General features: G+C 67.9%; 43 protein-coding genes and 1 tRNA gene. 22 read left to right on the plus strand and 22 right to left on the minus strand.

Features of this window, described 5'->3' with window-relative positions:
- Positions 1-670 (plus strand): ATP-binding protein (locus QK444_RS01615; RefSeq protein WP_282776332.1); only part of this gene is annotated, 670 nt, incomplete at its 5' end.
- 3 nt (positions 671-673) lie between these two features.
- Here QK444_RS01615 and QK444_RS01620 read toward each other — a convergent pair.
- Positions 674-1,384, minus strand: a complete 711-nt coding sequence (locus QK444_RS01620; RefSeq protein WP_282776335.1) for a S1 family peptidase — start codon at positions 1,382-1,384, stop codon at positions 674-676.
- 258 nt (positions 1,385-1,642) lie between these two features.
- On the minus strand, positions 1,643-1,879 hold the full coding sequence (locus QK444_RS01625; protein ID WP_282776338.1) for a hypothetical protein: 237 nt from the start codon (positions 1,877-1,879) through the stop codon (positions 1,643-1,645).
- A gap of 506 nt (positions 1,880-2,385) precedes the next feature.
- Here QK444_RS01625 and QK444_RS01630 point away from each other — a divergent pair.
- From QK444_RS01630 to QK444_RS01645, 4 genes are all read left to right on the plus strand, one after another.
- The gene (locus tag QK444_RS01630) at positions 2,386-3,549 is read left to right on the plus strand and encodes a glycosyltransferase 87 family protein (protein WP_282776340.1); all 1,164 of its coding nucleotides are present in this window, start codon (positions 2,386-2,388) and stop codon (positions 3,547-3,549) included.
- Between the two features lie 74 nt (positions 3,550-3,623).
- The gene (locus tag QK444_RS01635) at positions 3,624-4,076 is read left to right on the plus strand and encodes an SRPBCC domain-containing protein (RefSeq protein WP_306355905.1); all 453 of its coding nucleotides are present in this window, start codon (positions 3,624-3,626) and stop codon (positions 4,074-4,076) included.
- Positions 4,073-4,435, plus strand: a complete 363-nt coding sequence (locus QK444_RS01640) for a metalloregulator ArsR/SmtB family transcription factor (RefSeq protein ID WP_282776344.1) — start codon at positions 4,073-4,075, stop codon at positions 4,433-4,435. The genes QK444_RS01635 and QK444_RS01640 overlap by 4 nt, the downstream gene beginning before the upstream one ends.
- Positions 4,429-4,872, plus strand: coding sequence for an SRPBCC domain-containing protein (locus QK444_RS01645; RefSeq protein ID WP_282776345.1), 444 nt, complete (start codon positions 4,429-4,431; stop codon positions 4,870-4,872). Before QK444_RS01640 ends, QK444_RS01645 begins: the two co-directional genes overlap by 7 nt.
- Before the next feature lie 10 nt (positions 4,873-4,882).
- Here QK444_RS01645 and QK444_RS01650 read toward each other — a convergent pair whose 3' ends face one another.
- The 3 genes from QK444_RS01650 to QK444_RS01660 form a co-directional block, all read right to left on the minus strand.
- Positions 4,883-6,220 (minus strand): M1 family metallopeptidase, encoded by a 1,338-nt coding sequence (locus tag QK444_RS01650; protein ID WP_282776347.1) that lies wholly within the window; start codon positions 6,218-6,220, stop codon positions 4,883-4,885.
- Positions 6,217-10,350: a Pls/PosA family non-ribosomal peptide synthetase gene (locus tag QK444_RS01655; protein ID WP_282776349.1), complete on the minus strand. Its 4,134-nt coding sequence runs from the start codon at positions 10,348-10,350 to the stop codon at positions 6,217-6,219. The genes QK444_RS01650 and QK444_RS01655 overlap by 4 nt, the downstream gene beginning before the upstream one ends.
- Before the next feature lie 205 nt (positions 10,351-10,555).
- The gene (locus QK444_RS01660; protein ID WP_039813102.1) at positions 10,556-11,233 is read right to left on the minus strand and encodes a FadR/GntR family transcriptional regulator; all 678 of its coding nucleotides are present in this window, start codon (positions 11,231-11,233) and stop codon (positions 10,556-10,558) included.
- Between the two features lie 186 nt (positions 11,234-11,419).
- On the opposite strand from QK444_RS01660, the gene QK444_RS01665 reads away from it, so the two are divergent.
- The 5 genes from QK444_RS01665 to QK444_RS01685 all read left to right on the plus strand — a co-directional run bounded on the left by QK444_RS01665 (position 11,420) and on the right by QK444_RS01685 (position 18,139).
- Positions 11,420-12,877 carry an amino acid permease gene (locus tag QK444_RS01665; RefSeq protein ID WP_282776353.1) on the plus strand — a complete coding sequence of 486 codons (1,458 nt, stop codon included), beginning with the start codon at positions 11,420-11,422 and terminating at the stop codon, positions 12,875-12,877.
- The gene (locus tag QK444_RS01670; protein ID WP_282776355.1) at positions 12,874-13,902 is read left to right on the plus strand and encodes an asparaginase domain-containing protein; all 1,029 of its coding nucleotides are present in this window, start codon (positions 12,874-12,876) and stop codon (positions 13,900-13,902) included. Before QK444_RS01665 ends, QK444_RS01670 begins: the two co-directional genes overlap by 4 nt.
- Positions 13,903-13,920: 18 nt before the next feature.
- Complete coding sequence (locus QK444_RS01675) at positions 13,921-15,342, plus strand: aspartate ammonia-lyase (protein WP_282776357.1); 1,422 nt, start codon at positions 13,921-13,923, stop codon at positions 15,340-15,342.
- A gap of 171 nt (positions 15,343-15,513) precedes the next feature.
- On the plus strand, positions 15,514-16,677 hold the full coding sequence (locus QK444_RS01680) for a lipase family protein (RefSeq protein WP_282776410.1): 1,164 nt from the start codon (positions 15,514-15,516) through the stop codon (positions 16,675-16,677).
- A 100-nt stretch (positions 16,678-16,777) separates the two neighbouring features.
- A complete protein-coding gene (locus tag QK444_RS01685) occupies positions 16,778-18,139 on the plus strand; it encodes a cytochrome P450 (protein ID WP_282776359.1) in 1,362 nt (453 codons plus the stop codon).
- Here the strand turns inward: QK444_RS01685 and QK444_RS01690 are convergent.
- Positions 18,129-19,439, minus strand: coding sequence for an o-succinylbenzoate synthase (locus QK444_RS01690; RefSeq protein ID WP_282776361.1), 1,311 nt, complete (start codon positions 19,437-19,439; stop codon positions 18,129-18,131). The genes QK444_RS01685 and QK444_RS01690 overlap by 11 nt on opposite strands.
- Before the next feature lie 993 nt (positions 19,440-20,432).
- On the opposite strand from QK444_RS01690, the gene QK444_RS01695 reads away from it, so the two are divergent.
- Positions 20,433-20,810 (plus strand): hypothetical protein, encoded by a 378-nt coding sequence (locus QK444_RS01695; RefSeq protein ID WP_282776362.1) that lies wholly within the window; start codon positions 20,433-20,435, stop codon positions 20,808-20,810.
- A gap of 5 nt (positions 20,811-20,815) precedes the next feature.
- On the opposite strand, the gene QK444_RS01700 is transcribed toward QK444_RS01695, so the two are convergent.
- The gene (locus tag QK444_RS01700) at positions 20,816-21,985 is read right to left on the minus strand and encodes a CHAP domain-containing protein (protein ID WP_282776364.1); all 1,170 of its coding nucleotides are present in this window, start codon (positions 21,983-21,985) and stop codon (positions 20,816-20,818) included.
- A gap of 157 nt (positions 21,986-22,142) precedes the next feature.
- Here QK444_RS01700 and QK444_RS01705 point away from each other — a divergent pair, with 157 nt between their 5' ends.
- Positions 22,143-22,472, plus strand: coding sequence for a hypothetical protein (locus QK444_RS01705; RefSeq protein ID WP_282776366.1), 330 nt, complete (start codon positions 22,143-22,145; stop codon positions 22,470-22,472).
- Positions 22,473-22,547: 75 nt separating this feature from the next.
- A tRNA-Lys gene (locus tag QK444_RS01710) sits at positions 22,548-22,623 on the plus strand.
- A 279-nt stretch (positions 22,624-22,902) separates the two neighbouring features.
- Here the strand turns inward: QK444_RS01710 and QK444_RS01715 are convergent.
- From QK444_RS01715 to QK444_RS01725, 3 genes are all read right to left on the minus strand, one after another.
- Positions 22,903-23,130, minus strand: coding sequence for a helix-turn-helix transcriptional regulator (locus QK444_RS01715; protein ID WP_282776368.1), 228 nt, complete (start codon positions 23,128-23,130; stop codon positions 22,903-22,905).
- On the minus strand, positions 23,130-23,747 hold the full coding sequence (locus QK444_RS01720; protein WP_282776369.1) for a DUF2975 domain-containing protein: 618 nt from the start codon (positions 23,745-23,747) through the stop codon (positions 23,130-23,132). The genes QK444_RS01715 and QK444_RS01720 overlap by 1 nt, the downstream gene beginning before the upstream one ends.
- 66 nt (positions 23,748-23,813) lie before the next feature.
- Positions 23,814-24,074 carry a hypothetical protein gene (locus QK444_RS01725; protein ID WP_282776371.1) on the minus strand — a complete coding sequence of 87 codons (261 nt, stop codon included), beginning with the start codon at positions 24,072-24,074 and terminating at the stop codon, positions 23,814-23,816.
- Positions 24,075-24,299: 225 nt separating this feature from the next.
- Between QK444_RS01725 and QK444_RS01730 the strand changes: the two genes are divergently transcribed.
- Positions 24,300-25,148 carry an EI24 domain-containing protein gene (locus QK444_RS01730; protein ID WP_282776373.1) on the plus strand — a complete coding sequence of 283 codons (849 nt, stop codon included), beginning with the start codon at positions 24,300-24,302 and terminating at the stop codon, positions 25,146-25,148.
- A 31-nt stretch (positions 25,149-25,179) separates the two neighbouring features.
- Here QK444_RS01730 and QK444_RS01735 read toward each other — a convergent pair whose 3' ends face one another.
- From QK444_RS01735 to QK444_RS01760, 6 genes are all read right to left on the minus strand, one after another.
- A complete protein-coding gene (locus tag QK444_RS01735) occupies positions 25,180-25,761 on the minus strand; it encodes a TerD family protein (RefSeq protein WP_282776375.1) in 582 nt (193 codons plus the stop codon).
- Between the two features lie 57 nt (positions 25,762-25,818).
- On the minus strand, positions 25,819-26,394 hold the full coding sequence (locus QK444_RS01740; protein WP_282776377.1) for a TerD family protein: 576 nt from the start codon (positions 26,392-26,394) through the stop codon (positions 25,819-25,821).
- A 398-nt stretch (positions 26,395-26,792) separates the two neighbouring features.
- Positions 26,793-27,815 (minus strand): hemolysin family protein, encoded by a 1,023-nt coding sequence (locus QK444_RS01745; protein ID WP_282776379.1) that lies wholly within the window; start codon positions 27,813-27,815, stop codon positions 26,793-26,795.
- The gene (locus QK444_RS01750; RefSeq protein WP_282776381.1) at positions 27,808-29,172 is read right to left on the minus strand and encodes a hemolysin family protein; all 1,365 of its coding nucleotides are present in this window, start codon (positions 29,170-29,172) and stop codon (positions 27,808-27,810) included. The genes QK444_RS01745 and QK444_RS01750 overlap by 8 nt, the downstream gene beginning before the upstream one ends.
- A 253-nt stretch (positions 29,173-29,425) precedes the next feature.
- The gene (locus QK444_RS01755) at positions 29,426-30,094 is read right to left on the minus strand and encodes a tellurium resistance protein (RefSeq protein WP_282776383.1); all 669 of its coding nucleotides are present in this window, start codon (positions 30,092-30,094) and stop codon (positions 29,426-29,428) included.
- A 24-nt stretch (positions 30,095-30,118) separates the two neighbouring features.
- Positions 30,119-30,694 (minus strand): TerD family protein, encoded by a 576-nt coding sequence (locus QK444_RS01760; RefSeq protein ID WP_282776385.1) that lies wholly within the window; start codon positions 30,692-30,694, stop codon positions 30,119-30,121.
- Between the two features lie 603 nt (positions 30,695-31,297).
- Here QK444_RS01760 and QK444_RS01765 point away from each other — a divergent pair.
- Positions 31,298-31,696: a MerR family transcriptional regulator gene (locus tag QK444_RS01765; RefSeq protein WP_282776387.1), complete on the plus strand. Its 399-nt coding sequence runs from the start codon at positions 31,298-31,300 to the stop codon at positions 31,694-31,696.
- Between the two features lie 39 nt (positions 31,697-31,735).
- Here the strand turns inward: QK444_RS01765 and QK444_RS01770 are convergent, their stop codons facing one another.
- On the minus strand, positions 31,736-31,957 hold the full coding sequence (locus QK444_RS01770) for a hypothetical protein (protein ID WP_282776389.1): 222 nt from the start codon (positions 31,955-31,957) through the stop codon (positions 31,736-31,738).
- Positions 31,958-32,074: 117 nt separating this feature from the next.
- Complete coding sequence (locus tag QK444_RS01775; RefSeq protein WP_282776390.1) at positions 32,075-33,172, minus strand: TerD family protein; 1,098 nt, start codon at positions 33,170-33,172, stop codon at positions 32,075-32,077.
- Positions 33,173-33,412: 240 nt separating this feature from the next.
- Between QK444_RS01775 and QK444_RS01780 the strand changes: the two genes are divergently transcribed.
- Complete coding sequence (locus QK444_RS01780) at positions 33,413-35,098, plus strand: LCP family protein (RefSeq protein ID WP_282776392.1); 1,686 nt, start codon at positions 33,413-33,415, stop codon at positions 35,096-35,098.
- Between the two features lie 79 nt (positions 35,099-35,177).
- On the opposite strand, the gene QK444_RS01785 is transcribed toward QK444_RS01780, so the two are convergent.
- Both QK444_RS01785 and QK444_RS01790 read right to left on the minus strand, forming a co-directional pair.
- Positions 35,178-35,696 carry a hypothetical protein gene (locus tag QK444_RS01785; protein ID WP_282776394.1) on the minus strand — a complete coding sequence of 173 codons (519 nt, stop codon included), beginning with the start codon at positions 35,694-35,696 and terminating at the stop codon, positions 35,178-35,180.
- Between the two features lie 410 nt (positions 35,697-36,106).
- Positions 36,107-36,580: an RDD family protein gene (locus QK444_RS01790; RefSeq protein WP_282776395.1), complete on the minus strand. Its 474-nt coding sequence runs from the start codon at positions 36,578-36,580 to the stop codon at positions 36,107-36,109.
- 314 nt (positions 36,581-36,894) lie between these two features.
- On the opposite strand from QK444_RS01790, the gene QK444_RS01795 reads away from it, so the two are divergent.
- The 4 genes from QK444_RS01795 to QK444_RS01810 all read left to right on the plus strand — a co-directional run bounded on the left by QK444_RS01795 (position 36,895) and on the right by QK444_RS01810 (position 42,398).
- Entirely contained in the window at positions 36,895-38,181 is a 1,287-nt protein-coding gene (locus QK444_RS01795) for a hemolysin family protein (RefSeq protein ID WP_282776397.1), read from the plus strand.
- Between the two features lie 162 nt (positions 38,182-38,343).
- Entirely contained in the window at positions 38,344-39,651 is a 1,308-nt protein-coding gene (locus QK444_RS01800; protein ID WP_282776398.1) for a CAP domain-containing protein, read from the plus strand.
- 156 nt (positions 39,652-39,807) lie between these two features.
- Positions 39,808-40,254 (plus strand): hypothetical protein, encoded by a 447-nt coding sequence (locus QK444_RS01805; protein WP_282776400.1) that lies wholly within the window; start codon positions 39,808-39,810, stop codon positions 40,252-40,254.
- Positions 40,255-40,499: 245 nt separating this feature from the next.
- Entirely contained in the window at positions 40,500-42,398 is a 1,899-nt protein-coding gene (locus tag QK444_RS01810) for a hypothetical protein (protein ID WP_282776401.1), read from the plus strand.
- A 606-nt stretch (positions 42,399-43,004) separates the two neighbouring features.
- Here QK444_RS01810 and QK444_RS01815 read toward each other — a convergent pair.
- Positions 43,005-43,454: a VOC family protein gene (locus QK444_RS01815; RefSeq protein WP_282776404.1), complete on the minus strand. Its 450-nt coding sequence runs from the start codon at positions 43,452-43,454 to the stop codon at positions 43,005-43,007.
- A gap of 79 nt (positions 43,455-43,533) precedes the next feature.
- Between QK444_RS01815 and QK444_RS01820 the strand changes: the two genes are divergently transcribed.
- Entirely contained in the window at positions 43,534-44,121 is a 588-nt protein-coding gene (locus QK444_RS01820; RefSeq protein ID WP_282776406.1) for a TetR/AcrR family transcriptional regulator, read from the plus strand.
- 91 nt (positions 44,122-44,212) lie between these two features.
- On the opposite strand, the gene QK444_RS01825 is transcribed toward QK444_RS01820, so the two are convergent.
- The gene (locus QK444_RS01825; protein WP_282776407.1) at positions 44,213-45,112 is read right to left on the minus strand and encodes a LysR family transcriptional regulator; all 900 of its coding nucleotides are present in this window, start codon (positions 45,110-45,112) and stop codon (positions 44,213-44,215) included.
- A 271-nt stretch (positions 45,113-45,383) separates the two neighbouring features.
- Between QK444_RS01825 and QK444_RS01830 the strand changes: the two genes are divergently transcribed.
- Positions 45,384-47,012 (plus strand): MFS transporter, encoded by a 1,629-nt coding sequence (locus QK444_RS01830; RefSeq protein ID WP_282776409.1) that lies wholly within the window; start codon positions 45,384-45,386, stop codon positions 47,010-47,012.
- The last annotated feature ends 83 nt before the right edge of the window (positions 47,013-47,095 follow it).

A 47,095-nucleotide genomic window follows, 5' to 3' on the forward strand; every position in this document is an offset into this window, starting at 1 on the left:
CCGCCGCCGGCGGGGCGGGGGCCCGCCCCGGCCGCGGGGGGGCACCGGTCGCGCGGATATCGCTCCCGGCAGTGTCATCCTGCTGTACACCGACGGCGTCATCGAGCGGCCCGGGGAGAACCTCGACCAGGGTTTCGCTCGTTTGCGCGCGGCCCTGGCCGAATGCGCCGACCTGCCCGTCGCCGAGATCTGCTCGGAGTTGCTGCGGCGCTTGGCGCCACCGCACGGATACACCGACGACGTGGTGCTGCTGGCGGTGCGTCCGGTGCATGCGACGGCGCGCAGCTTCGCCGCCGTGCTGCCCGCCGCGCCCGCGCAGGTGCCCGGTATTCGAGATCGCTTGCGGCGCTGGCTGACCGCGCACGACGTGGCCCCGGATCGCGAGTACGACATCCTGCTGGCGGTCGGCGAGGCGCTGGCCAATGCCATCGAGCACGGCGGCGGATTCGATTCCCGTGCCACCGTGACACTCGAGGCATTCCGGCACGGGAAGTCGTTGGTCGCCACGATCAGCGATGCGGGCCGGTGGATTCCGGCCCCCACCACGCAGATCGACAGCGAGCGCGGCCGCGGGTTCACCCTCATGAACGGGTTGGCCGATGCGATCGACACCGTGCGCACCCCGCACGGGACCCGGGTGACCCTGCGGTTCGAGAACTGCGGGGCGTGATCGCTACAGCGGGCGGAATCCGGCGCCCACCACCCCGAGTCGGTCGATCTCGGCCAGCACCGCGGTGATCTGGTTGGACACGTCCGGATCGTGGAACGGGTTTCCGGGTCCGGTACAGGGCATTTCGGAGGAGCCCGGTAGGCCGACACCAGCGTTGATCATGCCCACCAGCTGGTCGCCGCGCAGCACCGGCCCGCCCGAGTCGCCGTGGTTCGCACAGACCTGGCTGAGGAATTCGTCGGGATAGGCATCCCATACCACCCCGCAGGTGAACCCGGTGGTGCGGCCGTTCTTGCACACCGTCTCCATCGCCTGGGCGGGAGCGCCGACCGTCGCGACCACGGAGGGACCGACCTGGCGGACCGGCGTGACGCGGGCGGGGTCGAGTTCGATGACCGCCCAGTCGTGGTCGACGTCCTTGACCGCGGCGAAGCCGATCGGCCCGGCATGCGGATCGGCCTCCGCCCAGACCGCCACCCCCGCGTCCTCGGCGCAGTGTCCGGCGGTGATGCCGACGAGACGGTTCTCGCGGTCGTAACCCACCGCCGTCATGGTGCACAGCGCGACCATGCGCGGGTTGCTGGTCTGCAGGGCGATACCCGAGCCGCCGCCGACCACCGGCCCGCCGTCGGCGTGTGCCGCCCCGGCACCCGGCCCGGCCAGCACCACCATGGTCATGACCGTTCCGGTCGCGATTTTGACGGTTGTACCCACTGTGTGAACCACGCCCACTCCCTTCCGATCCGTCGACTGCGAGGTAACCCGTGCGAGCCTATGCCCGGGCGCGCAGATCAAGATCGAAAACCTCGCGTCGTTACGCGGTCTTGACCGTGCGTCGACCCGAAGTGAGATATTCCGGTTCGGCATACACCGCACCGACAGTGGAGTACGCCATGACCGCACGGGGCACGGCCGCTCGGCGTGGGCGGCGCTCGCGCGTGCGGACGCGGCGGTGCCGGGATCGGTGGGTGCTCAGCCGTCCTTGCGGGCGTGTCGGCCACCGCCGCCGGTGGGGACGGGGCGGATGGGCCATTCGGCGGGGTCGGCCCACGGGGAGGTGACAGGCTCCGTCACGCGGGGGAGTTCTTCGGTGGGCCCGTCGAGTTCGCGTTGCAGCTGGTCGAAGAAGGCCTGCATGCTGCCGTAGCGGGCCAGGATTTCCGCCAGCAGCCGTTGTGCGTCGGTGTTCGCCGTGATCACCTCCGTCATCGTCCTGCACGCTTGCGGGGGAGTCCCGGTGCCCGGCCTCGGCCGTACACGCGACCGCACCGGCGGGGGCAGGGAGTCACGGGAGCACTGCCGCCCGCCGGTGTCGGCGTTTTCGTGTACCGCGTCGGCCCCACAACGGGACGGGGCCGGGGGCCGCTGTTGGGCGAGCAACCCCCAAACACTCCGAGCACGAGGCTGCTGGAAGGTAGCGGCAGATCGGCCGGGAGTCCGCCTGCCGCGCCTCGTGATCGGAATGCCCGTCGATACGGTAATGGGGCCGCCGCCCCGGGCACGGCATTGCACGCCTGGTGGCACGGAATGTCAGAGGTTTCCGGCACGTACCGTCATAGGTTTCCGAGAATTCGCTCATCCGGCGCGCGGCGGTCGGATGCCCCGCGGTTTTCGGGGCATGCCCGAGGTCATCTGCTTAGGTAACCTAACCACCCGTGGACAACGTGCGATCGCCGGAGGCGCCACGCTCCGCCCGAACGCTTCTCCTGCTCTCCGTGAGCGCGGTGGTCGCGGTATCGCTGCTGTTCTCCACAGTCGACCCCTGGTTGGACAAGGTCGGGATCCTGGTCGGCGGTCTGGACGCGCACATCTATCGCGATGGCGCGCTGCGCATCCTGCGGGGGCAGCCGCTCTACACCGAGACCACGCTGTACGGGTTGCTGTACACCTACACGCCGTTCTCGACCCTGGTGTTCCTGCCGGTCGTGGCGGTGCCGTGGGCCTACGTGACCAACACCTGGCTGGCGCTCAATCTGGTCACGCTCCTCGGCTGTGTCGTGATGTGCTGGCGTATTCTCGGCTACCGGATCGGTCCCCGGCTGGTCGGCCTCAGCGCACTGCTGGCGACCATCTGCGTCTTCCTCGAGCCCGTCCGCACCACGCTGTACTACGGGCAGATCAATCTGATTCTCATGCTGCTCGTGCTGTGGGGCGTGTCGCGGCCGGAGCACGCTCGACTCCGCGGCCTCGGTGTCGGGTTGGCCGCCGGTATCAAACTCGTACCCGGCTTCTTCATTCTCTACTTTCTCGCGCTGCGCCAATGGCGTTCGGCCATGATTGCCGCGGCGGCCCTCGCCGCCACCGTCGTGCTGGCCTGGATCGTGCTGCCCGACGACTCCCGGCAGTACTGGGGCTCGACCTTTCTGCGCTCGGATCGCATCGCGCCCGACGGACATCCGGCCAATCAGTCGATTCGGGGCACACTCGCCCATCTGGCCGACGGTGCCGTGCCCACATGGCTGTGGTTACTGCTCGCGACGGGCGTTGTCGCCGTGGCTCTCACCGTCGTGGCGGCGCTGGACCGCCGCGGTGAACGCTTGCTCGCGGTCACTCTCGCGGGAGCGACCGCGTGCGCGGTATCGCCGTTCTCGTGGAGTCACCACTGGGTCTGGTTCGTCCCGCTGTTCGTCTACTGTGCCCACCGCGCCCAGCGGGATGCCCGCTGGTGGGTCGCGGCGGCGGCGCTGTGGCTGTGGACCGCGGCCTGGGCGTACCACTGGAGCGACACCTCGGTAACGGTGGGGCTGTTCCTGTTTCCGCCGTCGTGGCCGATCGCCCCACTGCTCATGAACGGGTACGTGACCGCCTACGTCGTCCTGCTGATCGCGGCCGCGACGACGGTGTGGCGGGTTCGCTCGGTGCCGGCCGCGACCCAATAGGCAACCAACGGTTGCGCAATTCGCCGTCCGCCTCTAGGGTGATGTGCAACTAATGGTTGCACATGGAGGTGGTCGTGGAATACGGCAGCATCGAACGTGAGATACACGTCGACGCCACACCCGAGGTGGTGTACGAGGTGGTCAGCGATCCGCGGCATATGGCCCAGTGGTGGAGCGACGAGGCCGAATTCGAGCCGACCCCGGGTGCGGTCGGCGAACTCGCCTGGGGGAATCGGGAGCATGTGGAGGCCATGACGGTCGTTCGGGCCGACCCGCCGCGCCTGTTCGCCTTCCGCTGGTCCTATCCGGACGGCACCGCCGACGAGATCGCGGATTCACTGCTGGTCACCTTCGAACTCGTGCCGTCCGGCACCGGCACCCTGATCCGGCTCACCGAGACCGGATTCCGGGAAATGGGCTGGGCGGAAGCGAAACTGGCGCAGGAGTACGGCGAACACGTCACCGGCTGGGACTTCTACCTCCCCCGGCTCGGGGAGTACGTCACCCGCTTGGTGTCCGCGCCGTGACCGTCATCGACGACGAACTGTGGTCGGCCATCGGCGATCCCACCCGGCGGCGCATGCTCGATCTGCTGCTGGCCGCGGGCGAGGGCACGGCCACCGGACTCAGCGAGGAGCTGCCGGTGACCCGGCAGGCCATCGCCAAACACCTCGGCGTTCTCGACCGCGTCGGCCTGGTGCACGCCACCGCCGCCGGGCGGGAGCGTCGATACCGGGTGGACGAGGAACGGCTCGCCCGCGCGGTGGCGCAGCTGTCCTCGGTCGGAGCGGCCTGGGACGCCCGGCTCCGGCGCATCAAACGTATCGCCGAAACAATCCAGCACGCCGAAAGAATCCAGCAGACGAAGGACGCGAAGAAATGGTAGACATCCTGCACCGGGTCGGCATCCGTGCATCGGAGGCCGCGGTGTACACCGCCCTCACCACCACCGAGGGCTTGGCCGGATGGTGGACCACCGACACCGCCGGAGACGGTGACGAGATCGGCGGCCTGCTCCAATTCCGGTTCGGGGCCGGAGGTTTCGATATGCGGGTGCGCGATCTGGACCCGGACCGCCACGTGCTGTGGGAGGTCGTCGAGGGGCCGGAGGAATGGGTCGGCACCCATGTGCGCTGGAATCTGAAACCGGCGGGAGACCACACCATCGTGCTGTTCGCTCACGAGGGCTGGAAGGAGCCGGTGGAGTTCATGCACCACTGCAGCACCAAGTGGGCGGTTTTCCTGCTCAGTCTGAAGTCGCTGGTCGAAACCGGCAAGGGCGCACCGGATCCGCACGACGTCAAGATCGACGACTGGAACTGAGCGGTACCGTTCAACCGCCGTGCGGCGGCAGTTGGGGGAGCGGCTCGTCGCGGAGCCAGCTCTCCCAGAACGAGCGCAGCGGCACCGTGCTGTAATGCCCGGCCAGATCGGTGAATTCGTCGGTGGTGACCGAGGCGTGCCGGTAGCGGGCGGTCCACTCGCGCAACAGGTCGAAGAAGGCGCGCTCACCCAGCTCGAGGCGCAGGGCGTGCAGGGTGAGCGCGCCGCGCTTGTAGACGCGATCGTCGAACATGCGGGTGGGGCCGGGATCGCCGACGCGAATGTCCTGCGGTTCGCGGGCCAGATTGTGGCGGGCGGCGCGGGCGAGCTGATCGGCCGTGGGTCCGTCGGCGGCCTCGGACCAGATCCATTCGGCGTAACAGGCGAAGCCCTCGTGCAACCAGATATCGCGCCACCGGCGAATGGTGAGGCTGTTGCCGAACCACTGGTGGGCCAGTTCGTGCGCGACGAGGCGTTCGGAGCCACGCCGCCCGTCGCAATGGTTGGCCCCGAAGACCGAGATGCCCTGGGCCTCGATGGGAATCTCCAGCTCGTCATCGGTGACGACGACGGTGTAGCCCTCGAACGGGTACGGCCCGAACTTCTCGGTGAACACCTCCATCATGCGGGGCTGGCGCGCGAAATCGTGGTCGAAATCCACGCGCAGGCGCGGTGGCAGCACCGCCTGCATGGGCACGGATCCGTGCGGGGCGTCGATGCGCTGTTTGCGGTAGTGCCCGATCTGGATGGTGGCCAGATAGCTGGACATGGGTTCGGGCTGCTCGTACACCCAGGTGGTCTGGCTGGCCTTGGTCAACTTGCGCATCAGGGTGCCGTTGGCCAGGGCGTAGTACGGCGAGTCCGTGGTGATCGAAATCCGGTAGCTGGCTTTGGAACTCGGATGATCGTCACACGGAAACCAGGACGCCGCGCCATTGGGTTGGCTGGCGACCAGCGCACCCTCCGACAGTTCCTCCCAGCCGACCTCGCCCCACGGACCGCGCACCGGTTTCGGTACCCCCGCGTACTGGATCACCAGGTGCAGCGCGCCGCCCGAGGGGATCTTCTGCTGCGGCGTGATCACCAGCTTGCCGCGCTGGTGGCTGTACTTCGCCGCCTTCGCGCCGTTGACGAGCACCTTCGACACATTCAGCGCCTGGGAGAGGTCCAACGCGAACCGATCCCACACCCCGGTGGTGACGGCCGTGATGGCCGCGCGCCCCGCCAGCCGGTTGCTGGCGACCTTGTAGACCAGTTCCAGTTCGTAGCGCGACACCCGGTATCCGCGATTGCCGTTCTGCGGCAGGTAGTCGTCGATCGGATCCTCGTAGAACTTGTCGCGGATCATCGCGCCGCTTCCGCACCCGGCCACGGCGCGATCGGATTGCCCCACCACCGGGTGGACGGCGGCACGCTGTCGCCCCGCATGACCAGCGAGGCCGGGCCGATGGTCGCGCCCGCGCCGATGACGGCGGCGGGCAGGGCGACGCAGTGCGGGCCGAGAGTCGCTCCGGCATGCAGGGTTACGGTGTCCATGGCCATGATGCGGTCGTGGAACAGGTGGGTCTGCACCACGCAGCCCCGTTCCACCGTCGCGCCGTCACCGAGTGTCACCAGATCCGCCTCCGGGAGCCAATAGGACTCGCACCATACCCCGCGCCCGATGGTCGCGCCGAGTCCGCGCAACCAGAGATTGAGTACGGGCGTACCGGTCGCCGCGCGGGCGAACCAGGGCGCGGCGACATGTTCCACGAAGGTGTCGGCGACCTCGTTGCGCCACACGAACGAACTCCACAGCGGATGCTCTTCGGCTCGAATCCGCCCCACCAGCAGCCATTTCGCCACCACGGAGGCGACTCCGGCGACCGCGCCCGCCGCCATCAGCACCAGTCCGCTCAGCAGCGCGGCGGGCAGATGGCCCAGGGTGCGGGCGAGCCACGCCAGGGTGAACAGCACGCCGAGACCGATGGCGAAGGTCACCAGCACCGGAATCAGGCGGCAGGTCTCCACCACCGCGCGGGCCAGGCGCAGGCGCGGCGGGGGATCGAATGTGCGCGCGGTATCGGCGTTCTCGGCGGCCCGGCGCAACCGCACCGGCGGACTGCCCAGCCACGACGATCCCGCCTTGGCCTTGGAGGGTGCGGCCGAGAGCACCGCGACGAGGCCGTTCTTGGGCACCCGGCGGCCGGGCGCGGTCATCCCGGAATTACCGAGGAAGGCGCGCTTGCCGACCTTGGCCTCACCGATGCGTAGCCAGCCGCCGCCGAGTTCGTAACTGGCGATCATGGTGTCGTCGGCCAGGAACGCGCCGTCGGCGACGGTGGTGAACTTGGGCAGCAGCAGCACCGTGGACGCCTCCACCCGCTTGCCGACCTTCGCGCCGAGCAGGCGCAGCCAGATCGGGGTCAGCAGGCTGGCATAGAGCGGGAACAGGAAGGTGCGGGCCGAGTCCAGCAGGCGTTCGGTGGCCCACGCCTGCCAGCCTATCCGGCTGCGCACCGGGTGATAGCCCTCCCGCAGCCCGATGCCGAACAGGCGGACCGCGAGGATGGTCACCGCCGCGTACACGCCCAGACTCAGCAGGGTGGCGACCGGAAGCACGGCGACAGCGCGGCCGAGCCCGGCGGTCAGGGTGGCGGTGTCGCGAATGCACCAGGCGATGAACGCACCGCCCGTGGCCAGCCCGAGGATCGGCACCGCCGCCAGCACCATGGAGGTGATGCCGAAGATCGCCACCCAGTGCGCGGCGCGGGCGGGGGCGTGGTCGGGCCAGCGGTGCCGCGCCTTGCCGACCTTCACCGCGGGGGAGCCCGCCCACTCCTGTTCGGCCTTCACCTTGCCCGACACCGCCGAGCCCGGCGCGATCTCGGCCCGCTTGCCGATCCTGCTGCCCGGTAACAGGATCGAGCGCGCGCCGACCACCGCACCCGGCCCGATGACGATCGGGCCGATGTGCACCACATCGCCGTCGATCCAGTAGCCGGACAGATCCACCTCGGGTTCGACGCTGCATCCGTCGCCGAGTTCCAGCATGCCGGTCACCGGCGGCAGGGTGTGCAGGTCGACGCCCTTGCCGATCGTCGCGCCGAGGGCGCGCGCGAACGGCACCATCCATGGTGCGCCGGACAGGTTCTCCGCACCGCTGGCCTCGGACAGCCGCACCGCGGTCCACAGCCGCAGATGGACGCTGCCACCGCGCGGATAGCTGCCCGGCGCGACGCCGCGCAGCAGCAGCCGGGAACCGGCCACGCACAGCAGCATGCGGCCGGGCGGGGAGATGAACAGCAGGAAGGCGACCAGGGCCCACCACCACGACAGGTGCGGCAGCCACGGCAGCGAGCCGGACCAGGCGGCGATATTGCCGACGATGCCCAGCCAGGTGAGCCACTGCAGGCCGGTGAGCGTGGTGAGTGGAACGGTGGCCAGCACCTGGAACAGCTGGGCGGGCAGCGGCACCGGGTGCACGACCCGCTCGCACACCGCGTCGGCGGGGGCGCTGTCGTCGAGGAAGGCGGCCAGCGCGCCCAGGCGGGGATGGTCGTAGAGGTCGGCGACGGTGACGCGCGGGTGGCGTTCGCGCAGGGCGGCCACCAGTTGTGCGGCGGCCAGTGAGCCGCCGCCCAGATCGAAGAAGTCGAAGGTGTGGTCGCTGACCTCGGCTCCGAGAATGGAGTCCCAGAGACCGGCCACCCATCGCTCGGTCGCGGACAGCCCCGAATCGGCCGGATCGGCGGCGGCCTTGGGCAGCGGCCAGGGCAGTGCGTCGCGGTCCACCTTGCCGGAGGTGCGGGTGGGCATGTCGGCGACCACGGCCAGGCGGGGGACCAGCGGGGCCGGAAGCCGTTCGGCCAGTAGGGCTCTGGCGGCGGCCATATCGTAGTCGGCGGTCGGTCCGGTCAGGTAGCCGACGAGGATCTTGTTGCCCGCCTTGGTGGTTCGGATGGCGGCGGCCGCGCCCGTCACCCCGGGCAGGTGCTGTAGGGCATTGTCGATCTCACCCAGTTCGATCCGGCGGCCGCCGAGTTTGATCTGATCGTCCGCGCGACCCAGGAAGACCAGGCCCGCGCGGTCATTGCGCACCAGATCGCCGCTGCGGTACGCACGTTCCCAGCCGAGCGAGGGGAGTGGCGCGTACTTCTCCGCGTCCTTGGCCGGATCCAGATAGCGCGCCAGCCCGACGCCGCCGATGACGAGTTCCCCGGATTCGCCCTCGGCCACCGGATTGCCGTCCCCGTCCACGACGGTCAGATCCCAGCCGTCCAGCGGCAGGCCGATGCGCACCGGGAAGGAACCGTCGAGCAGGGCGCCGCAGGCCACCACGGTGGCCTCGGTGGGGCCGTAGGTGTTCCACACCTCGCGGGTCGTATCGCGCTCCCCGGACCCGTTCCCGGCCAGCCGTTCCGCCAGCTCCGGCGGCACCGCCTCGCCGCCGAAGATGAGCAGCCGCACCGAATCCAGCGCCTCCGCGGGCCAGGTGGCCGCCAGCGTCGGGACGGTGGACACGATGCTGATCTCGCGGCGCACCAGCCACGGCCCCAGATCCGCGCCGGTGCGCACCAGCGCGCGCGGTGCGGGCACCAGGCACGCGCCGTGCCGCCACGCCAGCCACATCTCCTCGCACGAGGCGTCGAAGGCGACCGACAGTCCGGCCAGCACCCGATCACCCGGCCCGATCGGCGCGTCCGGCAGGAACATCCGCGCCTCGGCGTCCACGAACGCGGCCGCGTTGCGATGCGTCACCGCGACACCCTTCGGCGTCCCCGTGGACCCCGAGGTGAAGATGATCCAGGCGTCGTCCTCGGGCAGGGGGGCCGCGACCGAGTTCGCCGGGCGGACGTCGCCCACCGCGGTCGCCTCCGCGGCTCGGGTCGAGGCGCTGCCCACCCCGGCCGTACTCGCCGAGTGGGTGGCCATCGTGCTTGTCGTGCTCGTGCTCGCAGACGCGGTGGCCGTCGCCCCTGCGGCCACGGCGGCCGGACCCGTGGTGGCCGAATCTTCGGGCCGTGCCGGTGCTGTCGGGTGAGTGGTGGCCGTGGGCGGTGCGGCCGCAGGCGAATCCGCTGCCGTGCCGGTGCTTTCGATTCCGGCGGCGGTGACGATCGCGCTGACCCGGGCCTCGCCGAAGACCAGGCGGGCTCGCTCGTCCGGATCGTCGGCGTCGACCGGGACGTAGGCGGCGCCGGCGTGCAGGACGGCCAGGATGGTGATGTAGAGGTCGCGGGTGCCCGAGGGCATGCGCACGCCGACGCGATCACCGGCGCGCACGCCCGCCGCCGCCAGTCGCGCCACGGTGGCGTCGACCTCGGCCAGCAGTTCGGCGTAGCTGAGCACCGCCTCGCCGTCGTCGACGGCGGGGGCGTCGGGGTGGGCCAAGGCGGTGGCGGCGAGGATGTCGACCAGGGTGCGAGCCGGCGGTGCGAGCGTGGCCCGCAGCATCGGGTTCACACCCTCCGCGGTATCCGTATCCGGCTGCGGCATCACGCCCTGACCACCTCTCACAGCACTCCCCAACGTTTCGGCATTCGTTGTTTCACACTTGGGTTACCAATGAGCGAACTCTGCGGTGACCAAATGTCCAGACTACCCGGCATGCCGGTCGCCGGGCGTTCACCGAAACCGGGGGCGGGTGTGTTCCGCGGCACGATGCGCGCGGGCAATCGGGCGGAAGACCGCCGGTTGTCGATCAGTCGCCGATGCGGGCGATGGTGTCGGCCACCCGTTCCAGGTGCTCGGTCATGGCGGCGCGGGCGGCGTCGGCGGAGCGGGCCTCGATGGCGCGGACGATGGCCTCGTGTTCGCGATCGGAGTCGGTGCGCCGGTCCTGGGTGAGGTTGAGGAATTCCGATTGCAGGTCCAGGGCGCTGCGGGTGTCGGCCACGAAGGTGGTGAGCATGGTGTTCCCGCTGGCGGCGGCGATGGCGGTGTGCAGTTCGCCGTCGTAGCGCACCCATTCGCGGTCGTCGGTGGCGTTCGCCAGGTGGTCGAGGATGTCGAACAGGTGGCGCAGCTGTTCCTCGGTGCGGCGCTGCGCGGCGTACCCGGCGGTGGGGATCTCTACCAGTCGTCGCGCCTCGATCAGGTCCTCGGCGTCGACGCCCGCGAAGGTCAGGCGCGGATTCTCCTTCTTGGAGATGACGAATGTGCCGCGCCCCGTATGGGTTTCGGTCAGGCCCAGGGTCGCGCACGCGTGCAGTGCCTCGCGCACCACCGGGCGACTCACCCCGAACTCCTTGGCGAGGGCGAGTTCTCCGGGCAGCCGGTCGCCGACGGCGTACTCGTCACCCTGGATGAGGCTCTTGAGTCGTCGAAAGACCGCTTCGGTAGCGCCGATGCGCTGCACCTGTCCTTCTTCGACCGTCACGCGATCAGTATGGGTACGGGGCCGGGGAGGGTCAAAACGTGAACGGCGAGTGTCGCCGATATGGACAGCCGACATTGACAGCGCGATGTGACCGCCATTACTGTCAGCCTGTCTTACAGCCTGACAGCTTGGCATCTTCCGCTCGCCGGTCGCCGCACAGGCTGGGTCCGCCCGAGGAAGGTTTCCATGCACGACGAACCGTCGGCGCGCACGGCCACCGCGCCCGCGCCCACGACCGCGCCCACGCTCGATATCGGCGATGTCGGCTATCAGAAACAGCTGCGCAAGCGGCATATGCAGATGATCGCCATCGGCGGCTCCATCGGCACCGGCCTGTTCCTCGGCGCCAGCGGCCGGATGGCCCTGGCCGGACCGTCGCTGGCCATCGTCTACATCGTGTGCGGCCTGTTCACCTTCATGGTGGTGCGCGCACTGGGCGAGCTGGTCATGTACCGGCCCTCCTCCGGAGCCTTCGTCTCCTACGCCCGCGAATTCATGGGCGAACGCGGGGCCTACACCGTGGGCTGGCTGTACTTCCTGAACTGGTCGACCACGCTGGTCGCCGATATCACCGCCGTGGCGCTGTACGCCCACTTCTGGTCCATGTTCACCGCGATTCCGCAGTGGGTGCTGGCGCTCATCGCCCTGGCCGTGGTGGTCGCGCTGAATGTGGTGTCGGTGCGCCTGTTCGGCGAGATGGAGTTCTGGTTCGCGCTGATCAAGGTCGGCACCATCGTCATCTTCATGCTGGTGTCGGTCGGGCTCATCGTCACCGGCACCCCGATCGACGGCAACGTGCCGGGCATCGCCACCATCACCGACAACGGCGGACTCTTCCCGCAGGGGCTGGCCCCCATGCTCACCATCGCCCTGGGCGTGGTGTTCGCCTTCGGCGGTACCGAGATGATCGGCGTGGCTGCGGGCGAGTCCGATGATCCGCGGGGCGTGGTGCCGCGCGCGGTGAATTCCATCATGTGGCGGATCATCCTGTTCTACGCCGGATCGGTCATCCTGTTCACGCTGCTGCTGCCGTGGACGGCCTACTCGGCCAGCGAGAGTCCGTTCGTCACGGTCATGAGCAAGGTCGGCATCCCGCACGCCGGGGACGTCATGAACCTGGTGGTGCTCACCGCCGCCATGTCCAGCCTGAACGCGGGCCTCTACGCGACCGGACGCACCCTGCGATCCATGGCCGTCGCCGGTACCGCACCGAGTTTCGCCGCGCGCATGAACCGGCAGGGGGTGCCCTACGGCGGCATCCTCATCACCAGCGCCGTGGGGATCGCCGGGGTGGTGCTCAACCTCGTGATGCCGCACAAGGCGTTCGAGATCGTGCTGAACCTGGCCGGGCTCGGCATCGTCGGCACCTGGGCGTCGATCATGATCTGTCACTGGATCTTCGTGCGCCGCGCCGAACGCGGCGACTACACCCGGCCCGACTTCCGCCTGCCGCTGGCCCCCGTCCTCAATATCGCGACACTGGCCTTCCTGGTGGGAGTGGTGGTGCTCATGATCTTCGACGAAGAGATCGGGCGGATCACCGTGGTCGCCTTCCTGGCCGTGGCCGTCGCCATGGTGGTGGGCTGGTACCGGGTGCGCGATCGGCTCGACCACGACGTGCTGGCACCGGTGGAGCGGCCGTGATCGACATCCTCTACACCGGCGGCACCTTCGGCATGGTCGACCAGGGGGCGGGTATGCGCCCCCGGGCGGGAATCGGGGCCGACATCGCCGAGATCGTCGCCGAATTCGAAGCCGCGGCGGGGCTGTCGGTGGGCTACCGGTACAGCGAACTCGACCCGGTCATCGACAGTGCGCAGGCCGACGCGGGCACCGGCCGCCGCATCGCCGAACGCGTGCGCGCCGGGATCGCCTCGGGACGGCCCAAGGGCGTCATCGTCATCCACGGCACCGACACCATGGCCTACGTCGGAGCGCGGATCGCGTTCGAACTGCGCGGCTGCGCGATCCCGATCCTGTTGACCGGTGCGCAGATCCCGCTCGGACAGCCCGGCAGCGATGCCCGCGACAATCTGCGCCTGGCGCTGAAATCGATTGTGGCGCGCACCGATCCGGGCACCTACCTGGCCTTCGGTGCGGGCCTGCACCCGGCGGTGCGGGCCTCCAAGCGCGCCGTCGAGGACTACGAGGGCTTCACCACCATTCGGGCGCTGACGCCGCCCCCGGTACCCGCCGTCCTGCCCGAGGCGTCGCGGCCCCGGGAGGCGCGCGGGCCGGTCGGCCTGCTGACGGTATTCCCCGGCCTGCACGCCGCCCTGCTCGACGCCGCCGTCGATCACTATCGCGGCGGCCTGGTGCTGGAGTGCTACGGCTCCGGCACCGCGCCGCTGCACGGCACGGACATGATGGATTCGCTGCGCCGCGCCATCCTGCGCGGAACGCCGGTCGTGGTCATCACCCAATGCGACAGCGGGGGTGTGGATCTCGCTCGCTATCAGCCCGGACGCGCACTGCTGGACGCGGGCGTGATCAGCGGTGGCGACATGACCCGGGAGGCCGCGCTGGCCAAACTGTCCCATCTGGTGGACAGCGGGTTCTGCGGTGCGCGACTGCGGCACGCCATGGAGACCAATCTGCTCGGTGAACTCTCGAATCCGTCTCCGGCGGCGCGCGATTCGAGCTTGCACCACGCCTATGCCGCGCACTGAGAGGATCTGGAGCGAACCATGACCGACGACACCCGTATCGACAGCGACTCCCTCGGCTCCCTGTCGGTGCCGCGCGACGCCTACTGGGGCGTGCACACCGCGCGCGCCCTGGAGAACTTCACCGTCACCGGTGACGCCATCGGCAACTATCCGGCGCTCATCTGCTCCCTCGCAGCCGTCAAACAGGCCGCCTGCCGGGCGAATCGGGAGTTGGGCGTGCTCGACGCGCGCCGCGCCGACGCCATCGACAGGGCCTGTGCGGAGATCCGCGACGGTCGGCTGCACGACCAGTTCCCCATCGACCCCATCCAGGGCGGTGCGGGCACCTCCACGAATATGAACGCCAACGAGGTCATCGCCAATCGGGCGCTGGAGATCCTCGGTTTCGAGCGCGGCCACTACGCCGAACTCGACCCGCTGGACCATGTGAACCTCGGGCAGTCCACCAACGACGTCTACCCGACCGCGGTGAATCTGGCCGTGGTGCAGCACATTCGGAAGCTCTCGGCGGCGCTGGCCGGGCTCGCCGACGCCTTCGACGCCAAATCGGTGGAATTCGCCGATGTCATCAAGATGGGCCGCACTCAGCTCCAGGACGCCGTCCCCATGACCCTCGGCCAGGAGTTCGCCACCTTCGCGGTCATGGTGCGCGAGGACTGCCAGCGGCTCGACGAGGGCCGGGCGCTGCTGTGCGAGAGCAATCTCGGCGGCACCGCCATCGGGACCGGGATCAACGGCCACCCGCGGTACTCCGCGCTGGCCTGCGCGCACCTGAGTGAGATCACCGGGGAGACGGTGACACCCGCGGAGAACCTCATCGAGGCCACCCAGGACGCGGGGGCGTTCGTGCAGGTGTCGGGCATTCTCAAGCGGGTCGCGGTGAAGCTGTCCAAGACCTGCAACGATCTGCGGCTCATGTCCTCCGGCCCGGCCACCGGTTTCGGGGAGATCCGGCTGCCCGCCCGGCAAGCCGGTTCGTCGATCATGCCGGGCAAGGTCAACCCGGTCATTCCCGAGCTGGTCAATCAGATCGCCTTCGAGGCCATCGGCAACGACCTGACCGTCACCATGGCCGCCGAGGCCGGGCAGTTGCAGCTCAACGCCTTCGAACCGATCATCGCCTACAGCCTGCTGAAGACGACCACCCATCTCATCGCGGCGGCGGACGCGCTGGCCACCAGGTGCGTTCCGGGAATCACCGCCAATCGCGATCATCTGGAGGCCGGGGTGCGCCGCTCGGTCGGCATCGTCACCGCGCTGGCACCCCGGATCGGCTACGCGGCCAGCGCTGCCATCGCCAAGCAGGCATTGGTGACCGGGCGGTATGTGGGCGATATCGCGACCGAACTCGGCCTGCTGTCCCCGGAGGCCGTGGCCGAACTGCTCGCGCCGCACCGGTTGGCGGGGCTGGCCGCCCCGGTCGAACCATCCTCGGCGTAGGACGATGCCGGGGACCGGATGTGCCGGTCCCCGAACGGGCCTCGGGCGCTGTGATATCCGATAGTGCTGACCTCGGTCTTTTGTATTCTCGACGAAAATTTGCCCGGCGATTTGGGCAAAACGCCCAATTGGAAGTAGTTTTCGCCCGTGATCAGAGCCGCGACCAAGCTGATGATCTTGGTGATGACTGTCCTGTCGATCGGCGCGTTGGCCTCGCCCTCCGGTGCCTCGCCGCTGTACCCGACACCCGACCCGGACCCCTTCTACCACGCTCCCGACGACCTGACCGACAAGAAGCCGGGTGACGTGGTGCGGATCCGGCGCATCGACTCCGGGCCCTACGTCGGTACCGACATGTGGCAGGTGGCCTTCCGTTCCACCAACTCCGGTGGCGACCCCATCATGGGCGTCACCACGGTCCTGCTGCCGCGCGGAGTGGCGAACCCGCCGCTGGTCTCCTATCAGGCCCTGATCAATTCCCTGGGCGCGCAGTGCAATCCGTCGCGCTCGCTGTTCAACGGTGAACTCCAGGACGCGGTGGGCGCGATGCTGCCCATCGGGCGCGGCTGGGCCATCTCCCTACCCGACTACCTGGGGCCGCATGTCGCCTACGGCGCGGCGCGGCTCGGCGGTATGGTGACCCTCGACAGCGTCAAGGCCGTCCGCCAGGCCACCGAACTCGGCCTCGGTTCGGTGCCGGTGGTGCTGGCCGGGTACTCCGGCGGCGGGATGGCCACGGCGTGGGCGGGCGCACTGCAACCCACCTACGCACCGGATCTGAAGCTGACCGCGGTCGTCGCGGGCGGAATTCCGGCCGATCTGCGGGAGATGGCCCTCGCCCTGGGATTCGACCCGCATCCCGGATTCGGCCTGGCCTTCGCGGCCGCCATGGGACTGGAGCGCGAATACCCGCAGCGTCTGCCGGTATCGGACCAGCTCAACGAGAACGGCCTGTGGTTCCGGGATTTCACCAAGGACGCCTGCCGTCGCTTCCTGCTCTTCCACGGCGTCTCCCGCAATGCCGAACAGCTCGCCGCGTCCAAGGACATGATGAACAGCCCCGAGGCGCATGCGGTGCTGCGCGAGAACAGCCTGCGCTACCACGACGGGATTCCCACCGTGCCGACCTTCTTCTGGCAGGGCCGGTTCGACACCATGACGCATTTCGGTCCGGTGGCCGAGGTCGCCGAACGGTACTGCGCGGCCGGGGTGCCGCTGATGTTCCGCCCGTACGACATCGCCGAGCACCTGACCACCGCCGTCGCCGGATTCCCGGAGGCATGGGATTACGTGGAAGCCCGATTCCGCGGCGATCCGGTACCGACCACCTGCTGATCTCGCGCGCCCGCCGCTCCCCGGAGTGACCCTTGCCACAGCTGGTACGTAAGCGTACCGTGCGAGTGGTACATGCGAGTACCACGGGGAGAGGTGGCATATGTCCACTCCGACACTGCCTTCCGGGCCGTCCACGCCCGGATTCGTCCACGGGATACAGATACTCGGCGGCCGCACACGCGCCTGGCGGCGCTGGCATCGGCGATACGGTTCGGCTTTCACGGTCCAGATGCCACGCTTCGGTTCGACGGTGGTGCTGTCGGATCCGGCGGAGGTGAAGGCACTGTTCACCGCGAGCACGGATCAGGTCGACACCGTCGACGTCAATCTCGGCCAGGTGCTCGGGCCGGGCTCGCTCTTCTCGCTCGAGGGCGAGGAACATCGGAAACAGCGCAAACTCCTGACGCCGCCCTTCCACGGGCGGCGTCTTGCCGTCTACGAGCAGCTCATCGAGGACGAGGCCGTCCGCGAGATGGCGAACTGGCCCGAAGGCGTCGAATTCGCCACCATGGATTCGATGATGCGGATCACGCTGAATGTGATCCTGCGTGCGGTCTTCGGAGCGGAGGGCTTCGAATTCGACGAATTGCGTTCCCTGCTACCGAAATTGGTACTGGTCGGCTCGGCGCTGGCGGCGTTGCCGATACCGCGCGGCTTCCTGGGGAACTACGGCCCGTGGGCCCGCTTCGCCGCGCACCGGCGCGCCTACGACGATATCGTCGGGCGGCTCATCGACCGTGCCACCGGCGATCCCGAGCTGTCGGACCGCAACGACGTACTCGCCATGCTGGTGCAGACCCGCTACGACGACGGCTCGGCCATGAGCCGCGGCGATATCGCCGACGAACTGCTGACCCTGCTCACCGCGGGACACGAGACCACCGCCACCACCCTGGCGTGGACGGTCGAGCGACTGCGGCGGCATCCCGACATCCTGCGCCGGCTGGTCGAGGAGGTCGACGCGGGCGGTTCGGAACTGCGTGAGGCCACCCTGGTGGAGGTGCAGCGGGTACGGCCGGTGATCGACGCGACGCCGCGCCAGATCCGCGCGGAATCCTTCCAGCTCGGGCGCTGGACGCTGCCGCGCGGTCAGAAGGTACTGGTCAATATCCGCCTGGTGCACGACAACGAGGAACTGTTCCCCAACGCCCGCACCTTCGATCCGGACCGGTTCCTCGGCATGCGGCCCCATACCTGGACCTGGATTCCCTTCGGCGGCGGTGCGCGACGCTGCATCGGCGCGTCCTTCGCCAGCCTGGAGTTGAATATCGTGCTGCGCACGCTGTTGCGTGACTTCACCCTCGAGACCACCGCCGCTCCCGATGAACGCCCGCACTTCCGCGGCGTGGCACTGGTGCCCGCGAAGAAGGGCCGCGCCGTGGTGCGCAGGCGCGTGCGGCCGGAGCGCGAGCGTGTGGTGGAACTGCCCGAACCGGCGCGGACCTCCGAGGTCACGGCATGAGCGGGCACATCGATGTGCTCATCGTCGGAGCGGGACGGTCGGGAATCGGTGCGGCACACCGTATCCAGGACGTGTTGCCGGATCGGTCGTAGCCGTGGGCGTCCGTGTGCCGCCGCACGCGGCAGACGGATTCGCCGACCGGATCCGGCGGCGCTCCGGAGTCCGACCGTACCGTCGACGCTCGCGAGCTCATCCTCTCCGGCACGGCCACATCGGGGACGGCCGTGCGGTTCGTGCGGTCGGCGGTCCGGGCCGAGCAACTACGCTGAGCTTCGTGACCCGTGCCGAGCCCGCGACCTCGAACATCAGCGCGGGGGGGGCCCGCGCCCGGGGGGGGGCGCGGCCCCCCCCCCGGCCGGGGGGGGGTGGGGGGGGGGGCGGGGGGGGGTCCGCGCCCCTGTCGGGGGGGGGGGGGGGTGGTGGGGGGGGGGGGCACCGGGAGGTAGCCGTCGTGCGGGCGCACCGGGTCGGTCACCAGATCGCCGGTCAGCAGGGCGAGGGTGCCCAGGCCGCAGGCGAATTCGAGGTTCGGGAGGGCTCCGGCCAGGGCGAGCTGGGCGGCGAGCCCGACACTGGTCTCCAGGGCGGAGGAGACCACCGTCGGCAGTCCGGCTGCCTCGGCCACGTTCAGCGCGCGACGCACCCCGCCGAGTGGCGTGCACTTGAGCACGGCCACGTCGGCGGCCCCGGCCACCGCCACCCGCATGGGATCCTCGGCGCGCCTGATGGATTCGTCGGCGGCAATGCGCACATCGACGCGGCGGCGCACGGCCGCCAGCTCCTCGATGGTGCGGCAGGGCTGCTCCACGTACTCCAATCCGCCTGCCGCACGGTCGATCTGCTTGATCCGCGCCACGGCGGTGTCCACATCCCACGCCGCATTGGCGTCGACCCGAATCGCACCGTCCGTGCCGAGCGCATCGCGCACCGCCGCCACCCGGTCCAGATCCTCGGCGAGCGAATCGGGGTGGTCGGCCACCTTCACCTTGGCGGTGCGGCAGCCCGACGCGGCCACGATCTCCCGGGCCCGCTCGGCATCCACCGCGGGCACCGTGCAGTTGATCGGCACCCGCTCCCGCACCGGCTCCGGCCAGCCCATCGTCATCTGCTCCACGGCCGTGGCCAGCCACCCCACCGCCTCCCGATCGTCGTACTCGGGAAACGCACAGAACTCACCCCACCCGCGTGGCCCCGGAATCACCATCCCCTCGCGAACCGTGATCCCGCGGAACCGAGTTCGCATGGGAATGGCGTACACGACCGCGGCGTCGAAGTCCGGTGCACTGAGGTGCTCGCTCACCACCGGCAGCCTACTCACCTCGGGTTCCGGTCGCCGCCGACCTGCGGCCTCGCCCGTGTTCCGGTCGTCGTTGGTCTGCGGGCTTGTCTCGTGTTTCGGTCGTCGTTGGTCTGCGGGCTCACCTCGCGTTCCGCCCGCCGCCGGTCAGCGGACACGCCTGAGCTCTGCTCGCCGGGACGGTGGGCCGCTCGTGTTCTGCTCGCCGCCGACCGGGCGGAACTCCTTCGTGTCTGCTCGTCGCCAGGCCGCGGAAACCGTCGGTGCCACGGGAATCGGAGTGGCGTTGCGGCCGCGCCACGACGACAATGCGGAAGGTATTCGTTCCACAACCGGGGGGAGCCCGCCATGCCCGCGCCAGACGACTCGCGCCACCCCGGTCCGGATACGCCGCGACCACACCCGGCCTCCGATGCGCCCCGACATCCCGGGCGGCCGCAGCAGGGCTCACGCTATCCGGGCGGGCAGGTGGTGCCGGAGCCTGGGCGGCTGTCGGAGCCGTGGGAACCCGGTGCCCGGGGACTCAATCCCGACCCGACGCCGACCCAGCAGTCGGACGGCCGCCCGCTGCCGCCGCGTGGAGCCACCCGCCCCCCGTATCCCGCGGGCGGTCCGGGCGCAACATTCGGAACCCCGGGCAGGCCACCGCAATCACCGGGTGAGCCACTGCGATCACCGGGTGGGCCCGCTGGTGTCCCGGGCGGACCGGCCCGTCCGATCGGTACTCCGGGCGGACCTGGATCCATTCCGTACGGACCTCCCGGTGCTCCGATCGGTCCGGTTCCGGGTGGCGGTCCCGGTCGCCGGGTTCATCCCGGAGAATCGCGACCGCAGGGTCCATCCGGCGAATTCCGCGATGCCGCACCGCATCCGGACGTTCCTGGTGCGCCCGGCGTACAGCGGGGATATCCCCGGAGCGGTGCGCAGCCGGCGGTGGAGTCACCGGCGCAGCCCGCGGGTGACGGGATGTCCGCGACCCGAAGCGACAGTGCCGCAATGGAGTCCACGCCGCGCCAGCCACTGCGGAAGCAGGATCTGCTGCTCGCGACCGCCGTGTACGCGGTCGGGGTGGTGGTCGCCCTCTTCTGGGCCTACGACCTCTTCGGCAAGGCATTCGACCTGATCCGCAACCGCTGCACCGCACAGCGCGATTTCTCGGTGCAGTGCACCGTGATTCGTCCGCCCGCGCAGGCGCTGGTGGGTTTCGTGATCGCCGGTGGCGGCATCACCCTCGCCCTCGGTTGCGCCCTGGTGCTCGCCGCCGTATCGGCCGTGACCCGCCGCAGCGCCTGGCTCTGGCCCGCCATCGCGCTGCCGGTGATCGTGATATGCGGTGCGGTGGGGCATTTCCTGGTCGGCGGCGCTGTCGGCTGACGCACTCAGACCAGCAGTTCTCCGGGGCGTTCCTGTGGCGCTGCGGTGGTGGGCGGCTGCTTCACGATGCCGACGATCTGGCCGGAGCTGATCGTGCGTTGCTTCTCGTAGACACCGTCGACCCCGTCCGGTCCGGTGGTATTGCCCTCGATGGTGTAGATGGTGTCGCCCACCCGGGCGACGACGATTCCGACATGGTCGGGTTCTCCACCGTCCCAGTTGAAGATGACCATATCGCCGGGCTCGGCGTCGTAGGGGGATGCCGCCAGCCCCATGCTCTGCGCGTCGTTCCAGATAGCGGGTACGTAGTTCTTGTTGGTCCAGTCGACCTGATGGCCCGCTTGATCCCAGACCCAGTCGGCGTACGACGCGCACCACGCGTCGTTGATGTTGTACGGGGCGTTCACGGAGTTGTTGCCGAATTCGCGGACGCCGAGTTGACTCCGGGCCGCCGCGAGGGCACGGGCCGCGGGATCGGTGACGTCGGACGCCACATAGCTCGCATTGGTGGGCGTCCAGGGAGTGGTCCCGTTGTAGCGCGCCACGGGTGCCACGGGCGCCACAGGAGCCGAGTAGCTCATCGGCGCGGGATGGGAGCGGTCGATATCGCCGGCATGATTCCGGCTCGTCGCCGAGGCGTTCTCCACCGCACCATGGACATCCGACACCGCGTTGAGCACCAGGCGGAGCGCCTGCATGTTCTGCGCGGCGGTCAGCGGCAGATACTCCACCGTATTCCCGTCGGAGTCCAGATCGCGTACATCGGTGCGTTCGGTGATGCCGCGGAGTTCGGTGTCGAGACGTTCGATGCGCTCCTTGATCGACACATATGTCGAATTCGACAGGTCGAAGGTCGCGAACGCGGAATCGCGGACCGCGTCGCCCTGCTCGTCGATCTGCCGCTTCTCTTCGTCCACCTCGCTTTGCCGCGAGGTGTAGTCCTCGGCCATCACCGCCTCACCCGGCGGCGCGGACAACCCCTTGTCGCTGAACAACCGCCGCTCGTCCATCCAGCTCACCAGGTCGGGTTGCCGCTTCCCCTCTCCGGAGGCGAAGAGCAGGATCGCGGTCTCGAAGTACTCCTCCGCGGCCTCGATGGTCGATTTCACGAAGCCGCCAGCGATCTTGGGAACGTACAGATCGATGAACCCGACCAGGTCCGCGCGACTGGTCATGGCAGCACCGGGCCCGCACTCGATCCGGCACGACTCGGTATCGGCTGGTTTGCGCACACCATCGTTAACCTCGTTCACCCATGGGCATCGGACGGTCTATCGCCGAGTATCGGGCATTCCCGTCCTTGGGAATTCCGCGATCGGTCATGCTGGGGTCATGGCGCAGTGGTGGCAGCCGCCGGTGCGCTGGACGGATCGCCTTGCCACCGTGGTGATCTACGCTCTCGCGTGCGCCACGGCGGTCTTCGCGGCGAGAACCGTTCCGGTGTACGAGATAGCGACACGTGAATCGGGCGACACCCGATACCTCCCCCTGGCCTACGCCGTCGCCTGGTTCGGCATCGCCACCTCCCTCATGCTGGTGGCCCTGTGGATAGCCCGCGCCATCCGCTGGAAGCTGCGCACCTGGACCCTGGCCCTGGTCGCCTTCCCCCTCATCGCCGGTTCCTGGATACTCGGCTTCCTCATCGCCGTCATCTCGGCCTGACCACACTGACCCGCACGTTTCGGTCATTCCAGGCTGTTCCTGCTAAGGTTCCTGCCGCACCACTCACGAGTGCACGCGCCATTAGCTCAATTGGCAGAGCAGCTGACTCTTAATCAGCGGGTTCGGGGTTCGAGTCCCTGATGGCGCACCATTTTCCTGTCTCAAAGAGACCATCTGCGTGTTCCAGTGCGACTGGAACACGCTTTTTTCACCACTAGACCACCACCGATCGGTCTGCGTGCCGAGAATGGGTGCTCCAGTGCCCACTTGAACACGGAAGCAGTCGACAGCAGCTGCACCGAATCGGACCTTACCGTCAACGGCGAGGTGCCCTGCCCTCGCCGGTTGGCTGCGATGTCGCGGATTACGGTCCGTATCGGACTGAGTTGCCCTCGACAGGGTCCACTGCGGGGTGGTCCGGCTAAGCTGATCAGCCTGGCGGGCGGTAGGTGAGCAGATCTCCTGGCTGGCAATGGAGTTCGCGGCAGAGCGCACTGAGGGTGCTGAAGCGAATAGCCTTGGCGCGGTCGTTCTTCAGAACGGACAGGTTCACTACGGTGACGCCGACTCGGGATGCGAGTTCAGCCAGCGTCATACCTCGTTGCGCCAGCAGCCTATCCAGCTGGATCTCGATCCCCTGCTGCTCGGGGTCGGCCATCAGACGAGCCCGTCGGCGTCCGCGCGCAGGATCGCTCCCCGGCGGAGGACCTCCGCGATGGCGGCCACGAGCAGGCCGCCCAGTAGGTAGCCGAATTGGATCGTGACCGTCACCGGAACAGCGGCGGAGACAGCGGTGCCGCGCAACAGCAGTGCGGTCGTGCCGGTCTCGACGACCGGTTCGAGGACGCCCATGGCCAACACCGTCGCCGCGATGATGCGCAGCCGCGTGACGTTGCGCGTGGCGAACACCTCGCCGGTACGCAATGTGCGAATCACCTTCAGGAGCAACAGCAGGATCATCAGCAGGAGAACCCCGCCGAACACGCCTGGAAGCGCCAGCAACACCCGCTGCGCGAAGCTCGGGTCGACGACGACGATCTCCGCTCGTTCGAGCCCGCGCACGACGATCCCGTCACCACCGAGCCCCTCCGGCGACTGGGTTCCGAACTTCAGCGGAACCTCCCGACCGTCGAAGGGGTCGAGCACCCCGACCGCGCCCAGTACCGGCACCAGCAGCATGAACACGCCGACGACCAGCGCTGCCAGCCCGAAAGCCAGTTCCAGCGCACGCTGATCACCCCGGCTCCACCACGCCTTGTCCACGACGCACCCCATATCGTTTATCGATAGTATCGATAAACGATATGGTCGCGTCAAGCCCGAAGGTTCGGACCGGCTGCGTCAGAGCGTCTTCTGCATGGACTGCGCGGATTGCACGGCCGCCGCGATCCGCGCGGGCAGTTCGTCGAGGGTGCGCTGGAGCTGGTCCAGCTTGGCCGGGATGTCCTGCGACAGCTCATGGGCGTGGGCGTCGGCGTTGAGGACGAAACCGGCGAGGGTGTCGATGGGCTCGTCGGTGTGGCGGCGCGCCGACCGGGAGGAATACCGTTGGGTGAGTTCGCGGTGAATGTCGGCCAACATGTGTGCCTCGTCGGGCGTCATATCGTTGATTTCCTCTCTGCGGTGTGGATCGGCGACCTGCGCGACGGCGATGCCGCCTGGCGGATGAGTTCGCCCGCCCCTACTTGCCAACAGCTGGCGGACGTCGAACGTCCACCGAGTTGATCATCCACGCCGCCTGATCGACTGTTAACAGCCTCGGCAACAACGGATTTCAGCCGCGCCGTCCGATCACTCGTCAGAGTTTGCGGCGGTATGGTGTGCGGCGTGCGAGATTTCAGGGCGGGCTTGGGCTATCTGCTCAATGGACAACGGTGGATGACCCGGCATCGGCAGGACTACGGTTTCGGGCTACTACCGGGGGTTCTCACATTGGCTCTGTACGCCGTGGCGCTGGTCGCGCTCGCGGTGTGGGGCTACGATTTGGCCGCGGCGATCACGACGTTCGCCGATGACTGGCCTAATCCGTGGGCGGGGCTGTTTCGCGGGTTCATCACGGCGCTACTGTTCGCCCTGTTCCTGTTTCTGGCGGTGCTCGGCTTCACCGCGGTGACATTGGTGATCGGGCAGCCGTTCTACGAGGCGCTCTCGGAACGGGTCGACCGCTCGGTGTCGCCGGACGGCACCGCTCCCGAATCCGGTCTGCCGCTGTGGCGGGAGCTGTGGACATCGGCCCGCGACAGCCTGCGGATCCTGGTGCGGGCCGGGTTGTGGGGCGTGGGGCTGTTCGTGCTCGGTTTCCTGCCGGTCGTGGGGCAGACCGTGATTCCGGTGGTCGCGATTCTGGTCACCGGGTTCTTCCTGACCGAGGAGCTGACCGCGGTCGCGTTGCAGCGTCGCTCGATCGAGTTGCGAGAACGGCTGGTCCTGTTGCGGTCTCGCAAGATGCTGGTGTGGGGTTTCGGGGCTCCGCTGGCCGCCGCTTTCCTCGTGCCGGTCGTCGCGGTCTTCCTGATGCCGGGCGCGGCGGCCGGTGCCACGCTACTGGCTCGCGATCTGCTGGGCGAGGACGAACACGACACACCGAACGAGGCCGACCCCGCCAATGCTGACCGCGCACCCGATCAGCATCGACACGACACGACATCACCGCAGCGGCAGGACTTTTCGGTGTAGTCCGCGACGATCGCGACCGAAGGCCGGGCCGCTACTGCATGGCGAAGTGCAGCAGCGCCTGCATATCCCCCTGCTTGATCTTGCCCTTGCGATCCAGCACCTCCAGCTGCCAGTCCGGGCCGTTGCGGAACGCGCGGCAGATCGCGTTGGCGTTGTCGGCGCCCAGTAGCGAGGGCCAGATGTCGGCGACCTGCTGGCTGCTGCCGCCGCTGGCGTCGTAAACCTTGAACGAGATGTTGTTGGCCTTCTCGAAGGAGCTGCCCTTCTTGAACGCGGCGGCCACGAACACGATCGCCGTGATGGCGGTCGGCACGTTGGCGAAGGTGACGTGCACGGTTTCGTCGTCGCCGGCGGCCGCGCCGGTCTGCTCGTCGCCGGTGTGGGCCACGGAGCCGTTGCCGAGCGGGTCGAGCGAATCCAGCCCCGCGAACCGCACCGGGTCACTGCCCTGCATGAGTATCGCGATCAGGTCGAGGTCGACGCCCTTCTTACGACGCGCGATGCCGAGCAGCCCGCCGCTGGCTCCCGCGGAGGGATCCCAGCTGACCCCGACACTCAACTTCGCGATGCCGGCGAGATCGGCGGCACCGTGTTCTTTCCTGAGCGTAATCACAGCTCACAACCTATCTAGCGTTCGTATCACGTTGCGGCACCGGGAATTCGGCGCGAGTCAGATGGTGACCCCGAAGTCGCGGGCGATCCCGGTCAGCCCGGACGCGTACCCCTGACCGGTGGCCCGGAACTTCCACTCCGCGCCGTTGCGGTACAGCTCACCGAACACCATGGCGGTCTCGGTGGAGGCGTCCTCGGACAGGTCGTAGCGGGCCAGCTCGGTCCCGTTGGCGCGGTCGACCACGCGGATGTAAGCGTTGCGGACCTGTCCGAAACTCTGTCCGCGCGAATCGGCGTCGTAGATCGAGACCGGGAACACGATGGTGTCGATGGTGGGCGGGGTGTTGGCCAGGTCGACATTGATGACCTCGTCGTCGCCCTCGCCCTCACCGGTGCGATTGTCGCCGGCGTGCTCGATGGCGCCCTCGGGGGACTTCAGGTTGTTGAAGAACACGAAGTGCCCGTCCGAGACGACCTTCTTGTCCGCACCGAGAGCGATGGCGCTGGCGTCGAGGTCGAAGTCGGTGCCCGTGGTGGTGCGCAGGTCCCAGCCCAGGCCGACGGCCACCGCAGTCAGGTTCGGGGCCTGCTTGGTCAGCGACACATTGCCGCCCTTGGTCAGACTGACACCCATTCCGATTTCTCCTATCGATCATCACGGCGGCCGAGTTCCGGCCCACCGAAAACACCCGGCTCACACCGGGACAACACCACCGGGCCCAGTCGAAGCGGGCCACGGAAACGCCCTGCGATCGCACGCCGCCCAGCCTGGTACCGCCCCCTTGGCCCCGGTCGGACTGCCGATCGCCGCACCGCGAACGTACGTTCGCTGCAATGGCATTCGACGCGGATCGACCCAAAGTCGTACTGGGACTGTCCATGTCGTCCGCGCCAGGCATGACTTGACACTAGCACGTAGCGCTGTATGGATTGCCGCGCTGTCGAGTCGCGGATCGCGTGCGGCTGCCACCGATCTTCGAGTACGGTTCCTGATCGCTGAGGCTGTGTGCCTCAGCGATCAGGAACCGGGTGTTACCGCGTGTTGGCCGCAACGGTGGGAAGCAGTCGTTGCAGCACGTCGGTGATGGTGATCAGCCCGACCAGTTGGCCGGTGTCGGGGGTGGTGACCACGGCCAGATGATTGCGGGCTTCACGCATCGTGCGCAGGGCTTCGTACACCGGCACGGTGGTGGTCATGGTCAGCACCGGCCGCATCAGATCTCTCGCGCTGGTTCGCGGGGCGGCGGTGAGGCTGTCTCGCACATGGACGACGCCGTGGATCGCACTCGGGTCGCGGACCAGCAGCCGGAGGTGACCGGTGGTGCGGGATGTCGTTTTGATCGTGTCCAGGTCGGCGTCGGGGGTGACGGCGCTGGGTGTGGGGTTGGGCCGCACGATGTCGGCGATGGTGAGGCTTTCCAGTTCCAGTGCGCTGGTGAGGTTGCCGTGGTAGCGCTCGTCGAGGGTGCCGACGGTGGCGGAGTGCTCGACGAGGTGGCGCAGCGCGGCGGGGTCCTGCCCGGCTTCGACCTCGTCGACCGGGGTGACGCCCACCTTGCGCAGGCACCAGTTGGCCATGCGGTTCAACGCGGTCAGCAGCGGCCGGGTCAGCCCCATGAACGCTCGCATCGGGATGGCCAGCATGGTCGCCGACTTCTCCGGGTGTGCGATCGCCCAGGACTTGGGTGCCATTTCCCCGACCACCAGGTGCAGGAAGGTCACGATGACCAGCGCCAGCACGAACCCGGCGACATCGGCGAACCACAGCGGGGCACCGAAGTTCTCGAACAGCGGCGTCAGCCAGTGGTGCACAGCGGGTTTGGTGATCGCACCCAGGGCCAGGGTGCACACGGTGATGCCGAGCTGGGAACCGGCCAGCAGCACCGACAGCTCCGAGGAGCTGCGCAGCGCCGCACGGGCGGCGCGACTGGTGGGCGCGGCGTCTTCGAGCCGATGCCGCCGCGCGGCGATGAGCGCGAACTCCACGGCGACGAAGAACGCACTGGCCGCGATCAACGCGAACGTGATCGTGGCGATCGTCCAGGGATTACTCATCCGCGCCGGTCTCCTGCTCGACTCGAACGGACATGAACACCGAGGAGGGCACCCGCTTGTCCACTCCGCGCACCTGCACGACCAGCGTGCGCGCGACCGGCCGGTGCTCGGCGGCGTAGTCGGCGCCGTTGGGCGGCAAGGCGATCTCAACGCGGTCACCGGCCTCGGGCAGGCCGCCGAAGGTCGCGATGACCAATCCGGCGAGGGTTTCGTAGTCTCCTGCGGGCAGGTGCAGATCCAGCAGACGCTCGATCTCGTCCAGGTGCAGATCACCCGCGACGAGCCAGCCCTCACCCTCGGCGACGATGTCGGATTCGGTGACGGCGTCGTGCTCGTCGGCGATCTCGCCGACGAGTTCCTCGGCGATGTCTTCGACGGTGACGATGCCGGCGAACCCGCCGTATTCGTCCACCACCAAGGCCATCTCGTCCTTGGCCGCACCGAGTTGGGCGACGACCTCGGGCAGCGGCAGGGATTCGGGCACCATGACCGCGGGCCGCAGCCTGGCACCGGCGGTCCCGGTGGGCGGGCCGTCGAGTAGGTCGTGCAGATGAATGACACCGCGCAGGTCGTCGTTGGTGGCGCCGACGACCGGGTAGCGGGTATGACCGGACCCCATGCGCGCCAGGACCGCGGAGACCGGCTCGTCCACGTGCACGGTGTCCACCCGCGAGCGGGGAATCATCGCGTGCTCGGCAGTCCCGGTCGGGAAGTCGAGGATGCGGTCGAGCAGCGTGGACAGCTCGCGCGGCAGTTCCCCGGCGTCCCGCGAGGCGGCGACGATGTGCTCGAGGTCGCGGGGGGTGGCCGAGTGTTCGACATCGTGCACCGGCTCGATGCGCAACGCGCGCAGCAACAGATTGGAGGACTGGTCGAACAGCCAGATCAGCCAGCCGAACACCTTCAGATACACCGTGGTCGACATCGCCAGCCATCGGGCCACGGGCTCGGGGCGGGCGATGGCGAGATTCTTCGGGAACAGTTCACCGAAGACCATCTGCACGATGGTGGAGAACGCGATGGCAGCCACGGTGCCTACCGCGACGCCGACCGCGGTCGGCACGCCCACCCCGCCGAACAGTTCGCCGAGTCCTCGCCCGATCAGTGGTTCGGCGACATAACCCACCAGCAGTCCGGTGACGGTGATGCCGAGCTGAGCGCCCGAGAGCATGAACGAGGTGCGGCGCGTGACGGACAGGGCGCGACCGGCGGCGGTGTCGCCGGCTTCGGCGCGGGCCTTGAGGCGGGATCGGTCCACGGCCATGAACGCGAATTCCTGGGCGACGAAATACCCGGTCAACGCGGTGATGAGCAGGACAACCAGAATGCCGAGGAGGATGCTCAACGCGGTCAGCACGAGCTCACCTCGGCGCTAGGTTGCGGAGGAGGGTCCGCAGGGGGCGGGCTGGGTTTTCGATATTTGCGCTTCGCGCGTTTCATGGCCTCTCTCATTCGAGAAAACGGATGTGGGACCGGGAATAGATCAAGGTACGGCGCCGACGCCGGGACGGATTCGGGGCCGCGACGGCCCCGGCCGCGTTCGAGGCCGGGGCTCGCTTTCCGGGTCCGTCTGCGGCGCAGTGCTATTCGCTACCGGCCCGGGGTTCGGATCATTTGCTGCCCGGCGCCCACTTCAATCCCCAACCGTAGGCACGGTCGAGATCGGCCTGATTGCCGCGGATGTAGTCGACCTCGCGTTGCACGGTCACTCCCTGACCGCTACTGGTCAGCAACGCGATCGCGCAGATCCGCGCGCCCTCCACCGCGGAATCCAACCGGACCTCGACCTGTGGGCCCGCGGTCGGGAACATGGTGACCACCCCGTCGACCGCGGCCCAGTTCGGCGCGCCCTGGTAGATCATCGCGAAGACCAGAATCCGTCGGAACACCTCCGGCCGTTCGAGATTGATGTTCAGGTTCTCACCACCCGCGGCGGCGCCGGTGCGGTCGTCGGCGTCCAGTGCCACGAAGGGCGGGGTGTGCAACGCGCCGAAGCTGTTGCCCAGCGCTTGGATCACGCCCTTGGTGCCGTCGGCGAGTTCGTAGAGGCAGCCCAGGTCCAGATCGACACCGCCGCCGAGTCCGGTCAGCTTCGCCAGGAATCCGGTCTTGCGCGGCGCCGCACTGGTCCAGTTCAGATTCACCCGCATCACGCCCTGGCGCTCACCGGCTTTGGTGAGGCTGACGCTGCGCTCGGTCTTGGTGAGCGTGACCTTGCTCAGGCTCACCGCCGACGACCCGGTCGCGGTGTCGGGCTTCTTGGTGTAATCGATTGCCACGTGGTCCCTTTGGTCGATTCGTCGTCAGATGTTGACGCCGTAGTCGCGGGCGATGCCCGCCAACCCCGAGGCGTAGCCCTGCCCGATGGCACGGAACTTCCATTCCGCGCCATTGCGATACAGCTCGCCGAACACCATCGCGGTCTCGGTCGAGGCGTCCTCGGTCAGGTCGTAGCGGGCCAGCTCCGCGCCGTTGGCACGGTCCACGACGCGGATGAACGCATTGCGGACCTGCCCGAACGACTGTTGCCGCGCCGTCGCGTCGTGGATCGACACCGGGAAGAAGATGCTGGTGATGGTCGGCGGCGTATTGGCCAGATCGACGTTGATCACCTCGTCGTCACCCTCACCCTCGCCGGTCAGGTTGTCGCCGGTGTGCTCGATCGTGCCCTCGGGGGAACGCAGGTTGTTGTAGAACACGAAATGCTGATCCGACACCACCTTGTGGTTCTCACCGGTCGCGATCGCGCTGGCATCCAGATCGAAATCGGTCCCGGTCGTCGACCGCACATCCCAGCCCAAGCCCACCGACACCGCGGTCAGATTCGGCGCCTGCTTCGACAACGACACATTGCCGCCCTTGGCCAGACTCACACCCATTACTCGTTCACTCCTCTATTCATCGGGGTTGGCGGCAGACCTCGCACGGTCCACCAGATTCTTGCGGGTATCGATCCGGAACGAAAAGAATGTGCACCCGCGAATGCGGGGGCAGTGGTGCATCCCCCATGGGCTCAACCCATTCCGGCAAGCTGGAATACCCACAGCGCGATCGCGGCACGTGGTCGATGCTCACAGTGTCAGTCGGCGAATCGCTCGCCACGTCGGTGACGGATACGCGCGGTGTGACGATGATCGACAGCAGATAGCGACCGCTGGCCTCCGAGGCAGGCCGACTCTGCGCATCGGCCCTGAAACCGATCGGCCGCTCCGGCTGCGCCGCTGCCCTGTCTATCGCCACCATCATCAGGCATGCCTCACAGTAGCACGCAGCACTGTACGGTTCGGTCTAGCCTGATAAGGGTGTCGTCACCCGCCGAGACGCGCGTGCCCCACGAAAGAGCTTGCTACACACACGAGTTCCGATCCTCTCAGCGAAGCGCCATTGCGCCCCCGGGCGGTGCACGCTGAGCGCGGCTCGGAATTCCTCACGGTAGCACGGGCCACTGTATGGTTGAGATCCATTGCGGAAGGAGGGTGCTGATGACGGAGGTTCTGGTCAAGATCGGCGACCTCGCCGCGCGCGCCGAGGTCAGCGCCCGCACCATCGACTACTACACCGGTTTGGGTCTGCTCGTTCCCGCGCAACGCAGCGCGGGCAACTACCGTCTCTACGATCCCGCCGACGTCGACCGCATCCACCTCATCCGACGCCTCGAGGCACAAGGCATCCCCCTGGACGAGATCGCCACGGCGCTCAAATCCCAGCCCGCCAACGTCGGCGAACTCCTGGCACGGATCGACGACGACCTCAAGATTCTGCAGACCGCCGCCGAGGCCGCACCCAGCGAAGTCCACGGGCTGCTCAATATCATCGCCGCCCGCGTGCACTCACTGATCACTCTCGCCCTGCAAATCCCGCCCGACATCCCCATCCTCTAGCCGCACAGTGAAGAGCGATGCACGGCAAGAGCCAGGCGCTCAGTCTTGCGCGAAACCGTTCGGGAACTCGATCATCGTGTCGGTTTCCAGAATGATCGACGACTGCGCTGTCACCAGCAGATGCACATAACCGTCCGGCCGAGGCAGACTCACGACCTGCGGCTGACCATGCCGGGCCGCCGCGATCGCCCGCACAACGGTGTCGATGCGATCGCCCGGGACGTCGTACCACAAGCCCTCGAACCGAATCCGACTGGACACCAGGCTCCCTTCACAGTGTGAACGGCACTCACAGTAGAGCAAGAAGTCTCCGGCTGCGCCTCAGTCCACCGACGAACCCGCGGCATGCCCGAGCACCGCGGGCGACAAGGACGGTCGTCACAGGTATCGCGTGATCTGCTGTGCCGCCTCCACCGGATGCCCGGCATGAATGGGGTGACCCAGTGCCTGGATCTTCCACACGTCGTCCTCGCGATGCAGCTTCGCGACGACCATGCCGGTGTGCGGACCGCCCGCGGACAGGTCCGCGCGAGTCAGCTCGGCGCCGGTGGTGCCGTCGATCAACCGCCAGAACGCATTGCGGACGCTGTCGAAGGTGTGCCCGGCGTAGGAGGTGATGGTGAAGACGATGGCGGTCACCTGCGATGCCAGCCGGGTCAGGTCGACGGCGATGACCTCGTCATCGCCCTTACCCTCCCCGGTGAGATTGTCACCGGAATGCCGAACCGCCCCATCACGGGTGACCAGCCGCCCGAAATAGGCGGCATCGACAAGAGCGTGACCGGAGAACACCAATGCCGCCGCGTCGAGGTCGATCTCGACCGGGCGCATCCCCCACCGGCCGCGCACGGTGATCGGATCCCAGCCCAGCGCCATCTTCACGAACGACAGATCCGCACCCTGCTTGCGCAGCGGCACGGCTTGCCCCGGACGCAGAACGGGAGCGATCGCCGCTTCCTGTGCCCGCACCGGTCGCTGCGGTGAATTGTGCACGGCCACACCGTGATCGGTGAGCAAAGCCGCGAAACCACCCCGATGACCACGACCCACCGCACGCGCGAACCATCCGTCGTCACCGCGAACCAGATCGACCGCGGCGACGCTGTGCTCGCCGCCGAGACCGTCGATCACGTACTCGTAGAGCGGATTACCGCGATCGTCGGCGACGGTGACATGCGGGGGCGGATGGTCGCCGAAGCGACCGTTGCGGTCGTCGAGGGTCACGACCACCCGAATGCGATCGATACCGGCGGGAACCCCCGGCAGACTGATCGTCATCGAGCTCTGCCCGGGAACCAGCCGCACGCCCGACCCTGCGGCGTGGTTGTAGAACACCAGATCTTCGTCGGTCCGCACCGCACCGCTCGCGGTGAGCAACAACGCGGCCACATCCACTCGGGCGCTGTGGTGCACCGTCACGGTGAGATCGGCAATGCCGAGTCCGCCGGTTTGTCCTTGGGTCAGCAGTGCGGCCACGCCGCCACTCTACGGTGACGATCAACCACGCGGGCAACACCGAACACAGATCGTTCCCGGTGCGCGACACCGCTGCGACGTCCCGGTTACGTCGCCGAATGCGGTCTCGCCGCGGCAACCGTGCACCGTTGCCCGAATCGGTGGCCTGCGAAACCTGGTGCGCGGGTATCAAGATCGGTCCTGGCTACCATGTCCACACAACCCTGACGGGTGCGGGTGAACAACAGGAGCCAATACCGCGTGACCGACGAAGACCGGCCCGCCACCGGGCGGCACTCCCGCCCTGCGCCGTGGGAACGTACCGATCGATTCCCCACCCGCTCAGCGCACACCACCCCGGACGAACCAACCCGCCACCAGTCCCTGCCCGCGCCGTGGATGACCGCGGTCACCGACCAATATCCGCCCGCCCCCGAGTCCGCGCCAGCGCCGCGATCGAGGCGTGAGCGCCGCCGCTCGGCCGAGCGTGCCAGCCGACGACGGGTCCGGGTCCTCGGGCGTGGCGTCGTCACCGTCGTGTCGGTACTGACGCTGCTGGGCACCGGCGGGGCGTGGCAGTACCTGCACGCCATCGACGACGGCTTCACCCACGTCGACGCGCTCGACCTCGACTCCGAAGACGTGGTCGATCCGGGCGGGCAGCGCGGTGACGAAACCTTCCTGATCGTCGGCACCGACAGTCGTGCTGGAACGAACGGGCAGATGGGTGCGGGCTCCGCCACCGATGTGGAAGGCGCACGCGCCGACACCGTCATGCTCATCACCATCCCCGCCAACCGGCAACGCGTCGTCGCCGTCTCCTTCCCCCGCGACCTCGATGTCTCCCGCCCGGCGTGCCCGGTGTGGGACAACGCCACCGCCGGCTACTCCGACCAAACCCTGTATGCCGCCGACGGTGTCAAACTCAACGGCGTCTACGCCGAAGGCGGACCCCGCTGCCTGGTCAAAGTCATCCAGAAGATCTCAGGACTGCGCATCGGGCACTTCATCGGCATCGACTTCGCCGGCTTCGAAACCATGGTCGACCAGATCGGCGGCGTCGAGGTCTGCACCCCCACCCCGCTCATCGACGACCTGCTCGGCGCGGTGCTGCCCACGGCGGGGCGCCAAACCATCGACGGCGCAACCGCCCTCGATTATGTGCGGGCCCGTCACATCCGCAGCGACCCCACCAGCGACTACGGGCGCATCAAACGCCAGCAACGGTTCCTGTCCGCGCTGCTGCGCTCGGCGCTCTCGGGCAAGGTGCTGCTCGACCCCGGCAAACTCAACAGCGTCATCACCGCCTTCGCCAACCAGACGTTCGTCGAGAACGTCACCCCGCAAGACCTGCTCACCCTGGGCCGGTCCCTGCAGAACGTCAATGCCAGCGCGGTCACCTTCCTCACCGTCCCCACCGCGGGCACCAACGACGCCGGGAACGAGATCCCTCGCATGAGCGATATCCGCGCCATCTTCGGCGCCATCATCGACGACACCCCGCTGCCGGGCGAGGAGCGCACCCCGATGCCGGTCACCACCACCCTCGCCGCGGCCGTCCCCGCCACCGACCCGGCCGAGACCGTCGACCCCGAGCAGATCACGGTACGCGTCGCCAACGCCACGACCACCCCGGGACTGGCTTCGACCACAGCGACCGAACTCGCCGGTTATGGCTACACCATCGCTTCGGTGGGAAACCATCCCGAAACCAGCAGCGACACCGTCATCCGTTTCCCCGCCGGACAACGCGCCGCCGCCGACACCCTCGCCACACTGGTGCCCGACGCCGCACTGGAAGAAACCACCGAGAACACCGACGGCATCGACCTGATCCTCGGCACCGACTACACCGGCATCCTCACACCACTCGATACCGACACCACCGCGACGGCGCTGCCGACCGATCTCACCATCACCAACGCCGCCGACGACACCTGCGCCTGACCACAGCCATCGAAAAAGGTCGCCCGGTAGCGCATTTCGTGCGCGTGAACAGTGGCGACTCGCGCCGGAGCCTGGCCGGTCACGCCGCCGAAGAATGCCGCCTGTGCCCCCACGGCGCGCGGGTGCCGAGGAATGTCACCACCAACACCACGGTCAGCACTGCGGCGCCGCCATCGGTCACCACCGTCGGCAATATCCCCGAGATGCCGAATTCCTCACGCGCGGCGGTGAACATCTCCGGCGGCACCAGCACCAGGCCCGCCGCCTGTGTCGCGTTCACCAGCACGACGATCCAGAACAGCCAGGGCCACGGACGACGCAACAACCCCAGCATTCCCACGGCGTTGCCCACGATGTAGAGCGAGCCGGCCAATCGGAAGACAATGAGGAACCACGGCATGGCGTCGGCCGCGGCGGGGTCGGCCAGCTCCATCATGCGATCCAGCGTTTCGAGGTCCACGATGACGAAACACTGCACCGCGGTGCCGAGGGTGAACACCGCCGAGGCGACACCGGTGGCCATCAGCAGCGCGCCGGGCCACCGGTGCGCCCAGCCGCTCATGAATCCGACGACCACACCGGAGACTGGAGTGGACACGGGGATCTCCCAGCGCTCGAACAGCTTTCACTCATCGTGCCCGTCACGACATCGGCACCGCATCCGGGAGATCCCCGAAACCCGACCCTGAATCTCGGCACTGACCGTAGTCGTCGCAACGACGACCGATTCTCCGCGCGTGGGGCGTCCGCGCAAGCACACGGGTCACCAGCGATGCCGCGATCCGGAATCCGTGTCCGACAAGGAATTCTGTCGCCGCGCGCTCGATCTCCTCCAGGGTGCACTGGTCTCGTTCGCCAAGGATGCTGTGCCAGGGTGCCCCCTGAGACTCAGCGGATTCTGTTTCGGCGCGGACGAACTCGGTGCGCTACTCGATCCGGTCGTGAAAGTGCGCCATAGTCACGAGGCTGCGGGCCATGGGACCGGCGTGGTCGCCGGTGGTCGCGCGGTCAGCCCTTGACCACCTGGGTACCGCCCGCGAAGTTGTCGTGCCAGCCCTGTTTGGTCGAGCTCGAACTGACCGTGACCGCGATCGCGATGGCCGAGATGAACCAGAGCAGCCCGCCGACCCACGGAATCAGGTTGAACAGCATGTACGCATTGCGCTTCGCCGACTCCGCGACGCTCGGCTTGTCCGCGCCACCGGACCCGTTGACGTGCAGGCCGAGGGCCTTCTTGCCCGGCGTCGACCCGGTCGCCACCTCGAACAACACGAAGTACAGGAACCCGAATCCGGCGCCAGGCAGGATCGACACCCAACTCGGCAGATCCGAAGCCTTGTCCAACACCCAGAACAGGAGGCCGCCGACGATACCGGCGATAATCCAATCGATGAACCGGGCCGCGGCACGACCGCCGATCCCCGCCGGAGTCACACCGATCGGCGCCTGCCCCGGAATCTGCCCATACCCACCCGCGGTCATCATTCCTCCTCGATATCGATCACGCACCGATCCGACCAGGTCTCCATAACGCCCGGCGCAGCGGCAGACCGAGCATCTCACAGATCGCAACACCCCGTCAGCTCCAATCGGGCAGCGTTGTGGCCGCTCAATGCATCTCGGTTCTGTTGAAGCCCAGCGGTTTCCGACCCGAATACTGCTCCGGGTCGCCGTACCATCGCGGACTCGGTCCTCCAGCCCCGTCTGGCCGCGACAGACTATCCGGGGCAGCAACCGCCGCCACCGGTCGCGATCAACCTGTGGTGGCCGCCGCCGACCCGGTGTATCGATGGTTCATGAGCGGCTACTGGTTCAACCTCGCGCTGGTCGCGGTGCTGGTCATCGCGAACGCACTGTTCGCGGGCAGCGAGATCGCGTTGATCTCCCTGCGAGACAGCCAGATCACCCGCCTCGATCGGCAACGCGGGACAGCGGCCGTGCGGATCCTGGTCCGGCTGGCCCGCGACCCCAACCGCTACCTGGCCACCATCCAGATCGGCATCACCCTCGCCGGTTTCCTCGCCTCGGCCACCGCCGCGGTGACCCTCGCCGAACCACTCGCCACCGCACTCGAATTCCTGGGAGCCACCGCCCAACCGGTCGCGGTCATCACGGTCACACTGCTGCTCACCTTCGCCACCCTCGTACTCGGTGAACTCGCCCCGAAGCGGCTCGCCATGCAGTACTCCCAGCGGTGGGCACTACTGGCCGCACGGCCCATCGACCTGCTCTCCCGCCTGTCCCGGCCCATCGTGTGGCTGCTCGCGACAGCCACGGATCTGACCGTGCGCCTGTTCGGCGGGGACCCGAAAGCCAGCCGAGAACAGCTGAGCCCCGCCGAACTCCGGGATCTGGTCGCGGGCCACCGCGGGCTGACCCCGGAACAGCGCACCATCATCCTCGGCGCACTCGACATCCACGAACGCGTCCTCCGGCAGATCCTCGTACCCCGACGCGCCGTCTTCACCCTCCCCGCCGACCTGCCCGTCACCGACGCCTCCCACGCACTGGCACACGCCGGGCACTCCCGCGCCCCCGTGGTCGCGGGCACACACCTCGACGACACCATCGGCGTGGTCAACCTGCGCACCCTGCTCGACGACGCCACCAGCCTCACCGACGCCGCACGCCCCGCTACGGTCCTGCCCGACACCCTCCGTGTCAGCGACGCCCTGCGCCGATTCAAGAACGACCACGAGCAATTCGCCCTCGTGGTCAACGAACACGGCACAGTCGAAGGCATCGTCACTCTCGAAGACCTCCTGGAAGAGATCGTCGGTGAAATCTACGACGACACCGACCGCGACCTCCTCGCCGTACACCACGAACCCGACGGCAGTCTGCTACTGCCCGGCTCGTTCCCCGTCCACGATCTGACTGACCTGGGTGTCGACCTGGCCGATGCACCCGACGGCGACTACACGACAATCGCCGGCATGGCCCTGATCCTCCTCGGCCGGATACCCCGCATGGCGGGCGACCGGCTGCCCCTCACCGACTGGACCATCGAGATCACCGGCACCGACACCAACACCATCACCGAGGTGCGGCTCCACCCCACCCCGCGGCCTCCGCGAACCTGACCGGACTCACGGCGAAGCCCGACCGGACGCCGCGTTCGGCGCGGTCACGTCGCGGTAGCAGATCACGTGCGGTGGCAGGTCGAGGTCCGGAACCCACACGCCCTGGCAGACGTTGTCGGTGCAGCGCCCACCGGGCTACAACCGCTACACCGAGGCTGTGCAATGACCGAGTTGATCCCTGGCGGCAATCTTGTTCTGCCCGCCTGTGTTCTGACCGTACGGGTCCCCGGCCCGTTCGACGTGTCCGCGCTCATCACCGACGACACCAGGGTCCGCGATGACGGCGACTTCGTGTTCTACAACCAGCCGCGCGCGCCCGGCGTCCGCCTGAGCGCCGACACTCTGATCGTCGATCCGGCGGCGCTGCGTCCGGGCGCGGGCCGGGTCACGGTGGTCGTCAGCGCGGCCGAGCCGGGCATGCCGCTGGATCGGTTGCCCTCGCCCACACTGCAGGTCACCGATCCACGGGGCCGCGCGCTGGCCCGGTTCACACCCGGCCGCATCGGGCAGGCGACCGTGCTGCTGCTCGCGGAGTTCTACCGGCGCGGCGGCGAATGGAAGGTGCGGGCGATCGGGCAGGGGTATGCCGACGGGCTGGCGGGAATCGCCCGGGACTTCGGAGTGGACATCGTCGACGACACGACGCCACCGACGAGTGCACCGTCCCCGTCGGCGCTTCCCTCGGTGCCCGCACCCACGATGAATGGCTTCGCGGACCTGATCAACTCGGCCCGCGCAGCGGCCGGATCCCCGCCGATCTCCGAGCACGTGCGCCTGACCGCCGTGGCCCGTGACCACGCCACGGCGATGGCCACAGCCGCTAGTTTCGACGTCGACCGCCCGGACGGCACATCCGTGCATCAACGTGTCGCCGCGGCCGGATACCCCTGCCTGGTCCTGGGCAAGCTCGTGATCTCCGGGCCACGCACACCCACCGAGCTCCTCGAGTTCTGCCTGTCCGACAACAACTTCCGGCGCACAGTGCATGCTCCGGGCTTCACACACGCCGGTCTGGCGCACTACGGCGGCGGCTCGGGCGACATCTACTGGACCCTGCTGCTGGCCGCGCCCCTCACACCGGATCGCCTGGCGCGGACCCAGGCCGACGTCATCGAACTCACCAACCGCGAGCGCATCAGGGCGGGGCTGCCACCGCTGACCCCCGATCCCCTGCTCACCCGGGCCGCGCAAGCGCACAGCGCGGACATGGTGGCCCGTGACTTCTACGCCCACACCTGCCCCGACGGCAGTCGGCCATGGGACCGTGCCGCTGCGGCGGGTTGCACCCGCCGCACGATCGGCGAGAACATCGCCAACGGCTACCACGATCCCGCCGAGGTCGTGGACGGGTGGATGAACAGCCCCGGTCATCGCGCCAACATCCTGAAACCGGACTTCACCCATATCGGGGTCGGCCTCGTCGGTGGCGGCCGCAACGGAACCTACTGGACCCAACTGTTCGGCGCCTGAACCCCCGTATCGCGTCCCCTGGGCGCGCTTGTTACCGGAGTTCTCGGGGCACCCACGCAACAGTGCGCGGCACGGTGGCAAAAGCACCGCCGCCGTCTCATGAGCACCGCTCGGCGCGCCCCTGCGAGATCGCCGGCCGCGCAATATCGTAGAGGCGTGCGTACTTCGGTGCACCTGCTGCTTTTCGTCTGCGCCGTCGCAATGGCGGGAGGCACGTTCGGCCCACTAGTCGGCACGCTGGGAGCCCGGGATGTACGCTTCGCCGACCTACGCGACGGGTTCGCACCCGATCGTGCTCTCGATCAAATCGGTAGCCGGTCAGTCACTTTCACCTCGTCACTGGAGGTGGTACTGCTCGGGGCTGCCATCGCGGTCCTACTGGCCGCGATGATCGGCTCGTACTCGCTGGCATGGCTGGGCGTGCTCTCCGGGCTGGCAACTCTGCTCGCGCTGGCCTGGCGGTTGAACGAGCGGTTCGACCAGCAGTTGAGCACGCAGTATCGCGATCTGTTCTCTGGAGCGTGGGGACTGTATCTGTTCGGCGGAGGGCTGATCGTCGCCCTATTGCTGCTGATGATGCGGCAAGAACGCCGATTTCCCTAGGCGCGGACAGCAAGACGGAACGTCGGGCATTTCAGCGCTCGCCTCGTCGCTCCCGTCGCGTACGTGAATTGCGCCCGTGCACACGCCAACTCGGCTCGGACAACGCCATCGCGCGTGCAATCCGCAATAGCATGGTGTGGCAGGAGCGGGGCTGGAGTTGAATGGCGGTTTGGCGGTACATGATTCGCTGCCGACAGCTACCTTCGTTTGCGACGGGATGCCAGGAGTGGGAGGAGCTGGTGCGGGTGGCCAGGATCAGAGCGCGGGACCGACTGCGATTCTGGTTCGACCGCACGATGGATCGCGGGACTCCGGCCTTGATCGGCTGGCTGGGTCTGGCGTCGGCAGTACTGATCGCGGTGATCACGGTGCTGGCGACACTGCTGGCACCGGCCGATGTCGCGGGGGTCAAGGGCGGCTGGGTGGGTGTGGCGTGGATGAGTCTGCTGCGCACGCTCGATCCCGGGACGATGGGCGGCGACGACGCGACCGTGTTCAGCGTGCCGTTCCTGGTGCTGATGCTGGCGGTGACGCTCGGCGGGGTCTTCATCGTCAGTTCGTTGATCGGTGTGCTGGTGACCGGCATGGAACAGCGGATCGCGCAGCTGCGCAAGGGCCGGGCGCCACTGATCGAGTCAGGGCACACCGTGGTGCTGGGCTGGTCGGATCAGGTGTTCACCGTGGTGGCCGAGCTGGTCGGCGCGAACAAGGGCACGCGCCGCTCGAGCGTGGTGATCCTGGCCGATCGGGACAAGGTCGACATGGAGGATCAGATCCGCGCCCGCGTCGGCGACACCGGCCGAACGCGGGTGACCTGCCGGTCGGGCAGCCCGCTCAAGCGGATCGATCTGGACCTGGTCAGCCTCGACACCGCCAAAGCGATCATCGTGCTGCCGCCACCGGGCGACGACGCCGATATCGACGTGATCAAAGCCTTGCTGCTGCTGAACAACCGGTCGTGGCCGACCCGGCGCCCGCACGTGGTCGCCGCGGTGCAGCAGTCGGAGAACCTGGCCGCGGCCCGGTTGGCCGCCGACGCGGACACCCTCGTCATCGACGCCGAGGACATCACGGTACGGATCGTGGTGCAGTCGCATCGCCAGTCCGGTCTGTCCACGGTGTGCACCGACCTGCTCGACTTCGCCGGCAACGGAATCTACCTGCGGGCCGAACCCACCCTGGCCGGGCGCACCTACGGTGACGCGCTGAGCGCCTATCACCTCGGTTGCCCGCTGGGACTGCGCCGCGGCGACGGGACCGTGGCGGTGAACCCGCCGATGGACACCATGATCGCCACCGACGACCAGATCATCCTGCTCGCCGAGGGCGATCTGCTGGTGAAGCCGGCGACGACCGAGCCGGTACCGGTCGTCACCGCGGCCCTGGCGACCGTCCCCGACCAGGCCCCCGTACCCGTCCCCGACCGGACCCTGCTGGTCGGCTGGAACGCGCGCGGCCCGTGGATTCTCGGCCTGCTCGACGAGTACGTCGCGCCCGGGTCCGTGCTCGACATCGCCGCCCCGCATCCCCCGCCCGACGAGGTCACCGACAGCCCCAGGGACAACCTGACCGTCGGCTACCGCGTCTGCGAACCGACCAGTCGGCGCTCGCTGGAAGCATTGAACCCGGGCAGCTACCAGCACGTCATCGTGCTCACCGACGACACGCTCGAAGAGGACCACGCCGACGACCGGACCCTGGTGACCCTGTTGCATCTGCGTGACATCGAAGTCCGCATCGGCGATCCGTACTCGATCGTCACCGAGATGAACGACGACGCCAACCGGGAGATCGCGCAGGTCACCAAGGCCGACGACTTCATCGTCAGCAGCAAACTGATCAGCCTGCTGCTGACCCAACTCGCCGAGAACCGCCATCTGCAAGCGGTTTTCACCGACCTGTTCGATCCCAGCGGCTCCGAGATCTACCTCAAACCCGCCCCCGACTACATCACCACCGACACCGAGATCAACTTCGCCACCCTCGTGCATGCCGCGCGCCTGCGCGGCGAGGCGGCCATCGGCTACCGGCTGCACCACCATGCGGACCAGCCACCGGCCTACGGCGTCACCCTCAACCCGCCCAAGAATGCCACGATCACCCTATCCGCACAGGACAGCGTGATCGTCGTCGCCGAAAACTGAACCCCACTATCCGCAGTGGGAACTCGGACCGGATAGGGGCGCAACAGATAACGATCGTGAGTGCGCCACGTTGCACCTCGGTCGCGAAGGCTCTTCAGACCGCGCAGAATTCCGGCCGGAAGGGTGCGTTGAGTCCGCGTGGTGGGCATACCCGACAACGACGTACCCCAAGGACCTCCGTGCCGTGTTCGTCGAAACCGTCGACAGGAACCGCCTAGCGCTTGCTGCCGTTCAGGGCAAAATCGGATTCTACGACCAGCCGTCCAGCGAGAAGATGCTGGTCAGTACTGTTCCCATCCATATAGTGCCCCGCCGGAGATTCGGGCCTGCGACCAGTCCAGAGTCGGCAAATTTCTGGGTCCTATCGACGAGGCTCAGCGCTGAGGACCAACCTCACCCGCATGGACACTTTCTCAGTGTCCAGCGGTACTGAAAATGTGCTCCATTCCCTGATGGCGCACAGGAAACAGCCCCTGACCTGGCAGTACCGGTCAGGGGCTGTGGTCGTTTCATCGGGCGAATCGGCCAATGCCACGACCAGCGCAGGTTCGCCGACAGCTCGGACGGCGAACCCGCGCAGCGCTTTCGCCCGTGAACCCCGCCGAATCAGTCGCCCAGCTTCTCGGCGAGCTCCGCGGCGTACTCGGGGCTGAACTGGGCGGCGTATTCCTCTCCCGGCGCGATCTCGCTGATCATGTCGAGTAGGACGCCGTTCGGGTCGGCGACGATGAAGTGTCGCTGACCGAACGTCTCGCTGCGGATCTCCAGTTCGGGTTTCATGCCGCCCCGCACGACCATGCGCTCCCACTCCGCGTCCACATTCTCGACCTCGAAATTCAGCAACAGACCCTGCACCGGCCTGCGGTATGCGGCGGGCACGGTGGGGTGGGTGTAGTCGAGCAGTGCGAGCTCGTAGGGCTTGGCGCCGGGCCGCCGCAGGCTGACGTACCAGTCGGCTTCGAACGTGATCTCGAATCCCAGCCACTTGGTGTAGAAGTCGCGGCTTTCCGCGATCTTGTCGGTGCCGAGGACGGGGTAGAAGCTGTTCAGTTCCATGATGTCGCCTTTCGCGTACCGCTGGTATGTGAGCTAGAGTAGTTCGCATACCAGCGGCATGTCAAGAGGAGGATTCCGGATGGTGAGCACCCTGCGCAGCCGGCAGCGCGAGGGGACCCGGCAGACCCTGCTGCGTGAGAGCCGACGCCTGTTCGCGGCGAAAGGTTATGGCGCGGTTAGCCTTTCCGAGATCGTCAGTGGCGCCGGGGTAACCAAGGGCGCGCTTTACCACAACTTCGCCAGTAAGGCCGAGGTGTTTCGTGCCGTACTGGAACAGGTGCAACATGAGGTCGGCGAACGCGTCGCCGCGGCAGCCGATGCCGAACCCGACCCGTGGAACCAATTACTCACGGGCTGCCGAACCTTCCTCACCGCCTGCACCGACCCCGACATCCAGCGCATCCTGCTGATCGACGGCCCCGCCGTTCTCGGCTGGCACGAATGGCGCACCATGGACGAGGCCGGCGCCGCCCGCCACCTCGGTGAGGCCCTGCAGTCCTTGATCGATGCGAAAATACTTGCGCCCCAACCGATCGAACCCCTCACCCACCTGCTCTCCGGCGCTATGAACGAAGCCGCCCTCTGGCTGCCGGGTGCCGACGACCCCAACGCCCTGGCCGACACCATCGCCGCGCTGCACCGCTTCCTCGAGGCACTTCGTCACTGAACCGGCCAGCCATCGAACGCGATCGATTCCTATGGAACAGGGCGTCAGCCCGGGCGTCGCGCGGGCCAAGTACGTCGAAACACGTACAGGCTCAACGAATGTCAGGCTCGTCGCGGGCGACGCGGCAGATGGTGTCGATGAAGGCGCGGGTGGCGGTGGTTTCGCGTGCGGTGGGCCACAGGAGCGCGTATTCGACGGGTGGGCCGTCGGACAGCGGGATGTAGGCGACGTCGTGACGGGTGTGGTACCGCTCGGCGCGGGCGGAGCTGATGGTGACGCCCTTGCCTTCGCCGATGTAGCTGATGATTTCGTGGAACGTCATGGTGACGGGGATGTGCTGGATAGGTGCGCCGGTCGGCGTGTGACGCGGATAGTAGAAATCGTAGGAGCCCGGTGGTAGTCCGGCGAAGGTGACCAGCGGAAAGTGCGCGAGATCTTCCAGCGATGCCGCCTTCTGCCGTGCGAGAGGATGCCCGGCGGGGACGAGTAGCGCGGAGGGCCCGGAGAACAGGACGGGACCGGTGGTGATGCCGGGTTCGTCGACCGGGCATTCGCTGAGCTGCAGATCGACTTCGCCCGCTTGCAGGGGGCCGTGCGGATCGGCCAGCGACATCTCCCGAATCCGCACCTCGCACTCGGGATACTCGGCGCGGAACTCGTCGGCGGCGCGGAACATCAGCTTGCCGGACCACGGTCCCGAGAATGCCAGGCGCAGCGGGCCGGTGACGCTCCGTGCGGCGGCGCTGGCGTTGTGGATCGCCTGCTGGACCAGCTGATAGCCGGTGCGCAGCTCGCTGTGGAATTGCCGACCGAGGGCGGTGAGTGTGACCCGGCGGCTGGTGCGTTCGAACAGCGGACCGCCGATGCGGCGTTCCAGCTTCTTGATGGTCTGGCTGACCCGTCCGGGGGAGAGGTGCAGGCGTTCGGCGGTGCGGGCGAAATGCAGTTCCTCGGCCAGTGTCAGGAAAGTTTCGATCTCGTGCCGTTCCATCCCCGACTACCCTTTAATCCCGCTAAACATCAGTTCACCCTATCGCTGTTGTGCCTCCCGGTCATACGGAGTGACGATGAGGGTTTGCCGTTCGTGACTCGTGCCCGGAAGGATTCGAGCGAGGTTAGTTTCGCTAAACCTCCCTTTGTCAGATCGTCATTGCTGCAGGTCACCGCGTTGATCGAGGCTTGAGGAGTACGAACGGCCGACCTCCCGGCCGAGGTTGCCGGCGATCGGGTCCGATCGCCCCTCGATTGGAAGTGGAATCTTCATGCGATCTTCTCCACCCACCGCTGCCGCTACCGTCCCGCGTGCCGGCGTGAAGGAATGGCTCGGACTCGCGGTGCTGTTACTCCCTACGGCGCTGCTGTTCCTCACCATGACGGTGCTCTTTCTGGCAACCCCGGATATCGCCGCGGATCTGCGTCCCAACAGCGGGCAGCTGCTCTGGATCAACGACATCTACGGATTCACGATGGCCGGGCTGCTGGTGGCCATGGGCACCCTCGGTGACCGCATCGGCCGCCGCCGGATTCTTCTGCTGGGTGCCATCGCTTTCGGCGCCGCGTCCGCCGTCGCAGCCTTCGCACCGAGCGTCGAGACGCTGATCGCCGCACGTGCGGTCATGGGCGTGGGCGCCGCCGCCGTCATGCCGTCCACCCTGTCACTCATCAGCAGCATGTTCCCCGATGCCAGACAGCGCGGTACCGCCGTCGGTCTGTGGGCGGCATCGGTGTCCGTCGGTGTCGCTACCGGCCCGCTGTTCGGCGGCCTGCTGCTGGAGAACTTCTGGTGGGGAGCCACACTTCTCGTCGGTGTGCCGGTCATGGCGGTGGTGGTGCTGGCCGTGCCCGCTCTGGTCCCGGAATACCGCACTCCGCGCGCCGGGCGACTCGACCTGCCCAGCGTCGCACTGTCTTTGGTCATGATGCTGCCGGTTGTCTACGGAATCAAAGAGCTCGCCGCGTACGGTGTGACCACCACCGCGGTCGTCGCGGTCCTCGCCGGTGTCGCACTGTTGACGGCCTTCGTGCGCCGCCAGCTGCGTCTCGACGAGCCGCTGCTGGATATGCGCCTGTTCAGCAACCGCACCTTCAGCAGCGCGCTGGGCGTGACGTTGCTCAACACGGTCGCGCTCGGCGGTGTCTACCTGCTCTTCACCCAGTATCTGCAGCTGGTCGAGGGACGGTCGCCGCTGGAATCGGGTCTGCTGATTCTGCCGGCCGCGGTGATGCTGGTGATCGTCTCGATGCTCGCACCCGTGCTCGCCCGCCGCATCCGCCCGGCGTACATCGTCGCCGCGGGCAGCCTGCTGTCGGTGCTGGGCTATCTCGTACTCACACAGGTCGATTCCGCCTCCGGGCTGACCCTGCTGATCGTCGGCTTCTATATCCTCTACCCCGGTATCGCGCCGGAGATGGCCCTGGTCACCGATATCGCCCTCGGGTCGGCCCCGCCGGAGAAGGCCGGCGCCGCGTCCGCGCTCAACAGCACCGCGAGCGACCTCGGTATCTCGCTGGGCATCGCCCTGCTCGGCAGTGTCGGCGCCGCCGTCTATCGCACCGACATGTCCGATATCGACCTGTCCGGCGTCCCCGCCGATGTCGCGGCCGCCGCCCGTGACACGCTGCCCGGCGCCTTGGCGGCCACCGAGAATCTCCCCGTCGCGGTCGGCGACGCGTTGCTGACATCGGCGAAAGAGGCGTTCGCCAACGGCCTCAACGTGGCCGCGGCGACCGCGGCGGGACTGGTCATGCTAGCGGCGGTGCTCTCGGCGACCCTGCTGCGCCGCGTCCCACCGACCGGCACAGCCGTATCCGAGAACTCCGCCGAATCGGACCTCCCGAACCCAGCGGATGCGGATCCCGCCGCCGAGCAGTCGAAAACCCTAGTGCGGTAACGAGCCCCGCCAGGGTGGGTGCCGCAGAATTCCCATGCTCGACGCAATTACACAGGTCAGGCCCCGCGGATAGCCGGGCCTGA

The organism is Nocardia sp. CC201C, from assembly GCF_030010695.1.
GTDB lineage: Bacteria > Actinomycetota > Actinomycetes > Mycobacteriales > Mycobacteriaceae > Nocardia > Nocardia otitidiscaviarum.

What these genes read in the sequence shown, in the direction of transcription:
- QK444_RS01650 (WP_282776347.1), bottom strand. Translation starts at nt 6,220, where the DNA reads ATGATCCGCGACAAGTTCTACGAGGATCCGATCGACGACTACCTGCCG.
- QK444_RS01815 (WP_282776404.1), bottom strand. Translation starts at nt 43,454, where the DNA reads ATGGAACTGAACAGCTTCTACCCCGTCCTCGGCACCGACAAGATCGCG.
- QK444_RS01765 (WP_282776387.1), top strand. Translation starts at nt 31,298, where the DNA reads ATGACGGAGGTTCTGGTCAAGATCGGCGACCTCGCCGCGCGCGCCGAG.
- QK444_RS01715 (WP_282776368.1), bottom strand. Translation starts at nt 23,130, where the DNA reads ATGGCCGACCCCGAGCAGCAGGGGATCGAGATCCAGCTGGATAGGCTG.
- QK444_RS01695 (WP_282776362.1), top strand. Translation starts at nt 20,433, where the DNA reads ATGGAGTCCACGCCGCGCCAGCCACTGCGGAAGCAGGATCTGCTGCTC.
- QK444_RS01665 (WP_282776353.1), top strand. Translation starts at nt 11,420, where the DNA reads ATGCACGACGAACCGTCGGCGCGCACGGCCACCGCGCCCGCGCCCACG.
- QK444_RS01800 (WP_282776398.1), top strand. Translation starts at nt 38,344, where the DNA reads ATGACCGAGTTGATCCCTGGCGGCAATCTTGTTCTGCCCGCCTGTGTT.
- QK444_RS01745 (WP_282776379.1), bottom strand. Translation starts at nt 27,815, where the DNA reads ATGAGTAATCCCTGGACGATCGCCACGATCACGTTCGCGTTGATCGCG.
- QK444_RS01655 (WP_282776349.1), bottom strand. Translation starts at nt 10,350, where the DNA reads ATGCCGCAGCCGGATACGGATACCGCGGAGGGTGTGAACCCGATGCTG.
- QK444_RS01790 (WP_282776395.1), bottom strand. Translation starts at nt 36,580, where the DNA reads ATGACCGCGGGTGGGTATGGGCAGATTCCGGGGCAGGCGCCGATCGGT.
- QK444_RS01825 (WP_282776407.1), bottom strand. Translation starts at nt 45,112, where the DNA reads ATGGAACGGCACGAGATCGAAACTTTCCTGACACTGGCCGAGGAACTG.
- QK444_RS01685 (WP_282776359.1), top strand. Translation starts at nt 16,778, where the DNA reads ATGTCCACTCCGACACTGCCTTCCGGGCCGTCCACGCCCGGATTCGTC.
- QK444_RS01795 (WP_282776397.1), top strand. Translation starts at nt 36,895, where the DNA reads ATGAGCGGCTACTGGTTCAACCTCGCGCTGGTCGCGGTGCTGGTCATC.
- QK444_RS01705 (WP_282776366.1), top strand. Translation starts at nt 22,143, where the DNA reads ATGGCGCAGTGGTGGCAGCCGCCGGTGCGCTGGACGGATCGCCTTGCC.
- QK444_RS01645 (WP_282776345.1), top strand. Translation starts at nt 4,429, where the DNA reads ATGGTAGACATCCTGCACCGGGTCGGCATCCGTGCATCGGAGGCCGCG.
- QK444_RS01830 (WP_282776409.1), top strand. Translation starts at nt 45,384, where the DNA reads ATGCGATCTTCTCCACCCACCGCTGCCGCTACCGTCCCGCGTGCCGGC.
- QK444_RS01760 (WP_282776385.1), bottom strand. Translation starts at nt 30,694, where the DNA reads ATGGGTGTGAGTCTGGCCAAGGGCGGCAATGTGTCGTTGTCGAAGCAG.
- QK444_RS01820 (WP_282776406.1), top strand. Translation starts at nt 43,534, where the DNA reads ATGGTGAGCACCCTGCGCAGCCGGCAGCGCGAGGGGACCCGGCAGACC.
- QK444_RS01720 (WP_282776369.1), bottom strand. Translation starts at nt 23,747, where the DNA reads ATGGGGTGCGTCGTGGACAAGGCGTGGTGGAGCCGGGGTGATCAGCGT.
- QK444_RS01700 (WP_282776364.1), bottom strand. Translation starts at nt 21,985, where the DNA reads ATGACCAGTCGCGCGGACCTGGTCGGGTTCATCGATCTGTACGTTCCC.
- QK444_RS01675 (WP_282776357.1), top strand. Translation starts at nt 13,921, where the DNA reads ATGACCGACGACACCCGTATCGACAGCGACTCCCTCGGCTCCCTGTCG.
- QK444_RS01625 (WP_282776338.1), bottom strand. Translation starts at nt 1,879, where the DNA reads ATGACGGAGGTGATCACGGCGAACACCGACGCACAACGGCTGCTGGCG.
- QK444_RS01680 (WP_282776410.1), top strand. Translation starts at nt 15,514, where the DNA reads ATGATCTTGGTGATGACTGTCCTGTCGATCGGCGCGTTGGCCTCGCCC.
- QK444_RS01725 (WP_282776371.1), bottom strand. Translation starts at nt 24,074, where the DNA reads ATGACGCCCGACGAGGCACACATGTTGGCCGACATTCACCGCGAACTC.
- QK444_RS01740 (WP_282776377.1), bottom strand. Translation starts at nt 26,394, where the DNA reads ATGGGTGTCAGTCTGACCAAGGGCGGCAATGTGTCGCTGACCAAGCAG.